The following is a 57,671-nucleotide window of genomic DNA, read 5'->3' as shown; positions in this document are numbered from 1 at the left end:
GCTTAACGGTGACCGCTGAAGTCGATGATTTGGTGATGTCTGTAGTTCAAGAACAAGACAAGGTTTGTGGATTCCAATTCCACCCTGAATCGATAATGACGACCTACGGTGCAACGCTTCTAGCGAACGCTATCGAATGGGCTCTTGAGAAACCTCTTCATCTAGAGAAAAGCTCTACTCTTGATAAAAAGACTAACTAGGAAACGATCATGGAACAGATTAATAAACTTTACGAACAACAGTCTCTTACTCAAGAAGAAAGCCAACAACTGTTTGATGTGATCATCAAGGGCGAACTAGACCCAATTTTGATGGCTTCTGCGCTAACTGCACTAAAAATCAAAGGCGAAACGCCCGATGAGATCGCTGGCGCAGCAAAAGCACTGCTTGCCAATGCAAACCCGTTCCCACGTCCTGATTACGATTTTGCAGACATCGTAGGTACAGGTGGCGACGGTCATGACACCATCAACATTTCTACAACTTCTGCATTTGTAGCAGCAGCGTGTGGTTTAAAAATAGCTAAGCACGGCAACCGCAGCGTATCGAGCAAATCAGGCTCTTCTGACTTACTGGATTCGTTCGGTATTAACCTAGCGATGACAGCAGAAGACACTCGTACTGCAGTCGACGAGCTTGGCGTAGCATTCCTATTTGCTCCGCAATATCACGTCGGTGTACGTCACGCGATGCCTGTTCGTCAGACGATGAAAACGCGCACTATCTTCAACATCCTTGGTCCACTGATTAACCCTGCTCGCCCTAATATCGAGTTAATGGGTGTTTACAGCAAAGAGCTCGTCCGCCCTATCGCGGAAACCATGCTGCAAATGGGTATGAAGCGTGCTGCAGTTGTGCATGGTAGTGGCCTTGATGAAGTGGCTATTCATGGCGAGACAATCGTTGCTGAAATTAAAGATGGCAAAATTCACGAGTACACAGTGACACCGGCAGACTTTGGCCTGAACACTCACCCTCTTGAAGCAATCAAGGGCGGCGAGCCAGAAGAGAACAAAGCCATCACAACCGATATCCTGACGGGTAAAGGCACAGATGCTCAAGTTGGCGCTGTGGCAGTCAACGTTGCTCTGCTAATGCGTCTATTTGGTCACGAAGATCTAAAAGCCAACACACAGCAAGCGATTGACGCGATGAACTCTGGCAAAGCATACGAGCTTGTACAAAAGCTTGCTGCACACGCCTAACGAACGACGGAGTTGAGACAAAGAATATGACACAGACTACCGATAAACTGTCGACCCACGTTTCAGTCAAAGACGCTGAAATGGCGGAAGTATTAGCAAAAATCGTTCGTGACAAATACCAATGGGTTGAAGCGCGTAAGCAAACTCAACCATTGGACGAGTTTAAAGCAGCGTTAACCGCAACAGACCGCAGCTTTTATGATGCATTGAGCGGCGAACAAACGGTTTTCATCACTGAATGTAAGAAGGCATCTCCGTCAAAAGGTTTAATCCGTGACGAGTTTGATTTGGACTATATTGCATCGGTGTACAACAACCACGCCAACGCAATTTCAGTACTGACAGACGAGAAATACTTTCAAGGTGACTTTGAGTTTTTACCAAAGGTTCGCAGCATTGCTAAGCAGCCTATTCTTTGTAAAGACTTCATGGTTGATACCTACCAAGTTTACTTAGCTCGTCACTACTCTGCTGATGCTATCTTGTTGATGCTATCGGTATTAGATGACGAAGAGTACCAAGCACTGGCGGAAGTCGCTCACTCACTCAACATGGGTGTACTTACCGAAGTCAGCAACGAAGAAGAGCTTCACCGCGCAGTCGCTTTAAAAGCAAAAGTGATCGGCATTAATAACCGTAACCTGCGTGACCTTTCGACTGATTTGAACCGTACCAAAGAGTTGGCTCCGCTGATTCGCGAACTGGCTCCAAACGCAGTCGTGATTTCAGAGTCTGGCATCTACAATCATCAGCAAGTACGTGACCTTTCAACATTTGCAGACGGCTTCCTAATCGGTAGCTCTCTGATGGCTGAAAAGAACCTAGAGCTTGCGGTGCGTAAAGTGACACTCGGTGAAAACAAGGTGTGTGGTTTAACTCACTCTGACGATGCCGCGAAAGCGTATCAAGCAGGTGCAGTATTCGGTGGTTTGATTTTCGTTGAAGCGTCTAAGCGTCATGTGGATATCGAGGCAGCTCGTTTAACCATGAGCGGCGCACCTTTGAACTACGTGGGTGTGTTCCAAAATCATAGTGTTGCTGACGTTGCTAACACAGTTTCTGAACTCGGTCTGTTTGCGGTGCAACTGCACGGTGATGAGTCTCAAGCATTTGTCGATGAGTTAAAACAATCACTACCTGAACACGTTGAGATTTGGAAAGCTTACGGTGTGGCTTCTGGTGCTGAAAACGGTGCTAAAAGCGCGCTACCAGAATTACTGAAAAGCAACGTGACTCGTCACCTGCTAGATACTAAAGTGGGTTCTCAAACGGGTGGTACAGGTCAAGCGTTCGATTGGAGCCTAATCAACAACCAAAGCGCAATCATGTTGGCGGGTGGCCTAACCCCAGACAATGCTAACCAAGCAGCGAAACTAGGCTGCTTAGGGCTAGACCTAAACTCAGGCGTTGAATCCACTCCAGGTAAAAAAGACGCAGACAAGCTGCAACGCGCTTTTGCAGCGATTCGTAATTACTAGTCCAAGCTCGGCGCTAGAAATTAGAAAGCAGAAACTAAAAACATATTTTTGAGCTTTGCCTTTTGCGAAGCTCAAGCAAGATTAAATGACTTGGTGTGAATACACATCGATAGAATTGAAGGAATAACACAATGGCTAAACTCGATGCCTACTTTGGTGAATACGGTGGTCAATACGTACCGCAGATCCTAGTGCCAGCACTAGACCAACTGGAACAAGCATTTATCGATGCACAAGCAGATCCTGAGTTCCGCAGTGAATTCATGACGCTTCTTCAAGAGTACGCAGGTCGTCCAACGGCACTAACGCTAACGCGTAACCTGACTAAAGGTACAAAAACCAAACTGTACCTAAAGCGTGAAGATCTACTTCACGGCGGTGCTCACAAGACAAACCAAGTTCTTGGCCAAGCATTGCTAGCAAAACGTATGGGCAAACAGGAAATCATCGCTGAAACTGGCGCAGGCCAACATGGTGTTGCAACGGCTCTAGCTTGTGCTCTATTGGGCCTTAAGTGTCGTGTTTACATGGGTGCAAAAGACGTTGAACGTCAAAGCCCGAACGTGTTCCGTATGAAGCTAATGGGCGCAGAGGTTATCCCTGTTCATTCTGGCTCTTCAACGCTAAAAGATGCATGTAACGAAGCGCTACGTGACTGGTCTGCAACTTATGAAGACGCGCACTACCTATTGGGTACTGCAGCTGGCCCTCACCCATTCCCAACGATTGTTCGTGATTTCCAACGCATGATTGGTGAAGAAACGAAGCACCAAATTCTAGCGCGTGAAGGTCGCCTTCCAGATGCGGTTATCGCTTGTGTCGGCGGTGGTTCAAACGCTATCGGTATGTTCGCTGACTTCATTGAAGAAGAGTCTGTTCGCCTGATCGGTGTAGAGCCTGCTGGTAAAGGTATTGATACCGACCAACACGGCGCGCCACTTAAGCACGGTAAAACCGGTATCTTCTTCGGTATGAAAGCACCACTGATGCAAGATGAGAACGGCCAAGTAGAAGAGTCTTACTCTGTTTCTGCTGGTCTAGATTTCCCATCAGTTGGTCCTCAACACGCGCACCTAAATGCTATTGGCCGTGCTGAATACGACAACGTAACCGACGATGAAGCGCTAGAAGCGTTCCAATTGATTGCACGCAAAGAAGGTATTATCGCAGCGCTAGAGTCATCTCATGCTGTGGCTCACGCTGTAAAAATGGCTCACGACGACCCAGAGAAAGAACAGCTATTAGTCGTTAACTTATCTGGCCGTGGTGACAAAGATATTTTCTCTGTACACGACATTCTTAAAGAGAAAGGAGCATTATAATGGATCGCTATCAATCACTCTTCACTCGCTTAGCTGAAAAGAATCAGGGCGCATTTGTACCATTCGTAACGGTTGGCGATCCTAACCCCGAGCAATCACTTAAGATCATGGAAACGCTAGTTGAAGCGGGTGCTGATGCTCTTGAGCTTGGTATTCCATTCTCAGATCCGCTTGCAGATGGCCCAACAATCCAAGGCGCAAACATCCGTGCATTAGATTCAAAAGTCACGCCAGATGTGTGCTTCGATCTTATCGGTCAAATTCGTGCTAAATACCCAGAGCTGCCAATCGGCCTACTGATGTACGCAAACCTGGTTTACGCACGTGGTATAGAAAATTTTTACGAACGCTGCGCAAAAGCAGGTATCGATTCAGTATTGATTGCTGATGTACCTACCAATGAAAGCGGTGAATTTGTTGCTGCAGCTGAAAAGTTTGGCGTTCACCCAATCTTTATTGCTCCACCAACAGCAAGCGATGAAACGCTTCAATCAGTATCTGAGCTAGGTGGCGGCTACACCTACCTACTTTCTCGCTCAGGCGTAACGGGTGCAGAAACAAAAGCAAACATGCCAGTAACGGCACTGCTTGATCGCTTGAACAAGTTCGATGCGCCACCAGCACTGCTTGGTTTCGGTATCTCGGCTCCTGAACAAGTGAAAGAAGCGATTGTAGCTGGCGCTGCAGGTGCGATCTCTGGCTCAGCCGTAGTCAAAATCATTGAAAACAACGTTGAACAACCAGAAGCAATGCTTAAAGCACTTGCGGAGTTTGTTACGCCAATGAAAGCGGCTACGCAGAAATAATCGACGGTCATTAAATAGACGCTCGTAATCAATGGTCATTAAATAGAACCAATGATTCAAATACTAAAAGGCTCCACAACTGTGGAGCCTTTTTTATTGCTCTTCATTTAAGCCAATCACTCATCGGCTTTCATCGCTTTCTTAATCGCTGCCTCATTGAGCGTCGCTTTTATCGGGTCGGTTATCTTCTCGACCAGATCGATGGGCATTGGGAATATGATTGTGGAAGTTCGCTCATTAGCTACTTCTGTTAGTGTTTGCATATATCGCAATTGAATGGCGTTGGGCGCTTGATTAAGAACCTCTGCAGCCTCTTTCAGCTTGGTTGATGCTTCTAATTCCCCTGTTGCATGGATCACCTTAGCTCGACGTGAACGTTCCGCCTCGGCTTGTTTAGCAAGAGCTCGCACCATACTGTCATCAAGATCCACATGCTTGATCTCGACATTGGCAATCTTAATTCCCCAGTTATCGGTGTGCTGATCCAGTATCGCTTGTAAGTCTCTATTGAGCTCTTCACGCTCAGACAATAGCTCATCCAACTCATGCTGTCCTAATACTGAACGCAACGTTGTTTGTGACAGTTGACTGGTCGCTTCGAGGTAGTTCTCTACGTTATTGATCGCCATCTTCGGATCCAGCACTCGAAAATAGACCACGGCATTCACCTTCACTGACACGTTATCGCGTGTGATCAAATCTTGCGTCGGCACGTCCAACACGATAGTTCGTAGATCCACTCGCACAATTTGTTGGATGAAAGGAATGATGATAATTAACCCCGGTCCTTTCACGCCGTAAAAGCGCCCAAGGAAAAACACCACTGCACGTTCATATTCGCGCAGCACTCTGAACATGCTGGCTATCAACAAGATAACGAGCACAATGACAATACCTATAGTGTGTATAAACATAACCGCCCCCTAATGGTAACGATGGTTAAGCAATTAATAATTCAATAACGTTTGTTCTAGCATTCCGCGCTAGCTAGATTTCGATGATGTATCATCGGGCAGCGCTTCAACATCCAAAGATAGCCCCGTCAGCTTGGTCACTCTGATGATCTGCCCCACTTGCAATTCACTCGCACATTTGGCTTGCCAGATCTCACCTTCGACTAGCACACGCCCCTCACCGGGGAAGCCGCTTACCACTTTGCCCGTGTCACCGACTACCGCTTCCATCCCCGTAGTCACCGGTTTGTTTCTCACTCGGACTAGCATTGATATTGTTACGACGATAAAGGCAACAGAGAACAAACTGATCCCGATAATTAGCGGCAATGCGATTTGATAACCCGGCACTTCGGTATCCATCAACATGATCGAACCGAGCGTAAACGCAGCGACGCCGCCCAAACCGAAGATGCCAAAACTGGGGCTAAAGGCCTCTGCGACCATCAAAGCAATTCCCAATAGGATTAAAGCAAGGCCCGCGTAACTCACAGGCAGCATTTGTAAGGAGTACATCGCTAATAACAGACAGATACCGCCCAAAACACCCGGTAGCCCGACGCCGGGGTTATAGAATTCGAGTAACAAACCGTAGATACCAATCAGCATCAAAATATATGCAACGTTCGGGTTCGTGATCACTGACAGCAAACTAAAGCGCCAGTCTTGTTCTCGCTCGACAAAAGCAACATCACTAAGTTGGACTTCCTGACTGACACCGTTGATGGTTACGGTGCGCCCGTTACTCAGTTCAACCAATTGCTGAAGGTCGCTGGCAATAAAATCAATCACGTTAAGAGTCAGTGCATTCTCAGAATCCAAACTTGCTGCCTCTCGCACCGCTTTTTCTGCCCATTCTTCATTACGGTTGTGTAACTTAGCCAAACTGACAATGTAAGCCGCAGCATCATTGATGACTTTCTTTTCCATCGCAGTGGTGGCTTTTACTTGGTCTGAGTTCTCTTGTTTTGTTTCGTCTTGCTCACTCGTTGACGTGTTGTCATCTTTATTGGCGTCGTCTTGAGGAGATAACGGATTAGCAGGCGCTTTGCCCCCACCGAGCGACACAGGGGTTGCTGCACCTAGATTAGTTCCGGGCGCCATAGAAGCGATGTGACTAGCAAGTAAAATATAGGTTCCGGCGCTCGCTGCTCGTGAACCCGCAGGCCCAACCCAAGTTGCTATCGGAATCGGTGATGTGGTGATGGATCGAATAATGTCACGCATCGACGAATCTAACCCGCCAGGCGTGTTCATTTTCAAAATGATGAGCTTTGCTTGCTCATCGTGAGCTTGTTCTATTTCTCTAGTGAGGTAATCACTGGTCGCCGGACCTATCCCTCCGTTCACCTCAATCACCCAGACATCATCGGCCTGAGCGAACACAGAGCTGAACAACAGAAGAAACGCAAACAAGTACTTTAATATAAAAGTCATAGCCCCTCTCCTTACAACTGAGATGCTAGATAGACGTTTTATTTAAAGCGCAGAGGTAACATCTTGGTAATAAATAGATACCTTAAGCATAGTTCAGGCTAAATTTCACACAACACGTAGCTGTGGATTCCCCCCAACATAGGCGTTCAAAAAACACTCGCAAATGAAATCAAAATGTTAACAAGACGTTTTCAATACCAGCGCTTGTAAATCATTCACAAAATCTCCAGCGAAAAGTCTTTTATAAATTCAACAAATAACATCGCAATAAAAAAACAAGGCAAACGATTGCATTGTTGTGCAAAATCAACAAATGACATTAGACCACCAGTTTTTCAGAGACTTTCACCTCTGCTCATATTGATAAATGTAAAGGATACGTGTAAAACTCGTCGCGAAATATTAATCCAATGGTACATCGTACATTGGTGAGTAGTTCTGGGATTTTTATATTTAGTAGCACAGAGGTTATGGAAGTGTTAAAAGAAAAGAGTTTACTAAGCAACATCGGCGTTCAAGTCGTTATTGCAATGATCATCGGTACCGCTGTCGGTGCAATGATGGGTGACAGCGCAACAATGTTCGCTCCACTGGGCGCAATCTTCATCAACTTAATCAAGATGCTGGTTATTCCTCTAGTCGCAGTTGCCCTAATTTCAGGTGCTGCAGGTCTAGGTAATAGCTCATCAGCAGGTAAAGTTGGTGTGGTTACACTGGGTTACTTTGCACTAACGTCTGCACTTGCTGTAGCACTAGCGCTTGTAATGGGTGAAGTATTCGAACCGGGTCGTGGTATCGATGTTTCTGGCGTTGAAGGTATGTTCTCTTCTGAATACGCTGCGAAAGGCGAACTTCCAACGTTCTGGGCAACCATCACGGGCATGATCCCTACCAACGTTTTCCAATCACTGAACGAAGCTAACATTCTGCAAATTCTCGTTTTCTGCTTATTCTTCGGTATTGCGATTTCTAAACAAGCGAAAGAAAAACGCGACCCAATCATCAATGGCGTAAACGCGATTGTTGACGCTATGGTTTGGATGATCAACAAGGTTATGATCATTGCACCACTTGGTGTATTTGGCCTAATGGCAGAAGCAGTCGGTACATTCGGTTTTGGCGCGCTTATGGTCGTGTTCAAGCTGTTCATTGTCTACATTGTTGCGATTCTGATCTTCGGCTTTGTTGCTTACCCGCTAATGATTCAAATCTTCACTAAGACTTCTGCGAAGAAGTTCCTAGTTGCGATGAAGAAGCCTCAAGCGGTTGCACTATCAACAGCCTCTTCAATGGCGACACTGCCAGTAACAATGGAAACGGTAGAGAAAGAACTTGGCGTTCGTAACTCTACGGCTTCATTCGTTCTGCCACTTGGTGCGACGATCAACATGTCTGGTAACGCAATTTACTACGGCCTAGTTGCTATCTTCTTCGCACAACTGTTCAACATCGACCTGTCTATGGGCGCTTACATTGCTATCATCGTAACGTCGACTCTAGGCGCAGTTGGTCAAGCAGGTGTTCCAGGTCCTTCTTTCCTAGTGGTTGCGGTTCTTCTAGCAGCTGGTATCCCTATCGAAGGTCTACCTCTATTGTTCGCTCTAGACCGTATCTTCGACATGATCCGTACTGCTCTTAACATCACTGGTGATGCAGCATGTGCGGTAATCGTTGATTCTCTAATCAAAGACGAAGTGAAAGAAGCTGAGCTAGAGAAACAACAAGCTTAAACTTCTTAGAAACCTAAAGACCAAAAAGCCACTCATTTGAGTTAATGCCGTTCGGATAAGCATTATTGCTTGAACCTGAACGGATATTTGGCTGGGACAAAGAGGACTGAACGTGGAAACGTTCGGTCCTTTCTTTTATCTGGAAGAATGAAGTGACTCAAACTGTCTCTCATCCTTTTCAGTTTTACAGGTAGAGTTCCGTCTGGGCTTAAAGCTAACCAACGTAATTGCGCATCAATAAGGTTAATTGCGGCGGTAAAACTGACCCTAGTCGCTCGAACCCCGGCTTCTGAAGCTATCTTAACCATCTCTAATCGCACTAAGTTATAGGCAAGTAATACGCCCCAAAGCTCTTGCTTCACACCGGCAGAAAAACGACTTCGTAAAGTGACGTGACTTTGCAGTTGAGTCTGTTTAATTTCACCATAACCTTCTTCTATCTCCCAGCGTTGCCAATAAATACGCAGCAGGCTTTCTAGCGAGTATCTACTAGGGTCTGTAAGTGAAGTAATAAAACCTTTTATCTCACCTTTTGGCTCTTGATATAGGACTAATCTAGCTTCCCAACGTGCGGGTAAATTCGGATTCTGCCGTTGAGCTTGAGGAGATATGGGCATTGAGATGAGCATGTCGTTCTCCGCATATTTCTCCAACACTTCATAGCGTAGCTTACGTTTTGCAGACATTAACCAGTGAGCATTTTCCGCACTCTCTTGCCACGACAACAAGAGGTCTGCCGAGAAATAACAACGATCAAATAAGGTCAATGAATGTGCGGGGATATCATTGAATAGGCGCTTAGCTAAGGTCGTTTCACCGACATGACAGCCATCAAAAGCCGCCCCCATAATCATTCGAGTTTCTGTTGACATCAAAGCGACTAAACGAAGTTGAGGGTAAGGTTTCAATTTTTTAGAGATGAACCCAAATTCTTCAGCGTTCTCTGGGGAATCTTGGCACCTAAATGTTGTTCCATCCACAGCAAGAACATTAAGCTCCAAGTCTTTATCTTGTTGAAGGATATCTCCGTTCCAAGCCTTTACTGTTGTGTGAAACAGAGCCGCTAATGGACTCTCATCTAGACGTCGGCGTGAATCAGTTAGGACACTAGGTGCAACACGAGACCAGCTATCTTCAGGTTTAGGCTGAAGCGCAATGTCTAATGAACTGCATACCTCTTTGATAGACATGTTGCGTTGCAGCCCCATCCAAATAACTAACCAGACAGCTTGCTGAGCGGGAAGCCGACGTCGTCTTATGCTCGCTTTATTGGTTTCAAGAAGAGCTTGTTCTATCCACTCAATCTGAATGGCGTCGACGACAGATTCATAATTGTCGGCATCTTCAATGGTCTCGTGTGCCATTGCTAATTCTTGTTCAAGCATAAAAAAATCCCCATCAACGTTGTTGATGGGGATTATCTGCTAACTGCAAGATCGTTCAAGTCTTCTTAAACGATCGGCATTAACTCATTTGAGTGGCTTTTTTACTTTCAAACGTTGATATTTGTTTACTCCAAATTAAGCGTCTTCAGAAACGTTAATTTTAAATCTCAGGACTTTCAAACTTGAATCGAGGTCGACATCGACAAATTCAGGTGGATTATCTAAACGCTCGATAAACTCAACACTTGGCGCTTCTTCTGCCATCGTCTCAATCAAGAAGTTTGGTGACACTGCTGGTGAGTTAACACAAGCAATCACTTCACCACCTTCGGTTAGAAGCTCAGGCAAACGACGTAAGATCTTTTTGTAGTCTTTAGTCAGTGCAAAGCTGCCTTTTTGGAACGAAGGCGGATCGATAATAACCAGCTCGTATGGGCCACCCTTCTTGATTTTTCCCCACGACTTAAAGATATCGTAGCCAAGGAAGTTCACCGAGCGCATATCATGCTCATTCAAGCGGTGGTTATCACGGCCTTTGTTCAGTGATCCGCGAGACATGTCTACGTTCATACATTGTCGAGCGCCACCCGCAATCGCCGCCACAGAGAAACCACAAGTGTATGCGAACAGGTTAAGAACGTTCTTATCCTTAGCATTATCTTGTACCCACTGACGGCCATTACGCATGTCTAGGAACAGACCGAAGTTCTGATTGCGGCCAATGTCTAGTTGGTACTTAAGCCCATGTTCAACCACGACTGGTGAGTCGTTCAATTGACCCCACAACACTTCAGAGGGCGCGCCATCAGCATAACGGTGTTGCAGCACAATGCTTGTGCCCTGTTTTACTTGCCAGATATCTTTGTTAGTGAGGTCGACCAATCCAGTCTTTAGAGATGATAAGAACGCTTGGTCCACTTCTTTAAACACGTTAACCAATAACTGTCCATCAACCCAATCACAAGTGAGTTGATCTAGGCCGGGCCAAAACTTGCCACGCCCGTGAAAAATACGACGTAGTTCATTCGGCACTTCATTCAATTGCTGTTCAATATGACTAAAAAACAGAGGTAAAGCTGATGCTTCCATTATTTCACTCACTTAGTGTTTAGCTTTGGCCACGTTAATGACCAAGGTTCAAGCCAACCGTCTAAACCATTAGACACGATCTCTTGATGCCATTTCTCACCCAAAGAGTCGAGGTTTCTTGGATCGCAGACATATTCGTAGGCTTGTGATTGATAGGTAAATCGAATCGCGAAGGCATGCAGATAGCCTCTGTCAGCCTCGTTCGATGGATTGTAAATAGGATCACCAACAATAGCCGAGCCAATGGACTTCATCGCGACACGGATCTGATGAGTTCGCCCCGTATAGGGTTTACATAAAAGTAGACGCTCACCGGGTTCAGCCGTTGCAGATAAAAATTGGGTAATCGCTGGGTTTTCTTTGGTTGTCAGCAGCTTCCAGCTTGAGCGTCGTGAACGCTCCATATCTCCTGAGATCAGCCCCTGCTTTTTCTTCGGCTTCTTGGAGCCTATCGCAAGGTAGTACTTCTCTACTTCACGCTTTGCAAACAACTGTGAAAGCTCACTCGCTGCCGGGGCATCTTTTGCCAGCAGTAGAATTCCTGACGTCATTTTATCGAGACGATGGACTAAATATAGCTTCGGCTCATTGATTGCCTTAGCAACTTCTTGCAATAACATCGTATCACCATCGTCTTTATGGACGCTGACGCCTGGATGTTTGTTTATAAGTAAAAAATCAGAGTGATTCAGAAGAATGTCGAACATGTAAAGGCTAACTCCATTGTAGAACGTGGAGTATACCGTGTCTGAATCCAGATTCCAGCTACGAAAAAGCCCAACGAGTTCAATAAACATTGAATCGTTGGGCTTATGTTTCAATAGTCAACTTTCACTGGGAAGTCTTTAATCAATTCGCTCTAAGCTTATGTTCTAGACTTATGATCCAGCTCTAAGCTCTAAGCTCTAAGCTCTAAGCTCTAAGCAAGTTTGAACTTACCTACTAAGCCTTCAAGTTCGGCAACTTTAGCATTCAAACCTGATGTGTTCTCAGAGCTGCGAGTCGCTAACTGTAATGACTGTTCAGAGATATCACTGATTGCCGTAATATCCGCTGCGATTTCTTTTGTCACCGCTGTCTGTTCTTCTGCCGCAGTCGCAATTGAGTTAACCATACTTTGTACGTTGCCCGCACCGCTAACAATTGCTTCTAGAGCCGATACCGCCCCTGTACTTTGCTCTACACCAATTTCAACTAAACGACAGTTGTCTTGAGTGTAAGTAACCGCTTCTTGAGTACCAGATTGAATAGATTGGATGATACCAGACACTTCTTGTGTTGCTTTAGTCGTTCTCTCCGCTAGCGCTCGTACTTCATCAGCTACCACGGCAAAACCACGACCGAACTCACCAGCACGCGCAGCTTCAATCGCCGCGTTCAGAGCCAAGAGGTTGGTTTGTTCTGCGATATCTTCGATTACCTTGATAACACTGCCAATCTGCTCACCATGTGAACCCAGCGTGTTCATTTGTAACGACATGTCGCTCATTTGAGTAGACACTTGTTGGATGCTCGCAACCATCTCCACGATCACTTTACGACCGTCTTCTGCAGACGTTTCTGAGCGGCGCGCTTCTTCATAAGTAGAAGTACCTTGTTGCGCTACTTCAGAAATGGTTAAGCTTAGTTCTTCTGCCGCAGTCGCAATCAATGTCGCTTTATCTGCTTGAGCAGAGGCGCCAGATACGATGTCGTGGCTGATTGATGATAGCTCACCAGTAACGGATTGAACTTGGGTAGTCACTGATGAAATAGAACCGAGGAGATCGACCAATGACTTTTGCATCTGGTTGATCGATTGAGCAAGATCAGCCAATTCATCACCAGAATCATCAACAATATCTCCAGCCGTCAGATCACCATTTGCTACGCGGCGTGCAACTTGTTCAACACGAGTCAAACGGTTGGTAATAGAGCTAGACAATACAAACGCAATTACGCAACCAAACACAATCGCAACCGCAGTCAACACCATAATCGTGCGTTCGATTGTAATAAACGAATCCGTTAGTGTTAGCAGAGCTCGCTCTGTATCAGCAATCTCACTTTCAGATGCTTGATCAAGCAAATTTTCAATCGGGATAAGATTACTCTCATACAAAGAGCGAAGCTGCTGGATATTTGATAACAATGCAGTTTCATCATTAAGCATAGGTACGAGCTTCGATTCAAACTCTTGAGTAAAGCGCCCCATTAGCTCTTCAATTCGCTGAACACGACGATGGTCCTCTGAGCCTTTACTCTCTAAACGCTTTGCTTCTTCAATTGCTTGAGAAAATTGAGTCTTATTAGCTCGATAATCATTGAGCGCATTACCGCCCTGAACAACCGCGCCCAAAGCATCACGGTAAACATCACCAGCTTCATCGATCAATATAAGGTAGGTAACAGTTCCTGGAACATCATCCAGTCTAATTTCATCAGAGCTCTCGTGAGCCCCAATCACTTCTATCGATACAATCCCTACTAACGTGACAAGCACCGCCAATATAGATCCAAAACCCAAATATAGTTTTTTTCTCACTGACAATTTCACAGAACACCTACCTAAAATAAATACAGGCCGATATAGCCTAACCGAAAGATATATCGGCCACCACACGGATAACTTTAGGGGACGATGTTTTTATTTCTCGAAAAACAATAAGTGCGCCGCATAAAAAAACGGGAGCCAATGGCTCCCGCTTATCAATTAACTTTAGTTTGCGATTAGAGTTTCTAAGAATTATAGCTTCTTAGAGATAAGCGCAGAGCCGGCAATGATACCAATACCTAGTAGCATGATTGCACCTTTACCGCTGTCGAAGCCAGAAGAGATACCCATGAACGCTACGATAGCGATAGCTACTGGGATGATGTACTTAACGAGTGTGTACCATAGACCGAATAGAGGGAAAGATACTTCACCGTCGTTAGTGATTTCTTTCTCTAGGTCAGCACGGTTCAGTCTCCAACCAGCGAAGATACATACCAACATACCGCCAACTGCTAGGAAGATCTTATCCGTTAGTAGGTCGAAGATATCGAATGCACCAGTACCAAACAGCGTTGGACCAAAGCCACCAAGAGATAGAGAAGCGAAGATACATAGAATCGCCATTACGACACTTGCAGACAGTACAGCTGTTACACGCTTCATGCCTTTCTCATCGATTAGGTACGAAACAACAACTTCAAGTAGAGATACTGAAGAAGTCAGTGCCGCAACACTTAGACCAACGAAGAACATAAGAGCAAATAGAAGACCAACTACGCCGCCCATTTCAGCGAATAGCTGAGGAACAACAACGAATACTAGACCAGGACCTGCTGCAGGCTCCATACCGAATGCGAACATTGCAGGGAACATTGCAACACCAGCTAGGATAGCAACGCCTGTATCCATCGCCGTAACCATAGCTGTAGTTTGAACTAGGTTCTCTTTCTTCTTAAGGTAAGAACCGTAAGTCAACATACAACCCATACCAAGAGATAGTGAGAAGAATGCTTGACCTAGTGCAGCTAGGATTACACCGCTGTCTACTTTAGAGAAGTCAGGGCTGAATAGGAATTCAAGACCAGCCATCGCGCCCGGAAGCATTAGGCCTTTGATTGATACCACGATAAGGATGATGAAAAGAAGTGGCATCAGAATCTTACCCGCTTTCTCAATACCGCCAGAAATACCCTTCATAACGATGACAACGTTCAGTAGTAGGTATAGGCCCATCCACATTAGTGGCTGAACTGGGTTTGAGATAAAGCCACCGAAGCTGTCGCCAATTGCTTCAGGTGCGTCTAGTAGACCACCAGCAATTTTACCGATGTATGCGATAGACCAGCCACCTACTACAGGGTAGAAACCCATGATAAGTAAACCACTGACTACGCCAATAACACCAGCGAACGTCCAGCGACGGTCAGTTGATTTAAATGCACCTACTGCTGATTTTTGCGTATGACGGCCAATCGCAAATTCAGTTAGCATCACACTAAAACCGATGAAGATTACAAAAAACAGATAAATTGCAACGAATGCACCGCCGCCACTTTCACCTGCTGTGTATGGGAATTTCCAGATGTTACCTAAGCCAACAGCAGAACCTGCTGCAGCCATTACGAATCCTAATTTCGAACCCCAGGTATCGCGGGGTGTAGTGGTTGTATTACTAGTAGCCACGTTTACTCCAAACTTTTGTGTTATGTGATGTTGTATTTTGCTTTGTGTGGCGTCATTAAAAGATAAGGTGTATATAATAATTTACACCATTAAAAGATTTGATTGACGCTCGTTATCTAGCAAGTAAACCAGTTTAAGAATACAATTGGAAGCCCGAACCGTATATATTTCGTTATCAATGTAAATCTTTATGGTTAAATGCCGGTTTTTCATACAAAACAATTGCATTCGTCTTAAGTTAACTAAAACTTAACAACTTTAACCTGTTTACAGCTTTTGCTCTATTTTGTAAATAGTTGATTCCTTAAATTCCCATATCCGTAAAATAGCATTACTATCTAAGTGTCTCTTTTTTCGAGTATTCAATGTGGAAAAGCTCTACCATTTTTTAACTTTAGCTTCTGTCGCTTTATACTGGGTCCTTGTCGCCGGTGTGACTTTTCGTGTCGTACTAAAACGACGCTCTGTCAGCGTTTCTCTCGCATGGTTGATGGTTATCTACATTATCCCTATTGTTGGCGTCGCTTGTTACTTCCTTTTCGGAGAGCTAAATCTCGGTAGAAAGAGGGCTGAGCGGGCACATCGCATGTTTACGCCTTTTGGTGATTGGTTCCGCCAATTAAATGATTGCCAAGTCCACCTTCCAGGTAAAGTCGGCTCTCCTATCCACAAAATTGATGAGCTTTGTAACAATCGGATGGGCATTCCAGCTCTCAGCGGAAACACACTTTCACTGCAAGCTTCTCCTAATGAAATCCTACACGCAATTATCGAAGATATAGAAAACGCCCAGACGAGTATCAAAATGGTTTTCTATATTTGGCACCCCGGTGGCTTAACTGACTCCGTTGCTTCCGCACTTATTCGAGCAGCAAAACGTGGTGTCGATGTTAAAGTTTTACTCGATTCTGCAGGTAGCCAGCGTTTTTTCAAAAGTCACTGGCGTTCAATGATGAAAGACGCTGGCGTTCACGTTGTCCAAGCATTAGAGGTTAGTCCTTGGCGTATTTTCTTACGCCGTTTAGATCTAAGGCAGCACCGGAAGATCATCGTGATTGATGAGTCCATCGCCTATACCGGGTCAATGAATATGGTAGATCCAGCTCATTTCAAACAGAGCTCAGGTGTCGGCCAATGGATTGATGTCATGGTTCGCGTCACTGGGCCAACCGTTAACGTGTTGTCAGCAATTCATGGTTGGGATTGGGAAGTGGAAACCGGTGAACGCATTCTTCCTGATTTACCAGAGTGCCCGGTTGAAGAAATAATGACGCATCATCCAGTTCAAGTAGTGCCATCTGGGCCGGGCATGCCGGAGTATTTGATTCTGCAAGTTCTTACTATTGCGATTAATCAAGCAAACCATTCAGTTCGTATTACAACACCCTATTTTGTACCGAGTGCCGACTTATTAGAAACACTCAAAATGACGGCACAACGTGGTGTCAGCGTCGAATTAATCATTCCACATAACAACGATTCATTAATGGTTAAATGGGCTTCTCGCGCCTTCTATACCGAACTGCTTGAAGCCGGAGTGAAGATATATGAGTTTTACGGCGGGCTTCTTCACACCAAATCGGTAGTGATTGATGAAGAGTTTTGCTTAATCGGAACGGTCAATATCGACATGCGCAGCCTATGGCTTAACTTCGAAGTAACGCTAGCCGTTGATGATGTGCACTTCACCAAGCAACTGTTTGATTTGCAGCAATCCTATATTGAATCATCTCATCCAGTGGAATTGGAGCAATGGGAGCAGAGAAACCTACGCAACCGCTTCTTCGAAAGGTTGTTTTACTTATTCAACCCGCTGCTTTAATTCCATCAATGCGTCCACCGCGGCTCATCACTCGCCGACTATCGGATTTTAAACCTTTCACGATAAACGACGTGGAAGGTTAAAAAGCAAAAGAAAAGCGCAAAAACTCCCGCTCTCCTCTTGCTTTGAAGGCTATTGGCATGTTTTAAATAGGACATAACCGATTGATAAGGAATTCACAGCATGTCCGAGAACAAAACCACTAAACTGATCACTGCAGGTCGTGATAAGAAGTGGACTAATGGTGTCGTTAACCCACCAGTACAACGCGCTTCAACTGTCGTGTTCAACACAGTAGAAGAGAAACGCAAAGCGACCATCAACCGCGCTAACAAGACACTTTTCTACGGACGCCGTGGCACCACGACTCATTTCGCATTTCAAGATGCAATGGTTGAAGTTGAAGGTGGTGTAGGTTGCGCACTTTACCCTTGTGGTACGGCAGCCATCTCTAATGCCATCCTCTCTTTTGTTGAAACAGGTGACCATATTCTGATGGTCGATACCTGTTACGAACCCACTCGTGATTTCTGTGACACCATAATGAAAAAGATGGGTGTAGAGACCACTTACTACGAGCCAACGATCGGTGAAGGTATCCAAGACCTTATTAAGCCAAATACTAAGGTTCTATTTACTGAGTCTCCGGGTTCAGTCACCATGGAAGTTCAAGACATCCCAACACTCGCACGTATTGCCCATGAACATGACATCATTGTAATGCTCGATAACACGTGGGCGGCTGGTGTTAACTTCTCACCGTTCGATTTTGGCGTCGACATCTCAATTCAAGCGGCGACTAAATACATTGTTGGTCACTCTGATGTGATGCTAGGAACTGCAGTAGCCAACGAAAAATGTTGGGATCAACTGAGAGAGCAGAGTTACTTGATGGGACAGTGCGTATCTCCAGATGACGCTTATCTTGGTCTTCGCGGTATTCGCACTCTTGACGTTCGACTTCGCCAACATGCTGAAAGCAGCCTAAAAGTAGCAAAGTGGTTAGAAACACGCCCTGAGGTTGACCATGTTCGTCACCCTGCCCTTGAGTCTTGTCCCGGTCATGAATTCTTCAAACGAGACTTCACTGGCGGTAATGGTTTGTTCTCTTTCGTTCTTAAGAACTCAAACACAAAAGCGACCACAGCGCTGCTTGATGGTATGACGCACTTTAGTATGGGTTACTCATGGGGTGGATTTGAAAGTTTGATTCTAGCGAACGAACCGAGCAGCTTTAATAGCTTGAGAACGGTAGCGAACCCTAACTTCGAAGGAACCTTGATACGCGTTCATATCGGCTTAGAAGACGTCGATGACCTGATTGCGGATCTAGATGCTGGACTAGATCGTTACAACGCTCTGGTTTAAGTAAAACAATAAACAAGTTTCCACAAAAGGCAGGGACAACCTGCCTTTTTTAGTTCGGTAAGCTCTTGGTGTAGAAGTTATATGACTACTTCTGAACCTTAAAACATACCCAATTAAAAATTTCGAAACGATTTTTATTAAATAAATAGAGTGAGTCATCGGTGACAACAACTGAGTAATCAATATTCAGCCCCTTATACGAGCTATACTCTCGATTAATCACAGGGTCATCAGTTTCAGTTGTCGGCGAATAATCAATGATAGAGATAGACAACTCGCCATCTTCTAACGAATAACGACCTGAGGAGTGGTGCTCCAATTTACTCACCTGACCATCCTTCTCTTCAATCTTTACCGCCTCTGCAATCATAAACGTATTGTCTGATTGGAAGGTAAAAGTCATACGTTCATACAACGATTGATAAGGTTGAAATGCCTGCGTCATAAAGCCCGTTTTGATGGTTTTACAGTGCCAACGAGTGCCCGCGAGTACGTTTCTATCAATCATGAAACTTGCAGCTGTGAGTGCTAATACCAATAGCAAACCAATTATTCGCAAAAGTAACTCCTTTGAGCCATGTAATTCACAAACGAATCAAAAGATGACTCAACTTCAAAAATAGATGACAAGTAATTAAGAGCTTCGCCATCCTTTCTCTCAATTAGCATATACAAAGCATCATTTTCAGGTTGGTTGACAGATGGATAAATGCGAACAAAAACATCAACATTACAGTGGCTAGGTATAACTTGTATCAGTCTCTCAGTGATCGCAGGCAACGAGTAGGCTTCATTGCGAACAATATGGAAAAAGTAGTGATTAGTTTCATCTACGAAGCTGTCGTGATACTCACTTTTATCAACAAAGTATGGCAATGGCTGATAGTAAGCCTGAAATATATTAAACAAAGAGATCAACACACAGGTAAAGGCTAAAAAGTAGCCCACGCAGGCTAAATGACGATGAACAAAAAGCTTAAAGCTAGGTGGTACCGCGTTGACTGAACCTCTCGGGCTAACTGTGGACAATGGCATTTCCATGTCGCCTTCAACGCTTTGTGTTACTGATGCAGGCATAACATGAGCCTGCTCATCTTGCGGCTTTTTCTCAGGTGACTCGCCTGAGGTTTGTGTTTGATTTGTCGTTATTGATGATGGGTTAAGTTCGGCTTGCGATAATCCTATCGTTTGAGGAGACTCTGATACTAAATCCGCCTCAGGGACTGTCGCTTTAGGCTCTGTATTTTGAGGTTGAGATGATTCCTCTATCTCCAGAGAATACCCCATTTTACTGACGGTACGAATCGTGGCGCAACCACAAGTCACTCTGTTCAGTGTTTTTCTAAGCTTAGATATCACGTTGGTCAACGCTTGCTCAGAGACAATCACATCCCCCCAACATCTATCAAAGATCAGGCCTCGCTCAATGCATTCGCCTGTATTTTCAAGCAAGAATAGGAACACTTTACCTTCTAGCGGCGCGATAGTTTCTACGTGGCCATCCTCACGCATAAACTGCCTAAGCAAGGGATCATAGTTAGCATCACATATTTGGTAGTTTTGTTGATTCACTATCGTTGTCTACATTTGAATTTGGTCGCATATAATATTGAAAAGTTTATAAATGACCAGTGAATTTTTCAATTTACACACAATTATTTCGCGTCGAGAAATAACACCTTTATTTATGTGGGCAACCTTCTAAATGGTCATTAACCATACCTGTCGCTTGCATTAACGCGTAACAGATTGTTTCCCCAACAAACTTAAAGCCTCTCTTCTTCAAAAACTTACTCATCGCTTTGGATTGCTCGGTAGAAGCGGGAACTTGAGTCATCTCAATCCAGTGGTTTTCGATCACCTTGTTATCGACAAATTGCCATAAGGCGTTTGAAAGAGAACCAAACTCTTTCTGCAGTTCAAGCGTTGCTCGAGCGTTGTTATACACAGAGGCAATCTTGCCTTTATGCTTAACCACATCAAAGTTCTCTATGACGTGTGGCACATTGTCTTCATTCAATTCGGCTAACTTGTTTAGATCGTAATTATCAAAGGCAGCACGATAGCCTTCGCGCTTTTTAAGGATCGTAATCCAACTCAGGCCCGCCTGAGCGCCTTCTAAAGTAATGAACTCAAACAGAACTTGGTCATCATAAACAGGCACGCCCCACTCTGCGTCGTGGTACTCCCTTTCCAGTTCGTGCTTCAGTGCCCATGCACACGTTCTACCTTCAGTGTTTGTTTCCATGTTATTGCTACCTATTTTAAATCACTCAGAAATGATAATGCCCCTAAACAGGGGCATTAATTCAAAGACTCACTCGTCTTACGAGACTTCAATTTTATGGAATAGACGATACAGCACAGGTACCACGATTAGCGTCAGTACGGTGGCGAAGCCCAAACCAAACATGATGGTTACCGCCATTGGCTTGAAGAAGATATCCGGTAACAATGGAATCATACCGAGAATCGTTGTGATAGCCGCCATACATACAGGACGTACACGACTCAATGCCGCATCAACAACCGCTATATATGGGTCTTTACCTGACTTCATCTCAATCTCAATTTGATCAAGCAGTACGATACCGTTCTTCAGAAGCATTCCAGACAAACTCAAGAAGCCCAGAAGTGCCATAAAACCGAACGGTGTATTCAAGGCTAGCAAGCCTGTCGTTACCCCTATCAAGGCGAGTGGTACCGTTAACCAAACAATCAGGGGCTCTTTCACCGAATTAAACAAGAACACCGTGATTAAGAACATGAACAAGTAGCCTAACGGCATAGTTGTGAACAGTGACGCTTGAGCGTCAGCTGACGACTCGTATTCACCACCCCATTCCAATGAATAACCCGGTGGCATCTCAATCGCTTCTATTTGTGGCTGTAAGCGTTTCTGTAAAGTTGATGCTGTCTCTTCACCCAGTAGGTCAGGATCCGCCATTACCGTCAGCATACGCTTACGGTTCTTACGGATGATCAGTGGATCTTCCCATTCCAATTCGTAGCCTAGTGTTACTTGTTGTAGTGGGATGTATTCACTTAATGCCGGGCTCCAAATCTTCATACCTTCGATGTTGCGAATATCAATTCGCTCATCTTCAGGTAAACGAGCCACAATAGGCATCAGCGTAGTACCATCACGATACACACCAATCGACTTACCAGAGAAAGACATCGCTAGGAAATCATCAACGTCAGATTTGGTAATACCATAACGACGCGCTTGGCTTTCGTTGAACTGAGGTTCCAGTACCTTAGTTCTTTCACGCCAATCGTGACGAACGTTAAACGACCCATTGTCAGCACGCATGATGTCCATAACTTGAGCTGCGATTGAACGTAAAACCGTTGGATCAGAACCCACAATTCGCGCTTCAATTTTAGCACCGCCACCAGGACCTAATTCGATCTGTTTAAGTTTGTAATTAATTTCAGGGAACTGGCCGTTTACATGCTCACGAAAGCGCAACATCAAACCTTCAAGTACTTCATAACTCTTCACACGAACCGTTATCTCACCGTATGCGCTATAACTTTTCTCTGGCGCATAAGTCAGCATGAAACGTTGCAGACCTTTACCCGCCGTTGTCGTGATATGTTCAACTTCGTCCTGCTCTGCTAACCAACTTTCCAGTACTTTCAGTTTGGTGTTGGTCGCTCGAATATCCGTACCTTCCGGCATCCAGACATCAACTTGGAACATCGGCGTGGTTGAAGATGGGAAAAAGGCTTGTTTTACGAAGCCAAAACCATAAACGCTCGCGCCTAAACCAATGACCAACACAAACATGGTTAACCACGCACGCTTCATACAAAACTCAAGGAAGTTTTTATAGATAACAAAAACCATCCCGTTGTATGGGTCTTTACCTTCACTATCTGGGTCAACCTTTTGACCTTTGAAGAACATATCGGCAAAGAATGGCGTGAGTGAGATGGCCGTAAACCAACTCAGCATCAAGGAGATAAGTAGAACCGTGAACAAGGTGCCACAATATTCGCCCGTCGAGTCTTCAGACAAACCAATTGGAGCAAAAGCGGTGACCGCAATAACCGTTGCACCAAGCAGTGGCCATTTAGTTTGGGTCACAATATCTGTAGCGGCCTGCATTCGGGTTCGCCCCTTCTGCGTGCCGATCAATATCCCTTCCACCACCACAATGGCATTATCCACCAGCATCCCCAGCGCGATAACCAACGCGCCCAATGAAATACGTTGAAGGTCGATCTTGAAGTACTGCATGAAAATGAAGGTACCGAATACGGTCAACAGCAGTATCAAACCAATCAACAGGCCAGAGCGTAACCCCATAAAGAACAGTAACACTACGATTACGATCGCAACCGCTTGTCCTAAACTCACTACAAATCCACTAACTGACTTATCGACTTCTTTGGGTTGGTTATAAACCTCTGATATGTCAATACCTACGGGCTGTTGGTATTTCAGCTCGGCGAGCCTTCGGTCAAAGGCTTCGCCCACTGCGACCACGTTCACGCCTTGTGCAAAAGAAACACCAAGGTTAAGTGCGAGCTTCCCGTTATAGCCAATGATGTTAGTAGGCACTTCAACATAACCACGAGTTACATTCGCCACATCTTTTAGATAGATAAGCCCTTGAGCGCCACCTTCCGTAAGAATCAAATCACCGAGCTGTTCAACATTCTGGAACTCTCCTGTTGGATGGATTCGAATGTACTCGTCACCAATCCTTACAGCACCTGCACTTGAAACAATATTTTGAGTGGATAAAAGGTTAAATACAGTATTTGGAGACAAACCCAGAGAGCTGATCCGTTTCATCGATATCTCAATGAACACTTGCTCTTGCTGTTGGCCGGATACCGAGACTTTACTGACCCCATCAACAAGTTCTAGCTCTCGCCTTAGGTAATCAATGTAATCAAGTAACTCTTTGTAACTGTAACCGTCCCCCGTTACGGCAAGCAAAATACCGTAAACATCACCAAAATCGTCTATGACTTGAGGGTCATTTACCCCGGGTGGAAGTTGACCTTTCAAATCATTCACTTTACGTCGAAGTTCATCCCAAATTTGTGGAAGATCATCAGGGCCGTAATTATTCTTCATCGTTACCGTAACCTGAGACAGGCCACGACTAGAGATAGAGTTAACTTCATCAACATAGGTAAGCTGTTGAATCGCTTTCTCTAATGGGTAAGTCACTTCCTCTTCCACTTGCTGAGGCGTCGCTCCCGGATAAGAGGTCACTACCATGGCATCTTTGATGGTAAAGGCAGGATCTTCTAAACGGCCCAAACCAAAGAATGCAGACACACCACCAATAAGAAAGATCAGTGATAGCATCCAGCTAATGACCTTATTTCGTATAAAATAAGCCGCCACTCCAGTGATTTGGTCATCACCCTGTTGATCATCACTTTGGGGTTTGTTATTGACTTCACTCATTGTTCGTCTCCTGAGACAATACTTCCACTGTCATCCCATCTCGCAATCGCGATACGCCTGCAACAACGACATGCTGCCCCATTTCTAATCCTTTGATTATCTGCAATGTTTTCTGATTCGCTTTGCCTAATACGACTTGCTGTTTAGATACTGTATTGTCGTCATTAAGAATCCACACGTAAGAGTTTTGACGAGTTAACTCATCCCCATCGGCATTGAACACAGCCTCAATAGGAATAAGTACGCCGGCTTTTAATTTCAACCCGATATCACGCCCATTTGACGTGACCTCAACGGCCATACCGTCAAGAATCAAATCATCTTCTGGCATAGGCAAAGCAAGCGTGACGGTAAATGTACCTGTGTTTGGATCGGGTTCAGTCGTAAACTCTTTTATCCCCGCACTGTATTCATTCCCACTTGGAACTCTAACTACTGCCTCAATATTCGAGATAGTCGCTTCATTTGGTTGATTTACATAGATTTGGTCAGGCAATTGGATAACAACTTCAACATCCTCAACACTGTGAATATTCACAATCTGTTGGCCAACCTGAATATTTTCGTATTGGTCAACACTGACACGAGAGATAATTCCATCAACCGGTGCGCGAAGCTTAGTAAATGACAAACGCAGTTTTGCCAATTCTAACTCGGCATAAGCGATTTGACGCTGAGCGGCAATCTCATCGAATTGAGACTTAGCCAATAACCCCTTTTTGACCAACGGACTTGAACGTCTGTATTGGCTGTTAATCACTGTGTATCGAGCTTGAGCGTTATCAACGTCCAACTGATAATCTGTTGGATCTAACTCGGCAAGAACATCACCCTTTTTAACTTGTTCACCTTCTTTGACATCAAGTTTAAAAATCTCACCAGCGACACGGAAACTTAGGTGCGCTTTCTCAGCAGCATTAGCCACTGCTGGAAAATAGAGTTTATCGTTAAAGTCTAAGACGGAGATTTCAATGGCTTTAACAAGAGGAAGCTTTTCGACTTCAGTGACACCTTTGTCTTTACAGGCTGTCAACAACGCCAAACATGATAGGCCGATGGCTTTTGATACTGTCTTCATGTTAGAGCCCCCTTTCCTTGATCCACTCACGAACTTTGACACCAGTTTCTAATCCATTAACGCCCGAGGTCACAACGCGATCTCCGTCGTTAAGACCCGAAATAATATGACGTTTTTCATCAATGACTATCGCGACTTCTTCGACGATACCATCGTTGTTAACGCGCCATACTGAGACATCATCTCCATTGGTCATCATTGCTGAGGTTGGAATTTTTGTCGCCGCTGCTTGTGAAGAAACAAGGTTAACCGTGCCAGACATACCCGGCAGGATCCCTATATCAGTCGGTCTCTCCATTACCATAGTGACCTTGTATGAACCGGTTTTAGGATCGGCTTCGGTATCGACTTCTTGAAAGGTGAGGACATAAGAATGTTCAGGGAAGGCATCGAATACCATAGTTGCGTCTGTCTCAAACCCTGCAGAAAAGCGTGCAATTAATTGATCAGGCAATAAGAAGACAACTTTGAGGATCTGATTCGTTTGGATATTCATTACACCTTGCTTAGCCGCGATGTATTCGTGGTTTTCAGCAGGAATAATAGAAATAGTACCATCATATGGCGCAACGAGTGTGGTGTAGCGAAGATTAGCTTTTGCTTGATTTAAAACCGCTCTTGCAGAGTTATGATTTGCTTTCGCTTGGTCAAAATCTTGCTCAGAAACCACTCTATCCTTACGTAGCTTGATGGAACGTTGGTATTGCACATCGGCAAGTTTGAAGTTAGCTCTTGCCTGCTTTTCTAGCAACTGATACTCATCAGGATTAAGCGTTGCCAATGCATCACCTTTGGAGACCTGTTGCCCCGCAGTGACATCGATCGTTTTTAGTAAACCGGGGACTCGAAATGCCAATACGGCTTTATCGCCCGCTTCAGTAGTCGCAGGAAAATTTCGTTCGAAGGCATTGTTACCGACCGAGACGGTGAAGAGTTTGGCTGGTCGTGATTCGGGTTCTGGAACCGGAGGGAGCTCCTTACCACACCCAGATAACCCGGATAAGGTCACCAATAGGACTAGGGAGGCTTTGTACATTGCGATCATCCATATCTATAAATATTTTATTAACATAGATTAATCACATGTAACTTACCAGTTATCGTAAGATTTATTTAGACAAAATTATTAAAAAAAATAACGGCTTGGGATAAATTTTCCTAAACCGTTATCTAATCTTTTTGAGGCTTGACCACTACATGTTCTTAAATGCACGGTCGACTTTAAAAGTGTCCGAAGTCACATACGCTTCCATATTGCGTACACTGGTCTCTAACGTCTGGAAATCGCCCTCTAAAGTGCCCAACAAAGACTCTGCTGTTTGCCCTTTTTCCCAGGGTTTTTGCTTGAGTGTGTGCTCTTGTTTGGCTTTCATCTGATCGACATATTGAGGTGGTTGTTTTTCAAGCATAAATGTCAAAGCTAAATACGCTAATAACACCAAAAAGCTACCACCTAGCAGTGCGGCTGAGATCACTAAGATACGAACCAACCAAACTTCAAGGCCAAAATAGTTCGCTAATCCGGCACACACGCCAGACAATTTACCGTTAATCGGATCGCGATACAGTTCTCTACTCATAGTTTCGTCTCCAGTTAGGTGACTCCGCATCCAGTATTTTTTCTAACGTTTTCACTCGGTCTTGCATCGACTCAGCTTGCTCAGAAAGCTTATGCAGACGCTGAAGATCCGTTTCTGAAAGACCATTGCTGGATTTCTTCTTGCTGCGGTAGTGTAAGAATAACCATAGCGGTGCCACGAAGATCAAAAAGACAATCAGTGGACCTGCAATTAGAAATGTTGACATAGACAACTCCTAAAATTATTTATCGCGGTTTTCAACTTGTTGCTTCAGTTTCGCCAGCTCTTTTTCAATCTCGTCTTGAGCTTGTAGTTCTGCAAACTCTTGGTCTAAAGATTTTGCGTTACCGGTTTTTGCGTAAACGTCAGCTTCAGCTTCTAATTCATCCACTTTACGTGAGAATTGCTCAAACTTCGCCATTGCTTCGTTGGTTTTGCTTGAATGCAGATGTTTTTGAACATCGCGACGATTGCTTGCTGCATTATTGCGAATCATTAGTGCTTGCTGTTTTGCACGAGTCTCGGCGATTTTGGTTTCAAGCTTACCGATCTCACTGGTTAGTTTTTCGATGGTTTCATGAACCAAAGTTTGCTCGGTATGAAGGCCCTTGATGATATCTTCAAGTTTTTGCTTTTCGATTAGTGCCGCTCTAGCCAGATCTTCACGTTGTTTAGTCAGGGCTAGTGTCGCTTTATTCTGCCAATCTAGAATCTGAGTTTCGATAGCTTCAACTTTACGTGCTAGCTCTTTCTTGTCTGCAATAGCTTTTGCTGAGTTAGTACGAACCTCAACCAGCGTGTCTTCCATTTCTTGAATAATGAGGCGAATCATCTTTTCAGGATCTTCAGCCTTATCTAATAGTGCACTGATGTTTGAATTTACAATGTCTGCAAAGCGAGAAAAAATACCCATAAGAAACTCCTTAATTGCAATAATGGCAAATAGGTTTTAAATCGTTTTTCGATTTCTCAATCCACTTGCTCAAAAATCTACGTTTGTTGTTAAACCTACCATAAGTAATCCAAGTAGCGTGCCAACTTTTAAGCCATTGTTTATCAAACACTTACAATAAAATGGTGATTAACCCGAACCATGCTATGATGAATTTAGCCAAGTATTGGTATTTTTCACCACCACAGCTTTGTGACTAATGCTATTTACATCAAGTGATGTAAATAAAGCTCTCTATATCATGCCCATTGGAAATCAGACCATACAAGGACCCATTATGCAGCAGAATCTCATTGGTGAATCCCCTAGTTTTCTCTCTGTTTTGGATAAAGTGTCTCAACTCGCACCAATCGAAAGACCGATTCTGATCATCGGGGAGCGTGGTACAGGTAAAGAGTTAATCGCTCAAAGGCTGCATTACCTTTCAAGGCGCTGGGACCAGCCATTGATCTCACTGAACTGCTCAACCCTTAGCGAAGGGTTGATTGATTCAGAGTTATTTGGTCATGAATCAGGTTCTTTTACCGGTTCAAAAGGTCGTCATCAAGGTCGTTTTGAAAGGGCTGAAGGTGGAACTCTGTTCTTAGATGAACTAGCGACCACCCCCCTTGCCGTTCAAGAGAAGCTATTGCGTGTTATTGAATACGGGCAATATGAGCGTGTCGGCGGACAAAAGGCGCTAAGTGCCAATGTAAGACTGGTGTGTGCGACCAATGCTGACTTACCAGACATGGCGTTAAAAGGCGAATTCAGACCCGATTTATTAGATAGACTGGCGTTTGATGTCATTACTATCCCACCTCTTCGCGAACGAAAAGAAGACATCACGCTGCTAGCAGAATACTACGCCATTAAGATGTGTCGAGAGTTAGAATTGGAGCTGTTTGTCGGTTTTACTCCATCTGCTGTTGAGGCACTATTGGATTATTCTTGGCCGGGAAATGTGAGAGAACTCAAAAACGTCGTTGAACGAGCTATCTACCAGCACGGTAAAGATCCATATACTATTGAATCTTTGGTGTTTAACCCCTTCAAACCAACATGGAAAATAGATCAAGATTCCACGCACGAAACTGGCAATGATCTGTCCAACAGCCATACTCCATTAGAGCGCTCATTTTCTTTGCCGCTTGATTACAAAGCATGGCAAGAACAGCAAGACATTAAATTACTCAATCAAGCTCTAAAACAGAGCAAGTATAACCAGAAACAAGCAGCAGAATTACTTGGGTTAACCTACAACCAATTACGTGGAATGGTGAGGAAGTACGCGATTGTAGGACAAGCGAACGATAAATAGCTGCCCACACTTGATTATTATTTGGAGCCGAATAAATAAAATGTTAAATTGTCGGGATCTTGAGGCTCCTCTAACGCCTCGTTTCGAAAAGTATTTCTTTTTATGAAAGCACTAATAAGACTATCACTTAGCATCTGCACGCTTGGCTTTTTAGCTGGATGTGGTGAAAGTGTCACTCACGAGCAAATCCGTGAAAAAGGCTTCATTTATTGCGGCCAAGGTAATCCTAGTACCTTCAATCCACAATTGGTTGATAGTGGCATTACCTCAGAGTCGCTGAGCCCTCAAATTTTCGATACCCTGCTCACTCTTGATCCTATGACTTACCGACCAAAACAGAACTTGGCAACAAGCTGGTCTGTCGATAAATCAGGTACAGAGTACACTTTCAAACTGCGCCCAAATGTTGCGTTTCAAACCACAGATTGGTTTACCCCAACCCGCAGCATGAATGCACAGGATGTGGTCTTTAGTTTTGAACGTATCATTGATACTTCAAACCCATTTCATTATGTGGGTGGCGGTTTATATCCATGGTTCGCTGGCATAGACTTTCAAAACCTGATAGTTGAAATCACGGCGGTGGATGACCTAACGGTGAAGTTCCAGTTAAGTCGCCCAGATAATTCATTTCTTAACAATATCGCCACCAGCTATGCGGTCATTCACTCCAAAGAATATGCCAACAAGCTGATTACCACAGATGAAAAAAATGAAATAGACTCCAAGCCCGTAGGCACAGGCCCTTTCTACTTGGATGAATATCAAATTAATGATCTTGTACGCTTGAAAAAGAACATGCATTACTGGAAGGGTGAAGTACAAATGGACCAAGTTGTATTTGATACTTCACAACGCGGTACAGGCACACTTGCCAAGCTTCTCCGCAGTGAGTGTGACGTGTTGAACTCACCAATTTCTAGCCAGATCCCTATTATTCAAGCTCATGAAGAGTTGAAGATTTCTGCCACACCTGCAGTAAATGTCTCTTTCATCGCGCTAAACACAGAACACCCTGCATTGCGTGACTCACGAGTACGTAAAGCATTGAACTTGGCTATTAACCGTCAGAACATTCTTGATTCTGTGTACTACGGTACAGGTACAAAAGCCTACACGTTACTTCCCCCTACTTCTTGGGCTTATCAAAAAGACAGCGTTCAAGTTCGCTATGATCGAAACTATGCGATCGCACTTCTTAGAGAGGCCGGTGTAGAACCAGGGTTAGAGCTTTCAATGTGGGTGCCACTAGAGCCACGCGCATACAATCCAAGTCCAAGAAAAACGGCAGAACTGATCCAAGCAAACTTGGCTGATATTGGTATTGAATTGAAACTCTATACCGACGATCGATTTGACCGAACACAGCTGTCTTCAATTTCCTCAACAGATTTGTTACTCACAGGTTGGATTGGCAGTACGGGCGACCCAGACAACTTCTTGCGTCCACTTCTATCATGTAGTTCGGAACGCGCGGGATTAAACGTCTCTATGTGGTGCAACTCAGACTTTGATTTCCTTCTCGACTTGGCATTAGAGATTAATCAACAAAGGCATCGCGTGAACTTGTATCGACAAGCCCAAAACATTCTTAATGAAGAAGTTCCTGTGATACCTCTCGCTCATGGCGTGCAATTCCGTGTGCACGATCGTTCGCTAACAGGTTTTAAACGCAGTCCTTTTAATGCTCAACCTTTTGATCAAGTCAGAAGGGAGGTGAACTGATGTTTTGGTATACATTAAGACGTGTAAACTTATTCATTATTACACTTGGAATTCTGACTTTGGTGGGCTTTGCTCTACTTCGATTAGACCAAACCTCACCTTGGGCAATTCAAGATTTTTGGCCCGGCTGGCTTAGCTACGTCACCGAATTATCGACGCTGAATTTCGGCCTGAGCAAACACGGTGTTCCTATCATCGAAGAGCTTGTCGTGGTATTCCCTGCGACGTTAGAATTGTGCTTCTTTGCTTTTCTACTCGCACTGTTTATCGGCATCCCTTTCGGCACAATTGCCGGCATGAGACAAGGTAAGTTTGTTGATACCACTATATCGTTTACTTCAATGGCAGGCTACTCAGCACCTATATTTTGGGTCGCATTGCTAATGATCATGGTGTTCTCACTGCACTTCGAGATGTTCCCTGTTGGGGGACGATACGATCTACTTTACGAAATTGAACACGTGACTGGCTTTGCAATGATTGATGCCTTCTTTGCCGAAGGTAACTATCGAGCACACGCCCTACAGAGCGTAATAGACCATATGGCGTTACCTTGTCTTGTTTTGGCGCTCGCTCCAACAACCCAGGTTATCCGACTAATGAGAGCGTCAGTGGCTGAAGTGATGGCTCAAAACTACATCCGTGCCGCGCGAATCAAAGGTCTTTCAACAAGAGAGATCGTCACTCAACATGTATTAAGAAATGCAATACCACCGATTATTCCTAAGGTCGGCGTTCAACTCTCCAGTATGTTAACGCTCGCTATCATCACCGAGTCTATCTTTAACTGGCCGGGTATTGGCCGCTGGTTGCTGGATGCATTATCCAATCAAGATTACGTTTCAATTCAAGCTGGTGTAATTGTGGTAGCAACCTTGGTTTTGACCGCGAATATACTGTCCGATCTACTGGGCGCGATGGTCAATCCTCTGGTAAGGAAGGAATGGTATGCTAACAAATAACGTCTACCAAGAAGAACAGATTCCAACCCAATTCGAGCGTTTCTGGCGCAGCTTCCGTGGCAATAATCTCGCAATGTTTGGACTATGGTGTTTGGTCTTGATCATTTTGATCACCATCACTTCACCATGGCTAGCACCACATGATGCTCAAGAGCAGACGGGGCACCTACTAACACCTCCTTCTTGGGATCCGGCTGGAACAGTTGAGTATTTTCTAGGCACTGATGATTTAGGCCGAGATATTCTATCCCGTCTGATTATTGGCTCTCAGCTGACATTTGGTGCCGCAGTAGTGATTACCTTTATCGCAGCAGTCATCGGTTGTCTGATTGGCGTACTTGCAGGTATGACTCGTGGGTTGCTATCAAGTACGCTAAACCACTTGCTTGACACGGTAATGTCTATTCCGTCGTTGCTACTTGCGATTATCTTCGTGGCATTTCTTGGCTTTGGCGAGTTTAATATCTTGCTAGCCTTATGTTTGGCATTGATTCCACGCTTTATTCGTTCGGTATACATTGCCGTGCATGCAGAAGTAGAAAAAGACTATATTTTGGCTTCTCGCCTTGATGGTGCGAATGACTTCTACCTGTTATGGAATTCAATCCTTCCTAATATTCTTACTGTAGTGGCACTTGAAATTACACTGGCATTGTCAGTCGCCATTCTTGATATCACGGCCTTGGGTTTCTTAGGGCTTGGCGCTCAAGCACCAAGTACCGAATGGGGCTCAATTTTGGGTGATTCTGTAGAGCTGATTTACCTTGCGCCATGGACAGTAACTCTACCCGGCTTAGCCATTATGTTTACAGTGATCGTGATTAACCTTGTCGGTGAAGGTGTTCGCCAAGCGCTAAATGCAGGAATCGAATAATGCCGTTACTTGATATTCGACATCTAACCATCGAGATTGAGACCCCTCAAGGGATGGTTAAAGCAGTAGATCGAATGAGTATTACCCTCAATGAGGGAGAAATTCGTGGCTTAGTAGGTGAATCAGGTTCTGGTAAGAGCTTGGTTGCAAAAGCGATCGTTGGTGTTTGCAAAGAAAACTGGAAAGTGTCTGCCGACCGAATGCGCCTTGGCAATATCGACCTGCTACAACTAACGCCCAAAGAACGACGCCGTGTGATCGCTCGCGATATCGCGATGATCTTCCAAGAACCATCGACATGTCTTGACCCTTCCGAAAAAGTGGGACGCCAGCTAATAGAGGCGATTCCTTCGCGTTCATTTGAAGGTCGATGGTGGCAACGGTTTAAGTGGCGAAAAAAGCAAGCAATAGCATTACTGCATAAAGTGGGGATCAAAAATCACTCTCACCTAATGGACAGTTATTCTTATGAGTTGACCGATGGTGAGTGTCAAAAAGTCATGATCGCCATGGCGATCGCTGCCAAGCCAAAAGTGCTAATTGCCGATGAGCCAACCAACGATTTAGACCCGATTACTCAGTCTCAAATATTGCGCTTATTGAGCCGAATGAATCAACTTCATAACACGACAATTCTCCTCATTGGGCACGATTTAACGACTATCACTCAATGGGCGACACGAATAACCGTGATGTACTGCGGTCAGTCCGTTGAGTCTGCAGATACGACAAAACTGTTGGATGTACCAAAGCATCCTTACACCGTTGCACTGCTAAAAGCGATGCCCGATTTTAACGACTGGATTCCCCATAAAGAAAAACTGCAATCTTTACCAGGGTCAATTCCGCCGCTGCAGCACCTCCCGATTGGTTGTCGACTTGGACCACGTTGTCCATACGCGCAAAGACAGTGTGTCGAGATCCCGCATACTAAACGTATAAAGACCCACAAATTTAACTGTCATTTCCCTCTGAATATGGAGAAGAAAAAGAAATCATGAGTGCATTATTAGAGGTCAGTGATTTATCTAAAGACTTTACGACTCGCTCTGGTCTTTTCCGCAAAAAGATTCATCAGGCAGTGAAGCCAGTCAGCTTTTCCCTTGAAGCGGGACAGACTATTGGTTTTATCGGTCAGAATGGGTCGGGGAAATCGACATTAGCAAGAATGCTAGCGGGTATGGTGGAACCAACAGCAGGTGAGATCCGAGTGAACGGTGAAAAGCTAGAGCACAAAGACTACTCAACTCGCTGCAAACTGATTCGAATGATCTTCCAAGATCCGAACACCTCGCTAAACCCACGCATCCAGATTGGTCGAATCCTTGAAGGACCATTGAAGCGAAATACCAACATGCCACCAGAAGCCCGCATGCGCCGCGTAAAGGACACATTATTACGTGTTGGGCTTCTACCAGAACATGCTTACTTCTATCCTCAGATGCTTGCTGCAGGCCAGAAGCAGAGGGTTTGTTTGGCTCGCGCTTTGATACTTCAGCCTTCCATCATTGTTGCTGATGAAGCGTTGAATGGTTTGGATATGGCGATGCGTTCGCAAATCATCAATCTGTTCCTAGAACTTCAAGAAGAGATGGGCGTATCGTTCGTTTATGTTTCTCAACACATCGGCATTGTTAAACACATCACAGATAAGATCATCGTCATGCACGAAGGCAATGTGGTTGAAAGTGGCGAAACACATGAAGTACTGACTAACCCAACTCACCAAATCACACAAAGGTTAGTTGAGAGCCACTTCTATAAAGCACCAAGCCATTAATCGGTGATCGCGCTATATTCCGCAAAGGGGAAAGATATGTTACCAAGAGCTTCAATGCTTTCCCTCTTGTTGGCGCTGCTGTCCTTTAATGCAGCAAGCACACCACTCACATGGCTAGATAGAACCTTCGTCGAAACTGCCTTTTATCACGTCGCACTTCAACACGAATATTCACAAGGCGACAAGCTCCTCGCTAAATGGAAACAACCTATTAAGATATGGATCGATCACCGAGTCGGCGACGAAGAGCTTCATCAAGAACTCACCGAATTACACGTCCAGCACCTATCGCAAGTCACCCAACATCCGATTAAAATCGTCACACGAGAATCGGATGCAAACGTTAAATGGATATACACAAGGCAGAGTCAGTGGATAGCTGAAGCCAAAACTGTACTCAAACTGAAATCGACACAGCATCTAAACAGCGCTATCTGCACTGCAGGTTATCGAACTAATTCCAAAGGGGAGATTGTATATGCAGGAATTGTGATCCCAGTAGATCAAGCGAGAGCAAGAGGAAAGCTGGTCGCATGTATTGTTGAAGAGATCACACAGGTACTTGGGTTACCCAATGACTCAGATAAAGCCTACCCTTCTATTTTCAATGATCACACGCCAGAAGACTTGTTATCCCCCTTAGATGTAGTGCTGCTAAAGCTACTGTATGAGCCTCAATTGAAAGTGGGAATGACAAAAGAACAGGCAAAACCAGTTGTGCGAAAAATACTGAAAAGATACAGCAAAACAGGTGTACTTCAGCAAGCTTCTAAAGCAGCACAGCAAGCGCCTTTGTATCAACTTATTGGGTATTGACGAAAATACGTTGGAAAGTAGCTTAGAAGGGAAGAATAGAACAACAGCGTTGCCCGAGGTAAGACAACGCTGGCTTACAATTTGACGAGAGAATTAGCGCTTAGCAGCCTGCTTCTTCAGCTCGAAGTCGAACTCATCCGGGAACAAGATAACACCTTCTTCCTGTTCGTTCGGGAACACAACAACTGCAAGCTCGTCGTCTTCTAGACCGTTAGTCCAACGGCTATGCCATTTGTTTAGTGAAATAGACTCAGCTTTACACTCAGACCAATCACCCGTCGCCCAAGACTCCGCAAACTCTTGATTTGGCCATACAGGAACACAGTCTTCATCTTCTGTGTTCAGCATTACACAACCGTGTTCATCGGTTAAGATCCATACTTCACGGTTCGCTACGATTTCTTTCACACAGTACTTCAGGCGTTGCTCACCCGTATACTTATTGATTTCAGCGATTTTTTTATCGTCTAGCTGTGTAGTCATCTCAATTTCCTACTTTAGTCAGTAACTATGTTCTTAAAGCTATTTTATGCCGAGTGTTTTTAACTTCAAACACTATCGATGAAGAAGAAAGCCTACTTCAAAGAAAAACGCCTGCTAAATTAGCAGGCGTTTATAATTAAGCGACTTGGTTAAACAAGCTCGCCTTGAAGCCAAGGCCAACCTTGCTTCTTACGGCTCAATGTATTTTCCATCATCAATACACCGTCTTTCTCGAATTTAACCAGCTTATCAGCCCACTCACCTTTGTATAGAAGACGAGTTTGAGCTGTAGTGATATCTGTCAGCATTACTGCAGCGAATGCTAGACCATCTTTCTCACAACGCGCTTCAAGATCAGCTTCTAGCGCTTCGATCATGCCGTCTACTTGCTCAAGAGTCGCAAGCTCAACTTGACCAACGACAACATCACGACCGTTGAATGGGTAGCCTTTAAGGTCTTTTTCTACTAACTGTGCAGCAGATAGGCCTTCGATGTTTGTCTTAGCAATTAGAAGCGCTTTGATAAATGCATCAACGTCTGTTACGCCAACGATTTCAGCAAGCTCAGCAACCGCGTCTTTGTCTTTTTGAGTACATGTTGGAGAAGCAAAACCAACTGTGTCTGAAAGAATTGCAGACATCATCAGTTTAGCGATTTGTTGAGAGATAGCGTGACCTTCAATCTTAAACATGTTGAAAAGTACTGTATTTGTACAGCCAACAGGCCAGATCCAAGCTTCCATAGGGTTAACTGTCATCACGTCACCTAGACGGTGGTGATCGACAATACCTACGATCTCAGCATCAGCTACATCGTCTGGTGCTTGTGCAAGATCTGAGTAGTCTACTAACCAGATTTTTTCACCAGCAACAGAAGTACGAAGTTCTGGCTTTTCAGCACCAGCGACTTCTAGAATGTGTTGAGTTTCGCGGTTGATCTCGCCTTGGCGAATTGGTGTCGCTTCCTCGCCACGAGCTTTAAGAAGCTCAGTTGCAACTAACGCACTACAAATACTGTCACTATCAGGGTTTTTGTGACCAACAACTAAAATCATGTTTCTTCCTATTACACTAACAATTATGACTCTACCTTTAGAGTCTCTCTTTATTAGGCATACTTTACCTCATTTTTTTAGATTGGTCATGTTTCGTGGGTTTGGCCAATGGTAACAAAAGATAAAAAAACAACGAATGCAATTGATAATTATTATCATTCGTATATGATTATCTTAATACACAAATTTTGAGTGACACTTATGGATCGACTAATCTCTTTTTTGCCAAGCAGCAGCGCTGCGAAAACAACTCAGTTTTCACTGTCTTTTAAGCGCCTGCTTTTACCTATTTCACTTGCGGCGTTAGTTGCAGCTCCTGCTACGCGAGAATTGACGGTCACTACCTTGTCTGACGCCTTCTGGGCAGTGTCATGTTACGTTGCGCTAACCCTAGCGATTTACCACTGGTTAAGTCTATACATCAACAAAGATAACGTCTTCAATAAGCTCGTCCATCAATCTCGTTCAAACCAAGTTGTATTCGCCGCGCTAATGGGCGCATTGCCAGGCTGTGGGGGAGCGATTGTGGTCACCACACAATTTATTTCAGGCAAACTCGGATTTGGTGCGGTCGTGGCTGTACTCGTCTCAACCATGGGTGACGCGGCCTTCCTGTTAATTGCTAGCGAACCCAAAACAGGTTTAGCCATGATGGCGATGGGTGTAATCGTGGGTACCGCCTCAGGACGAATCATAAACTTGTTTCACGCAGACGACTTTTTACGCCCGAAACAAGCAGAGAGAAATGAAGCGGAAAACAGCTGTACCTCACAACCTCAAGGTCAAAGCCCTGTCTCTAAAAAAGCGATAAACCTTCAGGGTTACCTATGGTCTGTGCTTATTATTCCGGGAGCCGCTGTTGCCCTGCTTGGCTCTTTTCAAATCGATGTAAACCAGTTGCTGACACTGCCTGAGATGTCTATGGAATGGACGGGAACGATTTTACTGATTAGCTCGATGTTTTTGTGGGGGCTTACTCGTGAAATTGAGGATTACAAATCGGCCGTAAGTGAAGATGAAAAATGTATAGGTTCTCACCCACTACAAAAAACAGCTCAAGATACAAACTTTGTCACTGCATGGGTGGTGGTGGCTTTTCTTTTCTTCGAGTTTGGCTCTGTGCTTGCAAATGTCGATTTTGCGACGCTATTCTCAAGCTGGGGGATGATGCTCCCCCTGGCGGGTGTGTTGATGGGCTTACTGCCGGGGTGTGGTCCACAATTGTTGGTCACTAGCCTTTACCTTTCAGGTGCACTGCCACTTTCAGCTCAGGTCGGTAACGCAATTTCAAATGATGGTGATGCTTTATTCCCTGCTATCGCAATGGCACCGAAAGCGGCTCTTGTGGCCACATTATATTCAGGCATACCCGCATTAATCTGTGCATACGGTTATTGGTTTATGTTCGAGATTTAACTCAAGCTGATTCAATTCCATAGGTCTCTATTAGGTCGATACTTTGTATCGGCCTTTTTGTTTCCGTCTGCCTAAGTCCTTACAACAGATTCTTTTTACACTCCCTTCCTGCTTCATTGTTCATTGTTCATTGTTCATTGTTCATAGTTCATAGTTCTACAGCCTATCCAAACGGCACGTCGTTATAGCCGGTCTCAAAAACGCCCCCTCTTGGCGCTATGACAATGCTTAATTACAAATCCCGCACACAGGCTAGAAAAACAAAAAGCCCCTGTAAGAGTGCTTACAGGGGCTTTAATTCAAGCTTTAATCTTGGTTCTTAAGTACAAGACTTAAGAAACTTCGATTGGACCACCGAATGAAGTTACTGGAGGCAGTTTGCCTTGGAACTTCTCGAAGTTAACCAAACATGTGTTTGCTGACGTTGCTTGAGCAAGTTCAGACGTACCGATGTCTTGAGTTAGTGTGTTTGGATCGCCGTATGTATCTAGCGCCCCCACTTTCTCGTTGATCGGGCCATACCAAGCGCCTTCTTCGATACGAACAACACCAGGTGCGTAGCTATCCATTAGAACAGCACCTGCTAGTAGTTGACCACGGTCATTGAACACACGTACTACGTCGCCATCTTTGATGCCTTTCTTCTTAGCATCGATTGGGTTGATGTAGATTGGCTCACGGCCTTGTACCGCGTAAGTCGCACGCCACTCTTCAGATTCACACATCTGAGAGTGAAGACGCTTGTCTGGGTGGCAAGATTGTAGCCAGTACGGATGTTTGTCAGAGCCTGGACCACCGTGTGAACGTTCAGATTTCTCAAACCACATAGGGTGTTCTTGACAGTGCTCGTAACCCATGTTGCCAACAGTACGGCTTGTGATTTCGATGAAACCAGAAGGCGTACCTAGTGCGTTGATCTCTGGATCTTCACGGAATGATGCGTGGCGAGTCCATGGCTTACCTTTACCGAAGTCTAGGAAACCTTTCTCCCAGAACTCAGCAAACTCAGGCATTTCGAAGCTGCCTTCGTTTGATGCACGACATTCGTCATACAGAGATTTAACCCACTGCATTTCGTCCATACCACGCGTGTAATCGTCGTAACGACCCCAACGCTTAGTTAGGCTAGACATAATCTCGAAGTCAGTTTTAGACTGGAACAGAGGATCGACTAGTTTGTGCATCGCGATCAAACCACGACCAGAGTACGCGCCGTAACCATCAATATCGTTACGTTCCCACTGAGTACATGCAGGAAGCACGATATCAGAGTGACGACAAGTTGCAGTCCAAGCGAAATCAACAGCCACTACAGTTTGTAGGCTCTTGAATGCTTTACGCATCTTGTTGCGATCTTGGTGGTGGTGCCACGGGTTATTACCACTGAATACCATCATCTTGATATCCGGTAGTGTAACCGTTGAACCGTTCGCTTTGATCTTCTTACCTGGCTCTAGCAAGCTATCTACCCAACGAGCAACAGGGATTACACGGCTGTAACCGTTGTAATCAGTGTTAGTGTGCTTAGGCGATTGACCTTGGTCGATGTTCAACGGGAATGAACCCGGAGCAGCGAAGCCAGTTGAAGAAACACCGATACCAGAGTAATGGTGACCGTAAGAGATACCACCGCCAGGTAGACCGATTTGGCCAACCATTGCTGCGATAACGGCACACATCCAGTAAGGCTGCTCACCGTGTTGTTGACGTTGGATACTCCAACCGACAAGAATCTGCGTACGACCGTTAACCAGCATCTTAGCGAATTCACGGATAGAGTCCGCGCTTGCACCACAGATAGCCGAAGCCCACTCAGGTGTCTTCTCAACTTTATCTTTCGTTTCACCTTGAACGTACTTGATAAAGTCTTCAAAACCTAGACAGTAAGTTTCGATGAACTTCTTGTCGTATAGATCTTCGTTGTAAAGAACGTGAGCAACACCAAGCATGAACGCCACATCAGTTTGTGGGTTGATGTACATTTGCTCGTTTTCTAGGTAACGGCCTGTTTTGTTTTTAACAGGGTCAACAGAAACAACGTTGATCTCTTTCTTAGCAACTTTTTCTTTCAGCTGTTCTAAGTATGCGAATGACTCGTGAGTCTCACATGTCCAACCTACTTGCAGGTTTTTAACTGGATCGTTACCCCAAAGAACAATGTTGTCACTGTTTTCTAGGATAAGTTCCCAAGATGTACCTTGTGCGTAAACTTCAGTAGAACCTAGCACGTAAGGCATGATCGTTTGACCAGCACCTGTTGAGTAGTCACCGATTTTCTTCACAGAGTAACCGTGAAGTGCCATTGCACGTTGCATATGGTTAGTACAGCTGTGGAACTGACCCGTTTGTCTCCAACCAGTTTGACCTGTGTGAAGCGCCCATGGACCGTAATCTTTCTGTACGCGCTCTAGTTCGCGGTAAACAAGGTCTAGTGCCTCATCCCAAGTCACACGAATAAAACGGTTGTTACCACGCGTGTCTGCGCTGTATTTATGCTTCTTCAACCAATCTAGGCGAACCATTGGGTAACGCACACGTGATGGGCTGTAGATAATACCTTTAATACCTTTCAACATCTCAGTTGGGTGTTGATCGATTTCTAGAGGTTTAATCTCTTGTACTTTACCCGCATAAACGCGAGCTCGGAATGCACCCCAGTGAGAACCAGAGACTTTCCACGCGCCGTCTGTTTCTGCTGCAGACGCTGATGCCGACGCCAATAAGCTTGGACCGATAACCGATGCCGCACTTGTAGTAGCGACACCTTTCAGAAAACTTCTTCTTGTAATTGCCATTGTGTTACTCCAATTGACGTCTTATTAGTGATGGCCTTCAGAAAAATCTGATGAGTGCTTCTGTAGATACTTAAGAACAAGTGCTTCTGTATCTGTATCGAAGTTAACGAATGCAATCATACCATCTAACATGCCTACCCAACCGTTAGCGCTGAAGTGAGCTTCATCTGGCTGTGAGTGACACGTTGAACAGTTAGATTGGTACGCTTGACCCGCTGCGTTCCAAATTGGATCGAAGTTATCAACCATAGACTCTTTCTTCATCCAAAGTGCTAGGTTAACTTCTTCCCATGGAAGGCCAGTAAGCTCATCTTCTTTCTTCTCACCAACAGTGATAACGTCACTTTGAGATACTTCTTTGGTCAAGATTGCAGTTGAGATGTTCATACCGAAGTCTTCTTGGATTACACGTCCGAAGCCTTTCGCTTTACGCCAACCATCGATTTGAATCTTGATCATGTCGCCTTTTTCGTCGATAACCGCAACTTTACTTGCAGGACTTAGTAGACCCGCTTCAACCGTTGCTGTTTCATCTGTGTACATTGGTAGGTGACGAATAGAGATCACGTCAGAACCATTTGCGTAAGATGTGCTGCTTGCTACATTTTCTAGCTCGCCAACAATACCGCTTGCTGATGCCATATCCATTGGAAGGTTGTGAGCAATACCTTTATGACAGTCAACACAGCTTTGATCACGTTCTGCTGCATTCTTCATCTGGATACGCGCTGTTGGGCGCATGTTCTCGAAGTCCATTGAATCGTAGTTGTGACAGTTTTTACACTCTAGAGATTTGTTCGAAGAGAAACGATCCCATTCGTGTTTAGCCAGTTCGATACGACGAGCTTCGAATTTCTCAGGTGTATCTAAGTCACCAAATACTTGAGCGAATACTTCTTTAGATGCTTGCATCTTACGAGCGATTTTTGCTGTCCATTCATGTGGAACGTGACAGTCAGGACAAGTAGCACGTACACCAGAAGTGTTTTTCCAGTGAACCGTTTCTTGTAGTTCTACGTACACGTTGTCACGCATGGTGTGACAACTTACACAGAACTCTTCTGTATTTGTGTGCTCTAGAGCTGTGTTAAAACCGCCCCAGAAAATAACACCGGCGATAAAGCCACCCATAGTTAGTACACCAAGACTGATGTGTACTGCAGGGCGAGTCATTGTGCGCCATAATTTAACTAAAAATGATTTCATGTTTAGCTCTCTTAAATATTGATTTTAAAAAATGTTGTTACTAGAGGGCATTACATGCCGCCGTGAGCACCAGGAGGTCCGAATACAAACACTTGCAGTGCCCAAACTAGGAAGCCGTAACCGCCTACAAAAGCCACACTTAATATTGGAAAGAGAACCACCGCGATGAAGAGGAAAGACTTCCACTCCAACGAGCGTTTTTCGCCAGTTTCAATTTTATTAACATCACTCATACATTTTGCCTATTTTGTATTTAGTAATTTCGAGTAACCCATTCTATGGGGCTAAAGTTCTTGAGTATCTAACAACAAATTTTAGACCATACACAAAGTAGGGTTCAATCAAATCCCCCGTTATAACCCTTGCTAATCAATACTTTTTTGAGGTCATCCAAACTTGTTTTCAGTTAAACAAAGTTATTAAAAAGTATTAACAAATGTGAAGAATTAAGTATATTTCACAAATGTTAAAAACCAACATATACGCAACCATATGACAACCAATTTTAACTTTTTACCTACTAAGTAGTAGCTAAAAAAGCCTCAAACAACCACTATTTTGTGTTTTGTTTGTTAAATGATTGATCATTTTTAGAATTGGTGACTTTACAGTTGAAATGCATCATTTGGCACTTTCAGATATGATGGAGACCACTTAAAAGGAATCATTATGCAAGACGTTATTGATATATCTTGGTGGCAGTTATTGTTCTTCAGCTCACTTCTCTTGCTACCTATTACCATCAACCACAAGTTAAAACTCGGCCTTGGAAAAGAGGCTTCTGTCAGCATCATTCGTATGGTTATTCAGCTATTTCTAGTGGGACTTTACCTAGAATACTTGTTCACCTTGAATAGCTTATGGGTCAATTTGCTGTGGCTATTTGCAATGATCATCGTTGGGGCAAGCTCAATTGTTGAAAAATCTAGGCTCCCAAAAAATCTACTTTTAGTTCCTATAGCCGTTAGCCTTGCTGTAACTTGTGTACCTATTGTCTTGTTTATCTGCTTTTTCATCATTAAACCGACACCGGTTTTTAACGCACAGTACCTTATCCCTATTGCAGGGATGCTGTTAGGTAATAGCTTAAGCAGTAATATCGTGGCATTGCAGAATTTGTTTGGGGCTTTTGAAACGCAGAAATCAGAGTACGAAGCGGCTATCGCTTTGGGCGCGTCTCCTTCCTATGCAGCCGCGCCTTTTGTTCGTAATGCGATACAGAAAGCGATGTCACCAATTATGGCCTCTATGGCAACTACAGGCTTAGTCACGCTACCGGGAATGATGACAGGACAGATCTTAGGTGGTGCATCACCAATGATCGCGATTAAGTATCAGTTGATGATCATGTTAGCTATCTTCGTGATGATGAGCTGCTCTTTAGCACTTGCACTTCAGCTCTCATTGAAGACATCTCTTACTAAAGAAGGCCGAGTTCTCGCGCAAATACAGCCTTCGAAATAGCCTCCCTACTCCACTTAGATCTGGTTACTCACTGAATTTGAGACAGGTTATCCACAGAAATTGTGGATAACCAAATCAATATAGATCCTTTTTTGTCCATTCCCACCTAGGGAAAGATCATTACCTTTGATCTTTGGGTGTTTTCAAAGACATATACACACACGGTGATCATCGCTATTGAGCGTTCACATGATAATTTAAGAAATGAATAAGTAGGTTTTCCACAAATAAAAACGGCCTGCAATGCAGGCCGTCTTGTAAATGTCATAAGTCAGTTCAGTGTTTTCACTGAGTCCAAGTTACCCAGTTAACTCGTAAACTGGATTAACCGCGTAATCGGAATTAATCACGCAACCTTTGCTTTGTGGATCACGCCACCCTTATTAGTCACGTAGGTAGATCAACCAGTACCACATACCAACAAAGATACCACCGCCAATGATGTTACCAATGGTAACGGGCAGCAAGTTGTTCATCAAAAAGTCCATCATGTTCAGATCAACATAGTCCGCAGGGTTAGCGCCTGTCATTGTCCAAAATTCTGCGGGAGCAAATGTTTTGATACCGATAGCTAAAGGGACTTGGAACATGTTGGCAATACAGTGCTCAAAACCGGCTGATACGAACATCGCAACAGGTAAAATCATAACTGCGATTTTGTCAGTCAGTGTACGTCCACTAAACGTCATCCATACCGCGATACAAACCAACACATTACACATGATGCCAAGCGCGATAGCTTGGATAAAATCATGGTGCATTTTGTGTTGGGAAATCGCCATGGCATTCAAACCCACTTGTCCATGATCGAACATGTACTGTTTAGTCAGAAGCATACAGGCCACCAGCAGCAATGCACCAATTAAGTTACCGACATAAACCGTGGTCCAGTTCTTAACTAATGTACGCCAGGTAATCTTGCCACTTGCGCGAGCAACAAGCGTCAACACCGAGCTGGTAAACAGTTCACCACCAGTAACAACAACAAGGATTAATCCTAAGCTAAAAGCTAGACCACCCAATAAGCGAGTAATACCCCACGGTAAATCACCAGCACCGGTAGTCACGATTGTGTAGAACACAAACGCGATACCAATATGTATGCCAGCAGAAATCGCTAGGAGAAAAGATTTGATTGGATCTTTGGTTGCTTTACCTACGCCAATATCTGCAGCGCGCTCAGCCATTTGTGGCGGTAATAATGAGTCGAATTGGTTTAGATTCATGATGATTTACATTTTGAAACATGTCGTCGGGAGCGCGATAATCCTCTCTTTCATTTCTGAATTCAAGAGCTATTTTAAGCTCGAAATGCCTCTCACAATCCTGTTGAAAGAAATTAGTCCAAGTTATTCCAAATTCATACGACTTTAGTAGTAAAAATAAAACTCTGCTGAATGATTAGTTATCAGCATAGAAAACAACACATCTATAAATATCAACAAGTTACGTTAAAGTTCAAAGAATAACTTACACTATAATGACTCAATGGACACTTTTGTTTTCAGATTTTGACATAGATCAACAGAACGTAAAAAAGCGCCCTTAGGCGCTTTTAACTCAATCACAAATAAAGAAATTAGTGATGCTAAACCGAAGGTTCAATCACTTCTTCTAATGATTGTTCGAGAGATGCATCCTCTAGGCTAGATTCAATACTAGGAAGAATCACATCAGAGTCACTTTCGCTGGCAACTTTACCACCTAAGCTTTTCAAGCTATCCACTAACTCTTCTAGGCTCTTTATATGAGCATCACTCTTGGTAACCTGATCATCTAACAATTGGTTGTGCTTGGTCGCTTCAACCAATTTCTGTGTTTGTTTCTGATTCTCACTTTCTAACTTAGCGAGTCGCTCAGTCAAAGTTTTAATCTCTGACTTTAATGACGCCGTCATGTCTGAGCCTTTCAGCGCTTTAACACTCGCTACAATTTTTTGAGACTGAAGACGCAATACAACATCACGGTGATCTTCATCATTAACCACTCGTGAAATGCTCAATAACTGGTTCTCTGCATTCAAAACCGACTGTTCGAACTGGTCGCCTTTTACGCTCGCTAGTACTTTAACTTCATGAGCAACACTGCGCACGTGGTTTAATTCGAACTCTGCAGCGTGAACTGCGTCTTCAATGATCGACTTTTCACGGGGACTGGCTTTCACTTGGCTTTCTGCCAAAGCAATTTGAGATGCCGCTTTAGCAAACGTCAGTGGAACAACGTCATCGAAATCTTCATCTTCCAAGAACTCCAACTCATCCTTCAAAGGTTCGATGTACTTCTTGTGCGCCACTTTAACTTCTAACAAACTCGCGTTATTAAGAAACTCTACCTGTGCTTCCTGAGCATCTTCAAGTTCGTCGACCAGCACATACTCAAACAGCTCGCTGTATTCTGAATACAAGCGCTTGTAGCTCGATGCAAACATAGTATCGGCACCAAGAAACTTTAAGTAATCCATTTGCACTATCGAGTCGGCTAATACTCTGTCAGCCTTTTCCTTTAGCACTAAGATCGAGTCATAATTTGATCGAATCAACGCGATTTTTTCATCAAAGGCTTCGGCGTAAGTTAATGTCGAAAAAATCGAGTAACTCTTGGTTAACCGTGTTTGATCTTTCAGTAAGTCCGCATAAATGCTTTCAGCATCATCCCAAGCGTCTAATAGTTCATTGTAATTCTCTGGAGCATAGAGAGACAATTGAGCGTGTTCTTCAAGCTTAGCCTCCCACTCGGAGTAAACACTTTGGACAGACTGAAATGAACGGACCTCTACTGTTGATTCATTGTCATTTGTGGTTTGGTTCGCGCCTGTCTGCTCTGAGGGTGTACTTTGACAACCTGAGATAGCAAATAGCATACTGATCGTTAATGCTACTTTGTTCACTCTCACTGATGCGTTTCCTTTTTATACAATATTAGCTGGATGCAATATATTTCTAGTAACACAATATATTACAACCACTTCCCAATAAACATCGTTCCGAATTTAAGTGGCTGCAAATCACGCAATCTAACTAAAATAAACCCACCATACGACGATTAATCATTCAATTTGGTATCACTTATCAATTCTATTTATTTGCTATTGCTTGAGCCGTGAATGCGCACTAAGGTGAAGGTAGAGAACGTTATGAATATATAGGTTAATTATGAAGTACAACGCTGAACATATTGCTGATTTAAACCTCCTTCTTCAATTTGATGTAAGTAGCGCCGCTACTGGAATTAAAGTTCATCAAGAGGCTGCTCAAGAAACTCAAGACGCTGTTAAGCGCCTATTCGAAAAGAATCTTTGCACTCAGCCAGACGGTGGTTACCTAACAGATGAAGGTATCCAGATGGCAGAGCGCGCAGACAAGTTACTTCGCGTACTGAACTAAAACTCCACGGTTCTAGTAAAAACTCCACTCGCTTCGGCCGTGGAGTTTTTTCATTTTTGGCCAAAGGTTTGTTAGGCTTATTGTAAATTCGTCATTTGCAGTTGTGAGGAACACATGGCTTCTATATTTATTGTTGGTGCAGGATGGGTCGGTGCACCTTTATCTGAACATTTAGAAAAACATGGTAACCAAGTTGTGGTCACGAAAACGACCCAAGCAGGTGCAGACGCTGTTGGGAACAAACGAGTTCCATGTGAAGTGTTTAGTTTTGACTCATCAAAGCCAGATGAGACTATCGGCGAACTCTATTCGTTGTTACTCGAAAACAACACTGAGATAGTGATTGGTAGCTTCCCTCCAGGCTTTAGAAAGGGAGCAGGACAAGAGTACGCCGACTACTGGCAGCAACTCACCAATGCCTGTCAAAAGGCCAACGTTAAGAAGCTCATCATGGTCAGTTCAACAACCGTATACCCAACCAAACCTGGCGTATTGAACGAACTGGATGCTTCACTCCCCCTTTCAACCTCAGGCAACGAGCTAGCGTCTTCATTTTCCGATAACGCGCGTGTTATGCTGCAAGCGGAACAGTCAGTGATTGATTCTGGCATCGACTACACCATTCTTCGCTTTAGTGGATTGATTGGTCCGAACCGTCACCCATCGAGGTTTGCAAGTAAATTGAAGCAGGTTAGTACTCAAGCTCCTGCCAATATGCTTCACCTTAACGACGCGATTGGCGCAGTCGATTTCGCTATCAGTCAACTGCACAACGAAGTGGTCAACGTCACCACACCGAATACTGTGAGCAAAGCAGAGTTCTATGCCGCTGCACTAAAAAGTGCCAATAGCAGCGAACCACTTCCCCCTCTTGTCGATACGCCAGACAAACTGATCTCGTCGAAAAAGATTCTCGACTTAGGTTACTCGTTTAAATTCGAATCCACACTGGACGCACTTCATGACTGAGCAATCTACAGCTAAGAGAAATCCCAATATAAAACTGCATCGCTCAGTCGACACCCTTTGGAACTTTATGTCTATGGGTCACAAGGTTACGCCTTCAGACTGTATTTTTGTATTGTGTAGCAACGATACCCGCGTCGCTGAATATGCAGCCGAGCTTTATCACCAAAAGATAGCGCCTTACATCGTTTTTTCTGGTGGTGTGGGACGTTTTACAGAAGGAAGCTTTGAGCGTTCAGAAGCAGAAACGTTCGCTTCTATCGCACGAGACTGTGGTGTGCCTGACTTAGACATTATCATTGAGAAGCACGCGACAAACACTGGGGAAAATGTACGGTTTACCTACGAGCTACTGGATCAGCGAGGATTATCACCTAAACGGCTGACCCTAGTTCAGAAGCCCTTTATGGAGAAACGCACTTACGCAACGTTTGCTAAACAGTGGCCTGACGAAGTTACCGAGATTCAAGTCACTTCACAATGGCAAGACTGGGATGATTACTTTAACGAAGAGTTGCCGTTAGACATGGTGTTAGGTGCATTGATTGCTGATTATGAGCGAATCAAATCCTACCCCGCTCAGGGCTTTCAAATTGAGATGCCCATCCCTGACGACGTTGACCATGCCTATCAAGCATTAAAGAGGCTCGGTTTCGAATAAAGCAAAAGATCGACTAAGAATAAAATAGAAGCTCGGCTCAATAAACAAAAACGGTGACACTAGGTCACCGTTTTCTAATTTGAACGCTATTGGTTTTAGCAATGCCGACTTGTAGGCTGCTTATTTACCTAACGCTTCTTTATAATGTAAACGGCAAGCCGAAACATATTGGTCATTGCCACCAATAGCGACTTGGTCACCTTCAGCAATTGCCACACCGTGCTCATCTGTACGAATTACCATATTGGCCTTACGGCCACAGTGGCAAATTGTTTTAAGTTCTACTAATTTGTCAGCCCAAGACAACAAGTAGCGGCTACCTTCAAACAGTTCACCCAAGAAGTCAGTGCGCAAACCGTAACAAAGTACAGGGATGTGCAGCTTATCAACCACTTCTGTTAGTTGGTAAACCTGCTCTTTCGATAAGAACTGACACTCATCGATCAATACACAATGACGCTTTTCTTCTTCGTTGAGTTTTTGAATTGCCTCAAACATATTGGTGTCGTTTTTAAACAATTGAGCTTCAGATTGAAGACCAATTCGTGAACTCACTTTACCGATACCATAGCGATCATCTAATGCAGCCGTAAAGATCACTGGTGTCATACCACGTTCTTGGTAGTTGAATGAAGATTGAAGAAGCGTTGTTGATTTACCCGCGTTCATTGCCGAGTAATAAAAATACATCTGAGCCACAGAAATATTCCTGTTAATTAAAAGTTGAAGATAAAAAGGTGAAATTAGAGAATTTTTGCTAGAAAAAAGGGCTGAAAATCAGCCCTTTTTATAAGATTTACTTACGACGCCAAGTCGTACCTTCTGGACCATCTTCCAGAACAATACCTAGCTCGTTCAGCTTATCACGTGCAAGATCGGCATTTGCCCAATCCTTCGAAGCGCGAGAGTCATTACGTAGCTTAATTAGGCCTTCGATTTCAGCGACTTCGTCATCGTTACCTGCTGCATCGCCTTGCAAGAAAGCTTCTGGATCTTGGTGAAGAATACCGATGATGTCTGCCAGTTCACGCATCAACGCACCTAGTGCACTTGCTTTTTCTATGCTTTCAGTCTTGATACGGTTGATTTCACGAGCCATTTCAAACAGCACTGAATAAGCTTCAGGTGTGTTGAAATCATCGTTCATCGCTGTAGAGAAACGAGTCACATACTCTTCACCACCAGCAGGGGCTGCGGTAACGTCTAGACCACGAAGTGATGTATAGAGACGTTCAAGTGATGCACGAGCCTGATTTAGGTTATCTTCGCTGTAGTTTAGTTGGCTACGGTAGTGACCAGACATTAGGAAGTAACGAACTGTCTCTGCATCGTAATGCTGAAGTACGTCACGGATAGTGAAAAAGTTACCCAGTGACTTAGACATTTTTTCTCTGTCTACCATCACCATGCCACTGTGCATCCAAGTATTCACATACTGGGTGCCATGTGCACAGCAAGATTGTGCGATTTCGTTCTCGTGGTGCGGGAACTGTAGATCTGAACCACCACCATGAATATCGAAGTGATTGCCAAGAATAGACGAGTTCATTGCTGAACATTCGATGTGCCAACCTGGACGACCTGGCCCCCATGGCGATTCCCACGTCGGTTCACCAGGCTTAGACATCTTCCAAAGAACAAAGTCTAACGGGCTACGTTTTGCAGAATCGATGTCAACACGGGCGCCAGCTTGAAGCTGGTCAAGATCTTGCTTAGAAAGCTTACCGTATTCGTCAAACTTCTTAACTTCGAACATCACGTCACCGTTGCTTGCAACGTAAGCGAAGCCACGTTGAATTAGCTTTTCTACTAACTCAATGATCTCTGTGATGAATTCAGTCGCACGAGGCTCGACATCTGGGCGTTTCATGTTCAATGCATCGAAGTCCGCGTGCATTTCACCGATCAGACGCTCAGTCAGAGAGTCACAAGACTCGCCGTTTTCATTAGCGCGCTTGATGATTTTGTCATCGATATCAGTGATATTACGAACGAAATTCAAATCGTAACCAAGGTAACGCAGGTAACGAGTTACCACGTCAAATGAAACGAACGTACGGCCATGACCAATATGACAGAGATCGTATATGGTTACCCCACAGACATACATACCGACTTTGCCAGCTGTAATTGGTTTGAATTCCTCTTTCTGTCTTGTGAGCGTGTTATATATCTTCAGCATGATCTCTATCTATTTTATGGATTAATCAAAAATAAGCTCACAGTATAACAAGTCACACCTTAATAGGTAATCCCCAAAAGCAGGAATTACCTCATACATCCGAGTTAAGTTAATGATTTGGTGATTTGAAAGTCCGCCAACATGCGCTAGAATTCGAACTTCATATTAAAAAGACAGTAAGGTAACAATCATGATCATCCTTCACACAAATTTTGGTGACATCAAAGTTCAACTTAACGAAGAAAAAGCACCAGAAACAAGCGCAAACTTCCTACAGTATTGCCGTGACGGTTTTTACGACAACACGCTATTCCACCGTGTTATCGATGGTTTCATGGTTCAAGGCGGCGGCATGACTTCTGGCCTTAAAGAAAAAACAACTCGCGCGACTATCAAGAACGAAGCAAACAACGACCTAGCGAACAAAGTGGGTACGCTAGCAATGGCTCGTACTATGGAACCGCATTCAGCGAGCTCTCAGTTCTTCATCAACGTTAACGACAACTCTTTCCTAAACTTCCGTAGCGAAAGCCTAGACGGTTGGGGCTACTGTGTATTCGCAGAAGTTGTTGAAGGCATGGATATCGTAAACAAGATCAAAGGTGTTAGCACTGGTTCTATGGGTATGCACCAAGACGTACCTCTAGAAGAAGTGATCATCACTGGTACGACAATCGAAGCTTAATCACTTGCTTTCGGTTAGTATTAATAATTGATGAGCCGATAAAATCAGGATATAGGGAGCGAATCGCTCCCTTTTTTTAGACCTATGAAAACATATTTTATATCAGATCTACACCTTGCTCCGTCGCGACAAGACATCACAGACTGCTTCTTAACCTTCATGAAGAACGAGGCCGTAGAAGCGGATGCACTCTACGTGTTGGGTGATCTTTTCGAATTCTGGATTGGTGACGACGATACAAGCGAGTTCGCGAATTCAATTCGCCAAACGTTTATAGACTTAGTTAACACTGGCGTACCTTGTTATTTCACACAAGGCAATCGGGACTTTTTAGTTGGCAAAAAATTTGCGAAACAAACAGGCGTACAGCTTCTAGATGAAGTTTCTACTATCGATATCTACGGACAAAAAGCAGTGGTATTGCATGGTGATACTCTGTGTACCGAAGATATAAAGTACCTCGCCTTTCGTGAAAAAGTTCATCAGCCCTGGTTACAATGGGTCTTTAATAGAATTCCATTTTTTATCAAAAAGAAAATTGTCTCCAAGGTTCAGTCTGATATCAAAGATGATAAGCAGACAAAGTCACTCGACATCATGGATGTAACACAGCAAGAAGTCGAAAATGTGATGAAACAACACAACGTCGATTTGATGATCCACGGTCATACTCACCGTCCAGACATACACTCCTTCAGTGCTAACAATTGCACTAAAACCCGTATCGTATTGGGTGATTGGTATACCCAAGGATCAGTTCTGGTGTTCACTCCGCAAAGTTTTGAACTACAGAATCGCGAGTTTAGCAATCGCTTTTAGCATCACGCTTAAACTTTCACTTTTATTATTATCATCGGTCAGATTTTCTTCACTTGTATATGGTAATTTCTCCTGAATTAGCTATTATTTGTCTATCAAAAATAAACCGAACACAGTACCAAGTTGAAATATTCATACGTAGCGCGTCAACCAATACTCGATGCAGACAAGAAGACCATAGGTTACGAGTTGCTATTTAGGGATGGTCCTAAGAACACTTTCCCTGAAGTAGAGCCGGAGCTCGCTACTAGCCGTTTGCTTTCCGACCACTTCTTATCTACCCACTATAATACATTGGGCGATAAGCTTGGATTCGTTAATTTTCCATATGCAAGCTTGGTTAACCTAGTCCCGACTCTATTTCCGAAAGAGAGCTTAGTTGTCGAGGTACTGGAAGACTGTGAGCCAACAGACGAACTGCTAGAAGCCATCATCACAATTTATGATGCGGGTTACACGATCGCGTTAGATGATTTTGTGCCTAGCAAAGCATGGAAACGCTTCTTACCTTACGTATCAATTATCAAATTCGACATACGTTTGATCTCAATCGCTAAAGCTGCGATGTTCATGAACACTCTGAAAGACTTGAATATCGAGTTTCTAGCGGAGAAAGTAGAAACTCACGAAGAATACCAAGAAGCAATCCAAGCCGGGTTTAACTACTTTCAAGGCTACTTTTTCAGTAAGCCGGAGATGATCCAAACTCGCGCATTAAACCCTGCTTTTTTAACCATTGTTCAACTGTTGAAAGAGATTGCCAACGATCCTATCAACTTTGCCGAAGTAGAGCGTTTGATTACCCTTGATATGACTATGTCGTATAAGCTGCTCTCTTACGTAAACTCCGCTGGTGGCTCATCAACACCGATTCGTTCATTCCACCAAGCGCTTGTTTATCTTGGTGAACAAAAACTACGTAAGCTAGTGTCACTGGTTGCTATCGCATCCGCGAAAGAAGATAAACCAGACTCACTTTATGGTTTAGCCGTGATACGCGCGCGCCAATGTGAACTGTTGGTCGAGAAAATGAACGTTAAGGTTGAGCCCGGGCAAGCCTTTTTAACTGGCATGTTCTCGCTGCTCGACTCCCTATTCGATCTGCCGTTAGTAAAAGTACTGGACTCGGTGCCGATCGATGATGAGATTAAACAAGCCTTGATTCAACGTAAAGGCGTATTAGGTGCCATTTTGGCGATGGTCATAGCTTATGAACAAGCTCGCTGGGATGAAGCAACGCGCATTCGTAAACTGCTCAAACTCAACGAAGCAGAGCTAGGTCAAGCTTATGACGAAGCAACTTCTTGGGCCCAAGACCTGCTGTCTCCTACTTTGAAATAGTTCACATCACACAGCTACTTCAATCGAAACTCAGCTTTGGTGAGCAGTCGTTTCTTGATAAACTCCAACACATTCATTTATGGCCTCTTAACAGAGGCCATTTTTACAGGATTTAACCATGTCTTTATGCCCATGCGGTAGCAAAAACACTTACCAACAGTGCTGTAAATCAGCACACCTTAACCACAGTGCCGTTGAAACACCCGAGCAATTGATGCGCTCACGTTATTCTGCACATGTACTTGGTTTGGTGGATTATGTTGTTGCGACTTACCACCCTAGCTGCAACGCAGAAGCGCAAAGAGAAGGTATTGCCGAATCTATCAACAGTGATTGGGCAGGACTAGAAGTCATCGATACTGCGGTAGGCTCGCACCAAGACGAAGGCTTTGTTGAGTTTAAAGCTTACTTCAATGAAGAAGGCGCACAATACTGCATGCAAGAACGCTCTCGCTTTATACGTCAAGACGGTCTTTGGTACTACATTGATGGTACCTTCCCAGAGCAAGAACAAACTACACAACCAGAAATTGACCCACGCTTAAATCAAACCGTTGAGAGCTTTAAAATCGGCCGTAATGATCCGTGTATTTGTGGCAGTGGTAAGAAATACAAGAAGTGCTGCGGGTAACTCGTTCGACTAAGAAGTCAGATTAAGAGAAGAGATTCCTGATGTCGCTTAGGCTCCTCGGAATGACGCAAAGTCAGAGGTTAGAAAAGTGACGTAGGGCTTAGAAATCTTGAAATCTTGAAATCTTGAAATCTTGAAATCTTGAAATCTTGAAATCTTGAAAATTAAAAAACTAAAAAGCCCCGTAAACATGTTTGTTTGCGGGGCTTTTGCCTGTCTTTTACGCGGTTCTATTAATCTAAAGAGAGCTTACTTATGACGCTCTTTCAGCTTGTTTACCACATCATCCATCGATAAGCCTTGATCTTGAAGAAGAACCATTAGGTGGTAAATCAAATCTGCTGATTCACACACTAACTCCGCCTTATCGCCCGACGTCGCCGCAAGCGCGACTTCAACGCCTTCTTCGCCCACTTTTTGCGAAATACGCTTGGTGCCACGGGCATATAGACTGGCAGTATAAGAAGATTCAGGATCGGCGTCCTTGCGGGCAGCCAATAGCTGCTCAAGCTGATGAAGCCACACCATCTGAGACTCTTCTTGCTTGTCTCCATCCCAACACGTTGTTGTACCTGTGTGGCACGTTGGACCAATGGGATTAACTTTAACCAGTAAGGTGTCGCTGTCACAGTCCAAGGCGACGTTGTGCAGTTGCAATACGTTGCCTGACGTTTCACCTTTCGTCCAAAGGCGCTCTTTGGTGCGAGAGAAAAACGTCACTTGGCCAGTCTCGCCTGTTTTCTCTAGTGCTGCTGGGTTCATGTATCCCATCATCAGCACTTGGCTAGACTGGTAATCTTGAACAATCGCTGGCACTAAGCCATCGACTTTTTCCCAATCAATACGCTCTGACAATGCGCCTACTTCTGTTTTTGATAAGCTTACGGGTTCAAAACTCATAGTCGCACCTCTACATCTTGTTGTTTTAAATACTGTTTAAGTTCACCAATATTGATGACTTGTTTGTGGAATACCGAAGCCGCAAGTGCTCCATCCACGTTGGTCTTTTTATAAGCTTCAGCAAAGTGTTCCATTGCACCTGCGCCACCTGATGCAATCAGGGGTACATTACACACCGAACGTACCATATTTAACTGGTCGATATCATAGCCGTTGCGAACGCCATCTTGGTTCATCATGTTTAACACGATCTCACCGGCGCCACGCTTCTGTACTTCCTGCACCCAATCTTTGGTTTCCCACTTGGTTGCTTTGGTACGCGCTTCATCGCCTGTGAATTGGTAAACCTGATATTTACCCGTCTCTTTATCGAAGTATGAATCGATACCGACAACGATACACTGTACGCCGAACTTATCAGCTAGGTCAGTGATTAGCTGTGGGTTAGCCAATGCAGGCGAGTTGATGGATACTTTATCTGCACCAAACTCAAGAATGCGTGCTGCATCTTCCGCAGACTTAATACCACCAGCCACACAGAAAGGAATATCAATCACTTCTGCTACACGTTTCACCCAGCTTTTATCGACCACACGGCCATCACTTGATGCGGTGATGTCATAAAATACTAATTCATCAGCGCCCTCTTCTGCGTAGCGTTGTGCTAGCGGAACGATGTCACCAATAATTTCGTGATTACGGAATTGAACGCCCTTAACCACTTGTCCATCACGGACATCCAAACAAGGGATTATTCGCTTTGCCAAGGAGGTTTTCTTTGCTGGTTTAACCGTTTGATTTTGATTACTTTTTATCAACGTCTTAAATTCCCTCTAAAATTATTTTTCATCACATTTTCAACAGTCCGTATAAACCATAGCTTATAAAGTTGGAGATTTATGCAGCGTCTATTCATGCAATGACTAATTATTCATACCCATTCAGGGCTCCGATTGACTAACTATATAGCAGTTTGATTTCCATTTCATGTGCTATGTGCACTCTCAAAATACTTACCGAAAAAATGAATCAGATAGGCAGTGTCCTAGCGAAATCAGGCGCATATTTGATGTTGTGAAACACTTGCGCAGAAGAAACTAACAAACATCTATACTGAAAAAATGACGTGTTGTTAGTTTATAAACTCCGCCGAAAATCTGGTTGCTATCACTTTGCACGGCATAGAGCAATCACGGCTTTAACGAGGAAGAAAACTCTTACGGACATTTCACTGAGTTCCACCACATGACTCAATGAAAACCAAGTCACCAATTGGTGCTTTAAAGGAGCATCTTGTTTTGGCTCTGAAAGCAGCAGCGGCTTCCCAAGATGATTATAAGTATCAAGCTAAAATCATGTACTCAAGAATGTGAGAAACGTTGGAGCAACTCATTGAAGAGAGGTTAATTCGAGGTGTTGTTGAGCGTTTTAATCGCGAGACAAAAACACAACGTTGTCGTCATTTAAGTGACACCTCTGAGATCGATATTGAAACAATCGATTCCGCGATGGGCAAATGTAGCACTTATATGTTTGGGCACGATATGTCGCTCGAAGCGAGCGGAGCATTTCCGAGCTGTGAAGAGATAGAGCAAGACGAACGAAGTAGCATCGAACTATTCGCCGAAGGCGGTAAAGGGAGCACTCGTGCTCCCGTCAGCTCTACTATGGTAGTCATGACTTCTACCTTTTTTGGTTGATTGAAACGTGCCGCAATCATTACTCACAATTAATCATGCTTCATTTGCAATATTACTAAATTAATTTATTTGGTATGAAGTGAAATCCCATAAATAAGCATCTCTCTGGTGTTATTTTTTAATACAAATACTTAGCCACTTTTGAATCTCTCATATTTTTTTAAAAAATTTTCGAGCAACTCATATTTCACGAAAAATTTTAGGAGTATACCAGATAATAAATTTGATGTCAGTTGATTAATGAAAATATTAGTTTTAATATATAAATATGACTAGGGAATAATATTCCAATCGTTCTTTAAAAATATAGAAATTAAAACACACACTGTCAAAGCAAAGGCATTGCGAGCATATATTTCAGCGCACACGTGCACTCCCAAATATTATAAGAAGTTTTTTATCTGATAAAAGCCTTATTTCAGTAAGAATATTAGTAGCAAGCTGGAGTTGTTAGGGACACGAAACTTCGTTTCTGCCCTAGCCGGCTTTGTTGCGTAATTCAGTGGAACTAAATCCAGAACCTACGATCTGATCAGCTACCACCACTCTCTCTCGTAGCCTTATGCCTAAACCTTGTTACAAAACAACCAACTGGAAGCAATACAACCAATCGCTCATTAACCGTGGTTCTCTGACCTTCTGGATCGATGAAGAAGCAATAAGTGGGTGGGCGCAAAGCAAACAGAATAAGCGCGGGAGGCCACGTCGGTTCAGTGATTTAGCTAT

At 44.1% G+C, this 57,671-nt stretch carries 53 protein-coding genes (1 of these 53 running past the window's edge); 26 read left to right on the top strand and 27 right to left on the bottom strand.

The genetic code is table 11. From position 1 onward, the window contains the following. The 5 genes from ACED59_RS16855 to trpA all read left to right on the top strand — a co-directional run. Positions 1-200: the 3' end of an aminodeoxychorismate/anthranilate synthase component II gene (locus ACED59_RS16855; RefSeq protein WP_004729794.1), read on the top strand. Its footprint begins 427 nt before the window's first position; only the last 200 of its 627 coding nucleotides appear in the window; its start codon lies beyond the left edge, outside the window; the stop codon is at positions 198-200. Positions 201-209: 9 nt separating this feature from the next. Further along, the gene (gene trpD, locus ACED59_RS16850; protein WP_017080967.1) at positions 210-1,205 is read left to right on the top strand and encodes an anthranilate phosphoribosyltransferase; all 996 of its coding nucleotides are present in this window, start codon (positions 210-212) and stop codon (positions 1,203-1,205) included. A gap of 26 nt (positions 1,206-1,231) precedes the next feature. Then, the gene (gene trpCF, locus ACED59_RS16845; RefSeq protein ID WP_017098186.1) at positions 1,232-2,683 is read left to right on the top strand and encodes a bifunctional indole-3-glycerol-phosphate synthase TrpC/phosphoribosylanthranilate isomerase TrpF; all 1,452 of its coding nucleotides are present in this window, start codon (positions 1,232-1,234) and stop codon (positions 2,681-2,683) included. 131 nt (positions 2,684-2,814) lie between these two features. Then, entirely contained in the window at positions 2,815-4,005 is a 1,191-nt protein-coding gene (gene trpB, locus ACED59_RS16840) for a tryptophan synthase subunit beta (protein ID WP_004729801.1), read from the top strand. Then, positions 4,005-4,811, top strand: a complete 807-nt coding sequence (gene trpA, locus ACED59_RS16835; RefSeq protein WP_004729802.1) for a tryptophan synthase subunit alpha — start codon at positions 4,005-4,007, stop codon at positions 4,809-4,811. Before trpB ends, trpA begins: the two co-directional genes overlap by 1 nt. 116 nt (positions 4,812-4,927) lie before the next feature. On the opposite strand, the gene ACED59_RS16830 is transcribed toward trpA, so the two are convergent. Both ACED59_RS16830 and ACED59_RS16825 read right to left on the bottom strand, forming a co-directional pair. Beyond that, the gene (locus ACED59_RS16830; RefSeq protein ID WP_004729804.1) at positions 4,928-5,725 is read right to left on the bottom strand and encodes a slipin family protein; all 798 of its coding nucleotides are present in this window, start codon (positions 5,723-5,725) and stop codon (positions 4,928-4,930) included. A gap of 69 nt (positions 5,726-5,794) precedes the next feature. Continuing rightward, positions 5,795-7,201: a nodulation protein NfeD gene (locus ACED59_RS16825; RefSeq protein WP_017098185.1), complete on the bottom strand. Its 1,407-nt coding sequence runs from the start codon at positions 7,199-7,201 to the stop codon at positions 5,795-5,797. Positions 7,202-7,611: 410 nt separating this feature from the next. On the opposite strand from ACED59_RS16825, the gene ACED59_RS16820 reads away from it, so the two are divergent. Continuing rightward, positions 7,612-8,931 carry a cation:dicarboxylate symporter family transporter gene (locus ACED59_RS16820; protein WP_017098184.1) on the top strand — a complete coding sequence of 440 codons (1,320 nt, stop codon included), beginning with the start codon at positions 7,612-7,614 and terminating at the stop codon, positions 8,929-8,931. A gap of 62 nt (positions 8,932-8,993) precedes the next feature. On the opposite strand, the gene ACED59_RS16815 is transcribed toward ACED59_RS16820, so the two are convergent. The 5 genes from ACED59_RS16815 to ACED59_RS16795 all read right to left on the bottom strand — a co-directional run bounded on the left by ACED59_RS16815 (position 8,994) and on the right by ACED59_RS16795 (position 15,564). Next, positions 8,994-10,316 carry an IS4-like element ISVbsp1 family transposase gene (locus ACED59_RS16815; protein ID WP_017098183.1) on the bottom strand — a complete coding sequence of 441 codons (1,323 nt, stop codon included), beginning with the start codon at positions 10,314-10,316 and terminating at the stop codon, positions 8,994-8,996. A gap of 135 nt (positions 10,317-10,451) precedes the next feature. After that, complete coding sequence (locus tag ACED59_RS16810) at positions 10,452-11,405, bottom strand: class I SAM-dependent methyltransferase (protein WP_009848763.1); 954 nt, start codon at positions 11,403-11,405, stop codon at positions 10,452-10,454. Between the two features lie 8 nt (positions 11,406-11,413). Further along, complete coding sequence (locus ACED59_RS16805; protein WP_029223967.1) at positions 11,414-12,112, bottom strand: TIGR01621 family pseudouridine synthase; 699 nt, start codon at positions 12,110-12,112, stop codon at positions 11,414-11,416. Between the two features lie 212 nt (positions 12,113-12,324). Further along, complete coding sequence (locus ACED59_RS16800; protein WP_009848765.1) at positions 12,325-13,941, bottom strand: methyl-accepting chemotaxis protein; 1,617 nt, start codon at positions 13,939-13,941, stop codon at positions 12,325-12,327. A gap of 189 nt (positions 13,942-14,130) precedes the next feature. After that, entirely contained in the window at positions 14,131-15,564 is a 1,434-nt protein-coding gene (locus ACED59_RS16795; RefSeq protein WP_012604350.1) for a sodium-dependent transporter, read from the bottom strand. A 367-nt stretch (positions 15,565-15,931) separates the two neighbouring features. Here ACED59_RS16795 and cls point away from each other — a divergent pair, with 367 nt between their 5' ends. Then, the gene (cls, locus tag ACED59_RS16790) at positions 15,932-17,386 is read left to right on the top strand and encodes a cardiolipin synthase (RefSeq protein ID WP_017098179.1); all 1,455 of its coding nucleotides are present in this window, start codon (positions 15,932-15,934) and stop codon (positions 17,384-17,386) included. Positions 17,387-17,569: 183 nt separating this feature from the next. Continuing rightward, positions 17,570-18,754 carry a cystathionine beta-lyase gene (locus tag ACED59_RS16785; protein ID WP_017098178.1) on the top strand — a complete coding sequence of 395 codons (1,185 nt, stop codon included), beginning with the start codon at positions 17,570-17,572 and terminating at the stop codon, positions 18,752-18,754. An 85-nt stretch (positions 18,755-18,839) separates the two neighbouring features. Here ACED59_RS16785 and ACED59_RS16780 read toward each other — a convergent pair whose 3' ends face one another. From ACED59_RS16780 to pspA, 9 genes are all read right to left on the bottom strand, one after another. Beyond that, a complete protein-coding gene (locus ACED59_RS16780) occupies positions 18,840-19,313 on the bottom strand; it encodes a hypothetical protein (RefSeq protein ID WP_017098177.1) in 474 nt (157 codons plus the stop codon). Further along, positions 19,304-20,326 (bottom strand): winged helix-turn-helix domain-containing protein, encoded by a 1,023-nt coding sequence (locus tag ACED59_RS16775; protein ID WP_017098176.1) that lies wholly within the window; start codon positions 20,324-20,326, stop codon positions 19,304-19,306. Before ACED59_RS16775 ends, ACED59_RS16780 begins: the two co-directional genes overlap by 10 nt. Positions 20,327-20,435: 109 nt before the next feature. Continuing rightward, positions 20,436-21,002 (bottom strand): DNA-3-methyladenine glycosylase I, encoded by a 567-nt coding sequence (locus ACED59_RS16770; protein WP_009848770.1) that lies wholly within the window; start codon positions 21,000-21,002, stop codon positions 20,436-20,438. A gap of 78 nt (positions 21,003-21,080) precedes the next feature. Further along, on the bottom strand, positions 21,081-24,191 hold the full coding sequence (locus ACED59_RS16765) for an efflux RND transporter permease subunit (RefSeq protein WP_017098175.1): 3,111 nt from the start codon (positions 24,189-24,191) through the stop codon (positions 21,081-21,083). Next, positions 24,184-25,269: an efflux RND transporter periplasmic adaptor subunit gene (locus tag ACED59_RS16760; RefSeq protein WP_009848772.1), complete on the bottom strand. Its 1,086-nt coding sequence runs from the start codon at positions 25,267-25,269 to the stop codon at positions 24,184-24,186. The genes ACED59_RS16765 and ACED59_RS16760 overlap by 8 nt, the downstream gene beginning before the upstream one ends. A 1-nt stretch (position 25,270) precedes the next feature. Further along, entirely contained in the window at positions 25,271-26,305 is a 1,035-nt protein-coding gene (locus ACED59_RS16755; RefSeq protein WP_029223131.1) for an efflux RND transporter periplasmic adaptor subunit, read from the bottom strand. A gap of 157 nt (positions 26,306-26,462) precedes the next feature. Beyond that, positions 26,463-26,849 (bottom strand): envelope stress response membrane protein PspC, encoded by a 387-nt coding sequence (gene pspC / locus ACED59_RS16750; protein ID WP_032499058.1) that lies wholly within the window; start codon positions 26,847-26,849, stop codon positions 26,463-26,465. Next, on the bottom strand, positions 26,842-27,075 hold the full coding sequence (pspB, locus tag ACED59_RS16745; protein ID WP_009848775.1) for an envelope stress response membrane protein PspB: 234 nt from the start codon (positions 27,073-27,075) through the stop codon (positions 26,842-26,844). The genes pspC and pspB overlap by 8 nt, the downstream gene beginning before the upstream one ends. A 15-nt stretch (positions 27,076-27,090) precedes the next feature. Continuing rightward, positions 27,091-27,762: a phage shock protein PspA gene (pspA, locus tag ACED59_RS16740; protein ID WP_009848776.1), complete on the bottom strand. Its 672-nt coding sequence runs from the start codon at positions 27,760-27,762 to the stop codon at positions 27,091-27,093. A 316-nt stretch (positions 27,763-28,078) separates the two neighbouring features. On the opposite strand from pspA, the gene pspF reads away from it, so the two are divergent. The 7 genes from pspF (at position 28,079) to ACED59_RS16705 (ending at position 35,258) form a co-directional block, all read left to right on the top strand. Next, entirely contained in the window at positions 28,079-29,101 is a 1,023-nt protein-coding gene (pspF, locus tag ACED59_RS16735) for a phage shock protein operon transcriptional activator (protein WP_017098173.1), read from the top strand. 102 nt (positions 29,102-29,203) lie between these two features. Next, complete coding sequence (sapA, locus tag ACED59_RS16730; protein WP_017098172.1) at positions 29,204-30,826, top strand: ABC transporter substrate-binding protein SapA; 1,623 nt, start codon at positions 29,204-29,206, stop codon at positions 30,824-30,826. Continuing rightward, entirely contained in the window at positions 30,826-31,788 is a 963-nt protein-coding gene (locus tag ACED59_RS16725) for an ABC transporter permease subunit (protein WP_009848779.1), read from the top strand. The genes sapA and ACED59_RS16725 overlap by 1 nt, the downstream gene beginning before the upstream one ends. Then, the gene (sapC, locus tag ACED59_RS16720; RefSeq protein WP_009848780.1) at positions 31,775-32,662 is read left to right on the top strand and encodes a putrescine export ABC transporter permease SapC; all 888 of its coding nucleotides are present in this window, start codon (positions 31,775-31,777) and stop codon (positions 32,660-32,662) included. The genes ACED59_RS16725 and sapC overlap by 14 nt, the downstream gene beginning before the upstream one ends. Beyond that, on the top strand, positions 32,662-33,663 hold the full coding sequence (locus ACED59_RS16715) for an oligopeptide/dipeptide ABC transporter ATP-binding protein (protein WP_009848781.1): 1,002 nt from the start codon (positions 32,662-32,664) through the stop codon (positions 33,661-33,663). Before sapC ends, ACED59_RS16715 begins: the two co-directional genes overlap by 1 nt. Beyond that, entirely contained in the window at positions 33,660-34,442 is a 783-nt protein-coding gene (locus ACED59_RS16710; protein ID WP_009848782.1) for an ATP-binding cassette domain-containing protein, read from the top strand. Before ACED59_RS16715 ends, ACED59_RS16710 begins: the two co-directional genes overlap by 4 nt. Positions 34,443-34,478: 36 nt before the next feature. Then, positions 34,479-35,258 carry a DUF2927 domain-containing protein gene (locus ACED59_RS16705; protein ID WP_017098171.1) on the top strand — a complete coding sequence of 260 codons (780 nt, stop codon included), beginning with the start codon at positions 34,479-34,481 and terminating at the stop codon, positions 35,256-35,258. Between the two features lie 93 nt (positions 35,259-35,351). Here ACED59_RS16705 and ACED59_RS16700 read toward each other — a convergent pair whose 3' ends face one another. After that, complete coding sequence (locus ACED59_RS16700) at positions 35,352-35,741, bottom strand: DUF2750 domain-containing protein (RefSeq protein ID WP_004734596.1); 390 nt, start codon at positions 35,739-35,741, stop codon at positions 35,352-35,354. 149 nt (positions 35,742-35,890) lie between these two features. Then, complete coding sequence (locus tag ACED59_RS16695; RefSeq protein ID WP_017098170.1) at positions 35,891-36,796, bottom strand: manganese-dependent inorganic pyrophosphatase; 906 nt, start codon at positions 36,794-36,796, stop codon at positions 35,891-35,893. A 201-nt stretch (positions 36,797-36,997) separates the two neighbouring features. Here ACED59_RS16695 and ACED59_RS16690 point away from each other — a divergent pair, with 201 nt between their 5' ends. Then, positions 36,998-38,212 carry a putative manganese transporter gene (locus ACED59_RS16690; protein WP_012604363.1) on the top strand — a complete coding sequence of 405 codons (1,215 nt, stop codon included), beginning with the start codon at positions 36,998-37,000 and terminating at the stop codon, positions 38,210-38,212. 332 nt (positions 38,213-38,544) lie between these two features. On the opposite strand, the gene torA is transcribed toward ACED59_RS16690, so the two are convergent. From torA to torE, 3 genes are read right to left on the bottom strand one after another with little or no spacing between them, the layout of a single operon-like run. Next, complete coding sequence (gene torA, locus ACED59_RS16685) at positions 38,545-41,007, bottom strand: trimethylamine-N-oxide reductase TorA (RefSeq protein WP_009848787.1); 2,463 nt, start codon at positions 41,005-41,007, stop codon at positions 38,545-38,547. A 24-nt stretch (positions 41,008-41,031) separates the two neighbouring features. Further along, positions 41,032-42,213 carry a pentaheme c-type cytochrome TorC gene (gene torC, locus ACED59_RS16680; RefSeq protein ID WP_009848788.1) on the bottom strand — a complete coding sequence of 394 codons (1,182 nt, stop codon included), beginning with the start codon at positions 42,211-42,213 and terminating at the stop codon, positions 41,032-41,034. A gap of 50 nt (positions 42,214-42,263) precedes the next feature. Beyond that, complete coding sequence (gene torE, locus ACED59_RS16675) at positions 42,264-42,446, bottom strand: trimethylamine N-oxide reductase system protein TorE (protein WP_008222628.1); 183 nt, start codon at positions 42,444-42,446, stop codon at positions 42,264-42,266. 436 nt (positions 42,447-42,882) lie between these two features. Here torE and ACED59_RS16670 point away from each other — a divergent pair, with 436 nt between their 5' ends. Next, complete coding sequence (locus tag ACED59_RS16670) at positions 42,883-43,677, top strand: ABC transporter permease (RefSeq protein WP_371695053.1); 795 nt, start codon at positions 42,883-42,885, stop codon at positions 43,675-43,677. A 383-nt stretch (positions 43,678-44,060) separates the two neighbouring features. Here the strand turns inward: ACED59_RS16670 and focA are convergent, their stop codons facing one another. Together focA and ACED59_RS16660 are read right to left on the bottom strand one after the other, a co-directional pair. Then, complete coding sequence (focA, locus tag ACED59_RS16665; protein ID WP_009848790.1) at positions 44,061-44,903, bottom strand: formate transporter FocA; 843 nt, start codon at positions 44,901-44,903, stop codon at positions 44,061-44,063. 362 nt (positions 44,904-45,265) lie between these two features. Further along, positions 45,266-46,570, bottom strand: coding sequence for a hypothetical protein (locus ACED59_RS16660; protein ID WP_017098167.1), 1,305 nt, complete (start codon positions 46,568-46,570; stop codon positions 45,266-45,268). A 259-nt stretch (positions 46,571-46,829) separates the two neighbouring features. Between ACED59_RS16660 and ACED59_RS16655 the strand changes: the two genes are divergently transcribed. The 3 genes from ACED59_RS16655 to ACED59_RS16645 all read left to right on the top strand — a co-directional run bounded on the left by ACED59_RS16655 (position 46,830) and on the right by ACED59_RS16645 (position 48,687). Then, positions 46,830-47,060, top strand: a complete 231-nt coding sequence (locus ACED59_RS16655) for a TIGR02647 family protein (protein ID WP_009848792.1) — start codon at positions 46,830-46,832, stop codon at positions 47,058-47,060. 114 nt (positions 47,061-47,174) lie between these two features. After that, positions 47,175-48,029 carry an NAD(P)H-binding protein gene (locus ACED59_RS16650; protein ID WP_017098166.1) on the top strand — a complete coding sequence of 285 codons (855 nt, stop codon included), beginning with the start codon at positions 47,175-47,177 and terminating at the stop codon, positions 48,027-48,029. Further along, the gene (locus tag ACED59_RS16645) at positions 48,022-48,687 is read left to right on the top strand and encodes a YdcF family protein (RefSeq protein WP_017098165.1); all 666 of its coding nucleotides are present in this window, start codon (positions 48,022-48,024) and stop codon (positions 48,685-48,687) included. The genes ACED59_RS16650 and ACED59_RS16645 overlap by 8 nt, the downstream gene beginning before the upstream one ends. A gap of 120 nt (positions 48,688-48,807) precedes the next feature. On the opposite strand, the gene ACED59_RS16640 is transcribed toward ACED59_RS16645, so the two are convergent. Continuing rightward, the gene (locus ACED59_RS16640) at positions 48,808-49,386 is read right to left on the bottom strand and encodes a thymidine kinase (protein ID WP_009848795.1); all 579 of its coding nucleotides are present in this window, start codon (positions 49,384-49,386) and stop codon (positions 48,808-48,810) included. A 97-nt stretch (positions 49,387-49,483) separates the two neighbouring features. Next, positions 49,484-50,869 (bottom strand): cysteine--tRNA ligase, encoded by a 1,386-nt coding sequence (cysS, locus tag ACED59_RS16635; protein WP_012604369.1) that lies wholly within the window; start codon positions 50,867-50,869, stop codon positions 49,484-49,486. A 190-nt stretch (positions 50,870-51,059) separates the two neighbouring features. On the opposite strand from cysS, the gene ACED59_RS16630 reads away from it, so the two are divergent. The 4 genes from ACED59_RS16630 (at position 51,060) to ACED59_RS16615 (ending at position 54,345) form a co-directional block, all read left to right on the top strand. Beyond that, positions 51,060-51,554, top strand: coding sequence for a peptidylprolyl isomerase (locus ACED59_RS16630; RefSeq protein WP_017098164.1), 495 nt, complete (start codon positions 51,060-51,062; stop codon positions 51,552-51,554). 84 nt (positions 51,555-51,638) lie between these two features. Further along, complete coding sequence (lpxH, locus tag ACED59_RS16625) at positions 51,639-52,373, top strand: UDP-2,3-diacylglucosamine diphosphatase (RefSeq protein ID WP_017098163.1); 735 nt, start codon at positions 51,639-51,641, stop codon at positions 52,371-52,373. Positions 52,374-52,496: 123 nt separating this feature from the next. After that, on the top strand, positions 52,497-53,714 hold the full coding sequence (locus ACED59_RS16620) for an EAL and HDOD domain-containing protein (RefSeq protein WP_017098162.1): 1,218 nt from the start codon (positions 52,497-52,499) through the stop codon (positions 53,712-53,714). Positions 53,715-53,832: 118 nt separating this feature from the next. Beyond that, on the top strand, positions 53,833-54,345 hold the full coding sequence (locus ACED59_RS16615) for a YchJ family protein (RefSeq protein WP_017098161.1): 513 nt from the start codon (positions 53,833-53,835) through the stop codon (positions 54,343-54,345). 249 nt (positions 54,346-54,594) lie between these two features. Here the strand turns inward: ACED59_RS16615 and hisIE are convergent, their stop codons facing one another. Both hisIE and hisF read right to left on the bottom strand, forming a co-directional pair. Then, positions 54,595-55,245 (bottom strand): bifunctional phosphoribosyl-AMP cyclohydrolase/phosphoribosyl-ATP diphosphatase HisIE, encoded by a 651-nt coding sequence (gene hisIE, locus ACED59_RS16610; RefSeq protein WP_017098160.1) that lies wholly within the window; start codon positions 55,243-55,245, stop codon positions 54,595-54,597. Beyond that, on the bottom strand, positions 55,242-56,012 hold the full coding sequence (gene hisF / locus ACED59_RS16605; protein ID WP_102572598.1) for an imidazole glycerol phosphate synthase subunit HisF: 771 nt from the start codon (positions 56,010-56,012) through the stop codon (positions 55,242-55,244). The genes hisIE and hisF overlap by 4 nt, the downstream gene beginning before the upstream one ends. Positions 56,013-56,624: 612 nt before the next feature. Between hisF and ACED59_RS16600 the strand changes: the two genes are divergently transcribed. Together ACED59_RS16600 and ACED59_RS16595 are read left to right on the top strand one after the other, a co-directional pair. After that, positions 56,625-56,945, top strand: coding sequence for a hypothetical protein (locus tag ACED59_RS16600; protein WP_371705059.1), 321 nt, complete (start codon positions 56,625-56,627; stop codon positions 56,943-56,945). A 562-nt stretch (positions 56,946-57,507) separates the two neighbouring features. Next, on the top strand, positions 57,508-57,671 hold a 164-nt coding region (locus ACED59_RS16595; RefSeq protein WP_371731367.1), incomplete at its 3' end, for a transposase.

The organism is Vibrio sp. FF266, assembly GCF_041439695.1.
GTDB classification, from domain to species: Bacteria; Pseudomonadota; Gammaproteobacteria; order Enterobacterales; family Vibrionaceae; genus Vibrio; species Vibrio tasmaniensis_A.
The sequence above is the reverse complement of the archived record's forward strand: the minus strand, read 5'-3'. Positions and strand labels throughout refer to the sequence as shown.

What these genes read in the sequence shown, in the direction of transcription:
- trpA (WP_004729802.1), top strand. Translation starts at nt 4,005, where the DNA reads ATGGATCGCTATCAATCACTCTTCACTCGCTTAGCTGAAAAGAATCAG.
- ACED59_RS16765 (WP_017098175.1), bottom strand. Translation starts at nt 24,191, where the DNA reads ATGAGTGAAGTCAATAACAAACCCCAAAGTGATGATCAACAGGGTGAT.
- ACED59_RS16615 (WP_017098161.1), top strand. Translation starts at nt 53,833, where the DNA reads ATGTCTTTATGCCCATGCGGTAGCAAAAACACTTACCAACAGTGCTGT.
- ACED59_RS16725 (WP_009848779.1), top strand. Translation starts at nt 30,826, where the DNA reads ATGTTTTGGTATACATTAAGACGTGTAAACTTATTCATTATTACACTT.
- torC (WP_009848788.1), bottom strand. Translation starts at nt 42,213, where the DNA reads ATGAAATCATTTTTAGTTAAATTATGGCGCACAATGACTCGCCCTGCA.
- ACED59_RS16755 (WP_029223131.1), bottom strand. Translation starts at nt 26,305, where the DNA reads ATGTACAAAGCCTCCCTAGTCCTATTGGTGACCTTATCCGGGTTATCT.
- torA (WP_009848787.1), bottom strand. Translation starts at nt 41,007, where the DNA reads ATGGCAATTACAAGAAGAAGTTTTCTGAAAGGTGTCGCTACTACAAGT.
- ACED59_RS16820 (WP_017098184.1), top strand. Translation starts at nt 7,612, where the DNA reads ATGGTACATCGTACATTGGTGAGTAGTTCTGGGATTTTTATATTTAGT.
- torE (WP_008222628.1), bottom strand. Translation starts at nt 42,446, where the DNA reads ATGAGTGATGTTAATAAAATTGAAACTGGCGAAAAACGCTCGTTGGAG.
- ACED59_RS16670 (WP_371695053.1), top strand. Translation starts at nt 42,883, where the DNA reads ATGCAAGACGTTATTGATATATCTTGGTGGCAGTTATTGTTCTTCAGC.
- ACED59_RS16690 (WP_012604363.1), top strand. Translation starts at nt 36,998, where the DNA reads ATGGATCGACTAATCTCTTTTTTGCCAAGCAGCAGCGCTGCGAAAACA.
- cysS (WP_012604369.1), bottom strand. Translation starts at nt 50,869, where the DNA reads ATGCTGAAGATATATAACACGCTCACAAGACAGAAAGAGGAATTCAAA.
- ACED59_RS16630 (WP_017098164.1), top strand. Translation starts at nt 51,060, where the DNA reads ATGATCATCCTTCACACAAATTTTGGTGACATCAAAGTTCAACTTAAC.
- ACED59_RS16815 (WP_017098183.1), bottom strand. Translation starts at nt 10,316, where the DNA reads ATGCTTGAACAAGAATTAGCAATGGCACACGAGACCATTGAAGATGCC.
- ACED59_RS16700 (WP_004734596.1), bottom strand. Translation starts at nt 35,741, where the DNA reads ATGACTACACAGCTAGACGATAAAAAAATCGCTGAAATCAATAAGTAT.
- trpB (WP_004729801.1), top strand. Translation starts at nt 2,815, where the DNA reads ATGGCTAAACTCGATGCCTACTTTGGTGAATACGGTGGTCAATACGTA.
- sapC (WP_009848780.1), top strand. Translation starts at nt 31,775, where the DNA reads ATGCTAACAAATAACGTCTACCAAGAAGAACAGATTCCAACCCAATTC.
- focA (WP_009848790.1), bottom strand. Translation starts at nt 44,903, where the DNA reads ATGAATCTAAACCAATTCGACTCATTATTACCGCCACAAATGGCTGAG.
- ACED59_RS16650 (WP_017098166.1), top strand. Translation starts at nt 47,175, where the DNA reads ATGGCTTCTATATTTATTGTTGGTGCAGGATGGGTCGGTGCACCTTTA.
- ACED59_RS16705 (WP_017098171.1), top strand. Translation starts at nt 34,479, where the DNA reads ATGTTACCAAGAGCTTCAATGCTTTCCCTCTTGTTGGCGCTGCTGTCC.
- ACED59_RS16760 (WP_009848772.1), bottom strand. Translation starts at nt 25,269, where the DNA reads ATGAAGACAGTATCAAAAGCCATCGGCCTATCATGTTTGGCGTTGTTG.
- trpD (WP_017080967.1), top strand. Translation starts at nt 210, where the DNA reads ATGGAACAGATTAATAAACTTTACGAACAACAGTCTCTTACTCAAGAA.
- ACED59_RS16805 (WP_029223967.1), bottom strand. Translation starts at nt 12,112, where the DNA reads ATGTTCGACATTCTTCTGAATCACTCTGATTTTTTACTTATAAACAAA.
- ACED59_RS16695 (WP_017098170.1), bottom strand. Translation starts at nt 36,796, where the DNA reads ATGATTTTAGTTGTTGGTCACAAAAACCCTGATAGTGACAGTATTTGT.
- ACED59_RS16770 (WP_009848770.1), bottom strand. Translation starts at nt 21,002, where the DNA reads ATGGAAACAAACACTGAAGGTAGAACGTGTGCATGGGCACTGAAGCAC.
- ACED59_RS16655 (WP_009848792.1), top strand. Translation starts at nt 46,830, where the DNA reads ATGAAGTACAACGCTGAACATATTGCTGATTTAAACCTCCTTCTTCAA.
- ACED59_RS16715 (WP_009848781.1), top strand. Translation starts at nt 32,662, where the DNA reads ATGCCGTTACTTGATATTCGACATCTAACCATCGAGATTGAGACCCCT.
- ACED59_RS16785 (WP_017098178.1), top strand. Translation starts at nt 17,570, where the DNA reads ATGTCCGAGAACAAAACCACTAAACTGATCACTGCAGGTCGTGATAAG.
- pspA (WP_009848776.1), bottom strand. Translation starts at nt 27,762, where the DNA reads ATGGGTATTTTTTCTCGCTTTGCAGACATTGTAAATTCAAACATCAGT.
- ACED59_RS16645 (WP_017098165.1), top strand. Translation starts at nt 48,022, where the DNA reads ATGACTGAGCAATCTACAGCTAAGAGAAATCCCAATATAAAACTGCAT.
- pspF (WP_017098173.1), top strand. Translation starts at nt 28,079, where the DNA reads ATGCAGCAGAATCTCATTGGTGAATCCCCTAGTTTTCTCTCTGTTTTG.
- hisIE (WP_017098160.1), bottom strand. Translation starts at nt 55,245, where the DNA reads ATGAGTTTTGAACCCGTAAGCTTATCAAAAACAGAAGTAGGCGCATTG.
- lpxH (WP_017098163.1), top strand. Translation starts at nt 51,639, where the DNA reads ATGAAAACATATTTTATATCAGATCTACACCTTGCTCCGTCGCGACAA.
- ACED59_RS16830 (WP_004729804.1), bottom strand. Translation starts at nt 5,725, where the DNA reads ATGTTTATACACACTATAGGTATTGTCATTGTGCTCGTTATCTTGTTG.
- ACED59_RS16710 (WP_009848782.1), top strand. Translation starts at nt 33,660, where the DNA reads ATGAGTGCATTATTAGAGGTCAGTGATTTATCTAAAGACTTTACGACT.
- trpCF (WP_017098186.1), top strand. Translation starts at nt 1,232, where the DNA reads ATGACACAGACTACCGATAAACTGTCGACCCACGTTTCAGTCAAAGAC.
- pspB (WP_009848775.1), bottom strand. Translation starts at nt 27,075, where the DNA reads ATGTCAACATTTCTAATTGCAGGTCCACTGATTGTCTTTTTGATCTTC.
- sapA (WP_017098172.1), top strand. Translation starts at nt 29,204, where the DNA reads ATGAAAGCACTAATAAGACTATCACTTAGCATCTGCACGCTTGGCTTT.
- pspC (WP_032499058.1), bottom strand. Translation starts at nt 26,849, where the DNA reads ATGAGTAGAGAACTGTATCGCGATCCGATTAACGGTAAATTGTCTGGC.
- ACED59_RS16810 (WP_009848763.1), bottom strand. Translation starts at nt 11,405, where the DNA reads ATGGAAGCATCAGCTTTACCTCTGTTTTTTAGTCATATTGAACAGCAA.
- ACED59_RS16825 (WP_017098185.1), bottom strand. Translation starts at nt 7,201, where the DNA reads ATGACTTTTATATTAAAGTACTTGTTTGCGTTTCTTCTGTTGTTCAGC.